The organism is Buttiauxella brennerae ATCC 51605 (assembly GCF_001654925.1).
Taxonomy (GTDB): domain Bacteria; phylum Pseudomonadota; class Gammaproteobacteria; order Enterobacterales; family Enterobacteriaceae; genus Buttiauxella; species Buttiauxella brennerae.
The window spans coordinates 56,338-99,286 of sequence record NZ_LXER01000018.1 but is presented as its reverse complement, the minus strand read 5'-3'; the positions used below and the strand labels follow the sequence as shown (position 1 = coordinate 99,286).

Genomic DNA, 42,949 nt, shown 5'->3' with positions numbered 1-42,949 from the left:
TCTCGCTCTTAGCTGCCGGAGATGTTTGGAAGGGTGGGTGAGTGCCAATAGCGAACTTTGCTAACAGGTCGGTACAATGAGTAGCGGGATATAGCACAGTCACTATCGCTGTAAATAAAAACATGTTTTAAAAAACAGTATTGACCTCAAATCTCAAATGAGTAAATTAGTACTCAGCAGCACAATGAAAGTAGTTAGTAAGTTAGTGAATGGAAAGAAGTTCTGGGAAAGCCATTTTGCTTTACAGGCCACGAAGTTTGTTGTTTGGGATGTAGTTGTTTTCAGGCCTCGTAGTGATTGTGCTGGTTCGCAAAATGGTAGTGTTAGCGCGACGATGTAAGGCCTTGTTTTTTTAGTTGATGCTGACGGTTTCGTTTGTTTATGGTAACCGTATGAGCAACGGGCAACGCATCAAAGAGTATATGTCGCGATGGGGATGTGCTTGTTTAGGTTGCCACGCTTAGGTTCTGAAAGCGCAGGCAGGTGTATGACGAGATAAATAGAGGGAGGTTTTTTAGTATTAATGCCCAATATTATCTGTAGTAAACGGGTACATTTGAAAGCAGTATAAATAGCAGTATCATTTTATTAAGTCCATTAATGTTAAATCTGAAGTCTGAAGTACCTTAAAAGCCCTGGCTGCAATGGTCAGGGCTTTTAAGATTACTCCCTCCTTTGAATTGTAAGTTTTCCCAACAAATCATTAATAAAACTAACCTTGATAATTTCCCCAGATGAGCCCCCCGATGCCTTATCGGTTTGGCTGCGCTTAATCAAGGTAAGCACGCTGTGACCTCCTCCCCATTGATCATGTTTCCTCAATGTTAGCCATGCAGTTACAGTTGTTAGAAGAACTGCCAACGTCTGTGCCTCGCTCTTAGCTGACAGAGATCAACCTGTGGCTGATTAGTACCAGGAGAGGACATTGCTTGCATGAAATTCCTGTCGGCTCACAAACAAATAAACCTTTATATTACTGTGTATTTATTTTCGCTGTGTAAACAGTTGGCTTTTTTTTGCACAGTCGAAGCGCTTTTATGTGTATATCAAATAACAGTATCGACTTTTTTTAATCAATATAAAAATAAAGTGTTTTTTTAACCAGTTGATTTTAATAGATTAAAATGCAGGTGAACTGATTGCATCAACAATAGCCCAGGAGCATATATAAATAGCACAGTATCTAAATTATAATTCTTTAACATCCGGTTGATATACGAGGTCAGAATGCGGTTAATTGTCATGCTGTTAAGCTTTGCGCTCTCCACACAGGCTTGGGCGGGCGAACTTTCCAAGCCTGCCGGTAAAGTCCTTTTAACGCTGTCTGGAAATATCGAAAATACAAATGAAGGTGGAAAAGCCGTTTTTGATATCGCCAGCCTTGAGAAACTGGGTCTGGTCAGTTTTCAGACCACTTCTCCCTGGTATGATGGCCGCACTACCTTTACGGGTATTTCACTGCAAAAGCTCATGGATTATGTCGGGGCGAAAGGTTCTGTTGTTAAGGTCACTGCACTCAATGACTACACCACTGAAATCCCCCTCAGTGATTTTAAGAAATACAACGTTATCCTTGCGTTAAAAATCAACGGAGAATATATGCGTATCCGTGATAAAGGCCCGTTGTTTGTTGTTTACCCCTATGACAGCCTGCCTGAGCTGAATAATCAGATTTATTATTCAAGGTCAGCCTGGCAGGTCAGCAGAATGAATATTGAGTAAGGGGTCAGAAGACCAACATGAACAGAATTCTGGCTGGCATCATTTGTTTCCTTTTTATATCTACCGGATATATTTCTTTCCTTGTGCATGAAAGGCAACAAGAGTTACAGAAACTGACGCACTACGCGGCTTCGTGGTCTGCTGCACAGATGGTATCAGAGTATTACCGGTTCGAATCGTTGCTTGGTCTTTACACTATCGATGAGACGATGACGCTGGATGATGTACGCATGCGTCTCGACATTATGCTCAGCCAGAGTGATTTAATGAAAGAAGGTGATCTGAGTAATTACATAGAAAGTAATAAAGCCCATCATGCACTGGCTCTACAGCTTGAAAAGACACTTGAGTATCTGGATATTCATCTTGAGAAAATGAACCGCTCAGAACTCCAGACATACCTGAAAAAAATGCAGACGCTTGACCCACAATTGGCTCGTCTGTCGTCCGGCGCGTTAGACAAAGATATCAACACGATTAATGACGCCAACCTCAAAATTAAAACCCTGTACTATATTTACTCCGCGACATCTGTATTGCTGATAATAATGAGTGCGATTCTTGGTCTGCTGATATTTTATCAAAACAGAAATATTCTGAAGGCACATCTTCAGGTAAAGAGTCTTGCTGAAGCACTGCAGGAATCTAAAGAAAAACTGCAAGTCCAGAATGCAAAGTTGGAGTATGACGTCTACCATGACTCTCTGACTGAGATGAATAACCGCCATTTTTTCTGGGGGAATTTAAATGAAACCATCGAGAACGCAGTAAAAAGCAATAATTCTGTGAATGTGATGTTGTTTGATTTAGATCGATTCAAGGAGGTCAATGATACGTATGGTCATGATGTCGGTGATATGTTATTACGCCAGATATCACAACGTCTGATTTCTATGGGCCTGGCTTCCGATACGCTTTATCGTTTAGGCGGGGATGAGTTTGCGTTTCTCTCGAGTGGCTTGACGGAGAGCGGAGCCATTTCACGCGCCCAACATATATGCGATGCGATCAACCAGCCCTACACGATTTATAATACGATTATCAATATAACCACCAGTGTCGGTATTGTTATCTCAGACACTGAACGCCGCTCCGACTATCTCTATAAATTTGCCGATCTGGCCCTTTATGAAGCCAAAAAGGAAGGCGTTGGTAAGATAAAAGTCTTCCGGCAATGGATGTTAGATAAGCTGCAAGAAAGCCGAACCCTTGAGCATGATATGGCACTGGCGTTAGTGAATAAAGAATTCGTGGTTTACTATCAGCCTATTGTCGATTCTTTCAGCCAGGAAATTTACAGCTATGAAGCCCTTATTCGTTGGATACATCCTCAAAAGGGTATCCTGTCGCCGGACAATTTTATTCCTGTGGCTGAAAAAACAGGAATGATTAACGAGATGGGGAAATCGGTGCTTGAAATGGCCTGCCGGGAAGCCGCTTCCTGGGTGATTCCGACTAAAATTTCAGTCAATGTCTCTCCTGTCCAGCTAAGCAGTAAAACCTTTGCCGGAATGGTGTTGTCCATTCTGAACGAAACGGGGCTTCCCGCTGAGCGTCTTGAACTGGAAGTGACAGAATCCTCTCTCTTTACTGAGAACGATACGCCGATGAATACGCTTAACAGGTTGCGGGCTTTGGGGGTGAAAATCTCCCTGGATGATTTTGGTACTGGTTATTCTTCTCTTTCGCGTCTGAGCAGGCTTGCCTTCGATAAAATTAAAATAGACAAGTCCTTCGTGAATTCGATATCGACACATGAAGACGCTCTTAATATTATCAGGCTCATCACCGGCATGGCGAAATCCCTCAATATGAAGTCCGTTGCAGAAGGTGTTGAAACACAGGAGCAACTGGAAAGCCTTCAGGTGCTGGGCTGTGATTTCATACAAGGCTATCTGTTTGGTAAACCTCAGCCTTATATAGATGGAAAAATTAGATACGGTTAAATGGAAAATGTTCTTTCTGTTGTGAATTCAGGGTCGCGTGCATCGACACGTTGAACTCACAGCTCAAAACAGGCATGAATGTTATCTTTGCTGCCCGCTCTATTTAAAAGGAGCTCTTCAAGATTTCTTGCACATCAAGCATTGGGTTCCTCTGAAAGATGTTGTATGCCATCACTCATCTCTTGTAACTCATTGAACAGTCTTGCCACATGGAAACCATCGCACACGGAATGATGTACCTGAACGGCGAGAGGCAACAATACTTTTCCATCTTGTTGGTAGTATTTTCCAAGAGTGAACATAGGGGCAAAAAAGTTCTGCATATTAGCAACGTTGACATTAAAACTGGTAAAACTTACCCAGGGAATAGCCGATACGAAAAATATATTTTCCCGAGACTCCTCCTTAGGCCAATAAGACAGGTTATTACCATAGCGTGCAATGTCTTCTGAATAAACTTCCTGGAAGTGATGAATATTGCCATCATAGTGGCTCCATAATGATGAAAAGGTCTCTGTTTCATTATGGAAAATGGTATAGCTTGGATGAATTTCATTCCATATGACAAGTTCATCTTTCTTTATGGCCATACGGAACTCTGCATGACTGTTTACGATTTTAGAAAGGAGGAATATAATAGTAGGATAAAACTTCCAGCCAACTTCTTTTATATGTTTTAGTAGCGCGGTAATATCTACCAGGACAGTCTGGTTAATTGTACTTTGAGCAAATGACTGGAATACCTCAAAATGCTCCTTCCTTGCCCAACGAGACAAGTCAACAGGTGTATACTCCAGAGTTGTTTTTTCCATTTCTTAACCTTTGGTTATAAATTATATATCAGATGTTAGTCTAAGTTTTTTTATGAATTAAGCAAGCATATAGGAGCAAAACGGTTTTGGTAGCCAGCGCATTGCATACACAACCTTCTTAGGGGCGACTCAATAATCTCGAAATGAGGCGAAATCCGTAGCATTAGCAGGGGTGTTTTGTATTTCTTGATCATTTTTAATTATGCCATAACCCGGCACTTTTTGCGTAAACCATCTGTCCCGAAGAGTCTGCAATCTACCCGTTTTAGTTAAATGAGTGATAGTGTCATTCACTAACGTTAAGAGGTCATCATTATTTTTCTTCATCAAAATACCCACCAAAAATGGCGGTCCTATTTTAGTGACTTCGTAGATATTATCCTTATCCAATGAATGAACTAAATAGTTTGCCTTCATGTACTCCAGAACCGCGACTGCTACTTCACCGGTTGTTAGCTTTTCGAATGCTGAATTCATGGTGCCTGCTGGTAACATCAGCATATTGAGATTGTCAAAACGATTAGCCCTTCCAATCATGGTTGTGTCTATAGAACCCTTTACAGAAGAGATGCTTCTCCCTTTATAATCATCTAGCCTATGTGCATGGTCTGATTTTTTATGGATATAGGCATCACTGGTGACGTAAATAGGAATGGAAGCACTTAAACTTTCGACCCTGGTTTTAGTGATGAAAGAATTAGAACAATCTAAATCTATCTTTTCACTCTTTATTAGCTCTAATCTTTCGGATAATTTAGTGCTAATATAATTAGCGGTTATTTTTTTAAGTGAGGATTTTTTATTTATGGCACTAATAATTTCACTGCAAATATCAATGGTAAAACCTATAGCCACACCATTGTTTTCGTAGGAGTAAGGTGGAGTGTCATGGTAACCGATGTTAATATACCCACGAGAGATGATTTCATCTAGTGTGGTAGCATGGGGACTCTTAATCGGTAGTAACATAAAAATAAATAGGAAAAACTTCCCTGTGTATTTTTTTAAGAACTTCATTATTCACTACCTTTTGTTTTAGTTCATGAGGCTGAATGCATGGATATTTAACTGTATGGATTTAGAGGGTGCGAAGAACACTTCTTAAGTCGCTATGCCCTTCATTAATAATTTTGTATGCATAAACGGGCATCAACGAACCACGTAGTTTCTCATACCTGTCATTATATTTATTTTATTTTGATATAAAATAATTTTCTTGTGCATGTGGTGATTTTTTTTACGTAATACATCAAATGTTGTAGTCATGTTTTGCGAAGCGAAGGGGTTGTCGGATTTTGGTGTACGATACGTTAATGGGTTGTTGGCAGGTGCTTAATTTTATTCACATCGTTTATTTTTATTAATGAACGAATGATCTCATTTCAATAAAATATCAGTTTTTTTATTGTCGGTGGCATCAGTATTTATAATCAGGCCTGACGAGGCTCTGGCGGGTTTGTTTTGCGCTGAGGGACGCCCTTCACATCACTACATTCGAGAGTTGCAAGTAAATCATTAATATTGATTGATTAGTAAGTTTTATCTATTTGTATTAATCAATGAGCAGAATGAAACTGAACACCCATTTTCTTCCGGAGAAAACATCATGCAACGCTATTCCGCCAGTCTGAGTCTGAAGCGACATCCTGGCGAGAATTTTTTAACCGCGTGTACGACACATATAAAGCAGACGGCGCTGCCGAGGCGATGAAGTTGTTCAACCTATAAAGAGACCGTGTTTCCGGGTGTGATTGAGGTAGGCAATCACGGCGGCACTCGGTTCGTCTTTACGGCTGACCATCATCAGATTAGCCGCCAGCTCCTTTGAATCAAGAACCCGATAAACCACGCCCGGGATCGCCACCTGCGCTAATGGCGCTGGAACAAGGGCGATACCCAACCCGGCTCCGGCCATGGCGAGCACGCTCAGTGAACTGGATATGCGATAAGCAATATGCAAAGCGTCGCCAAGCAGTTTATGGAGTTGCATATCCAGTTGTGAATCCACGTCATTGATTGCGTACATAATCAACGGCTCATGGGCCAGCATATCTACCGTCAGGCTCTCTTTATCAGCGAATCTGTGCTCGCTGGACATCACAACAACCCGTCCCCATTTCCCCACAGATTCGTAGGTTAGGGTTGATTCATGATCCGGATCGTAATCCGGCATATAACCCACATCCAGCGTCCCGTTCTGGATAGCTTCCTGTTGCAGTTGCGGCGCCAGCTCCTGGCATATCAGCTCGGCATCCGGATAGTCCTTATGAAAGGAGCGAATATCCTGCATCAGTCTGCCACTGAATACGGCATTGCCGGCAAACCCAATTCGCACCCGGCCTGTTTCACCGCGAATAGAACGCTGCACGGCAAGACGGGTATGTTCGACCTGCTCCAGCGTGCGCGTGGCTTCGGCCTGCAAAAGCTTACCGGCTTCGGTAAGTTCGACACGACGGCTGGTACGAATTAACAATGGGCCACCCAGCTCCGCTTCAAGAGCTTTAATCTGCATACTCAACGCGGGCTGAACAATGTTGAGCCGTTCCGCCGCCCGGCCAAAATGCCTTTCTTCTGCGACAGTCAAAAAATACTTCAGGTGACGTAAATCCATAAAATGCTCCATTAATCATTAAAAATGATTAATCAGTAAAATCTATCTATTTGAGCTTATCTTATTTTGCGTCCAAACTGAATCCAGTCAACTAAACAGGAACTAAAAACATGCAAAACCAACTACAAGACCGCCAACAACTTAACGACCTGATGAATGGCTGGATGCATCGTGATTTAGGCGAATGGGATCAACTGCGCGATCTGTTCCATCCTGACGGCACGATTGAAATCACCTGGTTTGAAGGGCTGGGAAGCGACTTTGTTGATGGTTCAATGCGAATGGGCGCTTCTGACCTGCGCACCAAACATCTTATCGCTTCGCCTGAGGTGACGTTCAATGAAGCCGGAAATAAAGCCATCCTTCAAACTAACGCCATCATCATTGCTGAGAACGTCAAACTGAATATTGGTTGTGAGTGCCACAACCGTTTTTACGACATGGCAGAAAAACGTGACGGCGTGTGGAAATTGTTCCACCGCCAGAGTGTTTACGATATCGGCACCTTCACCTTCCCGTTAGGCCCGGTGGAAATTGACCAGGCGATTGTGACGAAGTATCCGCGTGAATATGCCGCACTGGCCTATTTGCTGGAGCAGAGCGGGTTCCCGCTTGGGCGCGTATTTGCCACCCGCGGCAGCGAACTGGAAGCCAAAATGAAAGTTGAAGGTAAGCGCTGGTTGGCGGCCTGATCCAGACACACTCACTCTTACTGAAAAACTGAGGTAAAAGATGGTCCAGAGAATCGATGTGCATTCACACTTTCTGCCCGAACGCTACCGTGCAGCACTTGCTGCCGCGGGGCATTCGAAGCCATCGGGGATGCCTGCTATTCCTGAATGGAATGTTAATGAACACCTTGAAATGATGGACCGCAACCAGATTGGCAGCGCTATCCTTTCTGTCTCAGCGCCAGGTGTCCATTTTGGTGACAACGCGGCTGCCCGCGACCTGGCCCGTTATGTAAATGAAGAGGGGGCAAAAGTCGCGCAGGACAATCCCCATCGTTTTGGTATGTTTGCTACATTGCCGCTGCCTGATGTTGACAGTGCGCTGCGCGAGCTGGACTATGCCTTCGATACGTTGAAGGCTGATGGGGTGGTACTGGAAAGTAATTTCCATGGCATCTATCTCGGCGATGCCCGGTTCGATCCGGTATTTGAGGAATTAAATCGCCGACACGCGAAGGTATTCATTCACCCGACGAATCCACATTGCCCGTGCTGCCAAGTTCAGCCGAAGGGTGAAGACGCGGCATCACTTCCGCCAATCGGTTATCCCTTCCCGATGATTGAATTTATGTTCGAAACCACGCGCACGGTGTTCAATCTACTGCTTTCCGGAACGCTTGATCGCTTCCCGAATGTGCAAATTATCGTACCGCATGCAGGTGCGACAATTCCGGTGCTGGCAGATCGGGTGGCGGGTCTTTCTCCTGCGCTGGGTTTACCGGCGAAACTTGATGCATCGAAATTTATGGCTTCATTGCGCGGTATGTATTACGACCTGGCGGGATTCCCACTTCCGCGGCAGCTTAAGGCCTTGCTGGAAATAGCCGATCCGAAACATATCTTGTACGGCAGTGATTACCCTTATACACCGGAGGCGCTGGTCAGCACGCTTGCGACACAGCTTGACGATAGCGCCCAGCTGACGACTGCGCTACGGGCCGATTTTATGCGCAATAATGCCCTTACTCTGTTTCCACGATTTGCTTAAGGGCGCTTTACTAGAGCAGACCGGTTCCCTCCCGGGCGCGTATTTGTGACCTGATCACTCTTGTTAACTATGACGGAATGACCAAGGTAAAGATCCCCGGTCATTCAGAACATTTCTCTGTTGCTGTTGAATGCCCGGGCTGGCGCGTCATCCACCAGAACACCAGCGCCAGCAGGCTGACCAGTGCGCCCAGCAGGCACACACCTTGCCAGCCAAAATGGGCAAAAGTGACGGTCGTTCCAATCGCGCCCAGCCCGCTGCCCACGGCATAAAACAACATATAGAGACCGACCAGGCGGCTGTGTGCTTCTGGGCGGGTGCGAAAAATCAGGCTCTGATTGGTCACGTGCAATGCTTGCCCGCCCAGATCGAGCAGCACGATACCGATTACCAGTGCCCACAGCGAACTTTCCATCATCGAAAGCGGCCACCATGCCAGCACAAGTACCACGAGCGCCATCGCGCTGGTGGCCTGGGCATGCCCCCGGTCTGCCCATTGTCCGGCACGCGCAGCAGCCAGAGCACCGACTACGCCAACCAGCCCGAAAGTACCAATCATGGTGTGTGAAAAGCTGTAGGGCGGGGCGCTTAATGGCAGCGCCAGTGCACTCCAGAAAATGTTGAAGGCGGCAAACATCAACAGTGCCAGTGTGCCCCTGACTTGCAGCATCTTTTCCTCGCGCAGTAGCGTCAGCATCGATGCCAGCAGGCGCGGATAACTCAGCTCGCCAGATGCCAGGGGCAAAACTGGCAGCCGTCGCCACAGCGGAATCGCAATTGCCAGCATCAGGATAGCGGCGCAGAAGTACACCCCGCGCCAGCCTGCCAGGTCGCTGACTGCACCGGAAAAGACCCTAGCCAGCAGCAGCCCGATGAACACACCGCCTTGCGCGGCACCTACCACGCGGCCCTGCTCATGAGGTGCGGCAGCACTTGCCACATAGGCGATAAGCCCCTGGGTCATTGCCGTGCCGAGCATGCCGACTGCGAGCATTGCCGCCAGTAGAGCAGGTGCCGAACGCGCCATTCCTACAGCAACCAACGCGGCCATCAGCGCCAGCAGTTGTATCGCCATCAGGTTGCGGCGATCCACCCGGTCGCCCAGTGGCACCAGAAATAGCAGGGCCAGTGCGCAACCTGTCTGCGTGGCGGTGACGATGCCACCGACCGCCGCATGGCTGATGGCGAAATCCCGCGCCAGTGCGTCAAGCAACGGCTGAGCGTAATAGACATTCGCCACGCTCAGGCCGCTGGCGATGGCGAATAGCCACACCAGGCTGCGTGGCATATTTGCAGGGCGGGTTGATGTGTTTGCCTGGCCTGGCTGTGACACAAGATGAGCATTCATCAGTTAAGGTCCATGTAATCTAGTTGCAAAACAAAACTAATTGAATGCTAGGTCAGGTGGTTTTAAAATGCAACTGGAAGTCTCGCCATTTTAACTAACAGGAAATGCCATGCCTCCCCGCAAACCCCTGAGCAACGAACCTTGTCCCGTAGCACGAACAGTTGATCTTATTGGGGATCGCTGGTCGTTGCTCATCGTGCGAGACGCCTTCGATGGCATTCGCCGTTTTGGTGATTTCCAGCAAAGCCTGGGCATGGCAAGAAACATACTTACCGACAGGCTACAGAAGCTGGTGGGGGCGGGAATCCTTGCCCGGCAAGATGCCTCGGACGGCACCGCTTACCAGGAATACGTGCTGACGCCACAGGGCGAAAGCCTGTTTTCTATTGTGGTGGCGCTGCGCCAGTGGGGCGAGCAGCACCTGTTCGAGCCTGGTGAGCGCCATTCGGTGCTGATCGACAAAAGTACGGGTGAGCCAGTGCCGACGATGGCACTGAAAGCGCAGGATGGATCTGTGTTGCTACCTGGCGCTACGCAGGTGCGGAAAGTGACATGAAGAAATATCAGAACGGGCTGGCATGACGGGCTTTGATCCACTCTTCGCTGACCGGGTGAACAAAATGCAGTTCGCTGGCGTGCAGCATCAGCCGTGGAGTCTGTTCAGTACCTGGTAGCAAAAGTCCGCCATACAGGTCACAGCCTAAAATCGGGTGGCCCAACTGCTGGCAGTGGATGCGGAGTTGATGAGTGCGCCCGGTTTCCGGCGTCAGCTCGACTCGCGTCACTGGCAGTAACGTCCCGTCTTGTTGCTCATGATGAAAACGCTCAATGACCCGATAACCCGAGCGAGCGGGCTTGCCGTTGATGGCACAAATCGACATCAGCGGGAAGAGCGCCGGGTCTTTGGCAATTGGTGCGTCTATCACCCCTTCATTTTCGCTCAGATGCCCGCAAAGCAGTGCGCTGTAAACTTTGGCCACGGTGCGCTGGCTGAATTGCTGGCACAAGGCGGCATTGATCGCTTTATTGCGTGCAACCACCATCAGCCCGGAAGTACCAAAATCCAGGCGGTGGACCAGCGTGCAGCCAGGGAATATTTGCACCAGCCGGTGGTGCACCGAATCCAGGTTTTGCGGGTTTTTCCCCGATAGACTGAGCAACCCGCTGGGCTTATTGATCAGCACCAGATGCTCGTCCTGATAGAGAACCTCTATCTTTTCATGGCACGCAGGGGCAATAAAGGTATCGATAATCGTAGACATCAGGCTGCCCGCAGGGAAAGTGGGAGCGGATGATAACGAATTTTAAACCGTCAGGCGAATCTGGCTTTTCGCCTTGTCATACAGGTTGGCTTTGTGATTTCGATTTTCGAATAACTCGTTGAAACTGATGTGGCTCGGAGTTATTTTTTACAACATCAAAACAGTGAATGGACATTAAAATGAAAAAAATCCGTTGGGGCATCATTGGTACTGGAACGATTGCTAAAAAGTTCGCCGGGACGCTGGGTTACTTATCAGATGAGTGTGAATTTGTTGGTGTGGCATCACGCTCTCTTGAAAATGCAGAAGCTTTTGCAAAGCAATATGGTGCGAAGAGAGCTTTCGGCAGTTATCTGGAACTGGCACAGAGCGCTGATATAGATGCAGTGTATATTGCAACGCCGCACAATTCACATTATGAAAATAGTTTGCTGTGCTTAAAAAATAATAAACATGTGTTATGCGAAAAAAGCTTCACGATTGATGTCAGCCAGGCTGAGCATTTATTTAAACAAGCATCTGATAATGGCCTGTTTATTATGGAAGCGTTCTGGACGAAGTTTTTACCGGCATATGCTGAAATACATAAAATTTTAAACAGCGGAGAACTGGGCGATGTGGTGAATATCGCTGCAGATTTTGGTATTAACCCGCCGGGAAGCAGAAATGATCGTAAAATAAACCCTGAACTGGCCGGGGGCGCACTCTATGATGTGGGTATTTATGTCATCGGTATTACCTGCATGCTGCTGGGGTATAAGCCTGAACGCGTGGTGTCCAATGCCGTGTTATCAGAAGGTGGCGTCGACCTGTCAAGTTTTTACTATATGCAGTATGAAAGAGGGCAAGTTGCTCTGTTAAGTTCATCAGTAGAAGCGTTGTCGCGCCAGCAAGCGGTGGTTCAATGTAAGAATGGCTATATTGTTATCGACACACCACATGCTGCAACAGGATTTACGGTTTACCAGAATGACAATAAAAAAGAGTATAACTTCCCGTTTGATTTCGATGGCTTTGAATATCAATTAAGGCACGCCAACGATTGTATTAGCCAGGGAAAAACGGCAAGTGATATAATGAAACCACAAGATACTATCGCCGTATTAAAAATCATGGATAATATGCGTAAAGAATGGGGCATGAAATTCCCATTTGAAATCTAATTTTACCCACAGGAACAATATCCGGAAGTGAGTTTTCATTTCCGGACTTTGCATAGCCAGCCAGGTTTAACAATAAGCAGCTGATGTTTTTCCAGATAACGAGTTTTAAACCAGCTTGCGAATCTGGCTACGTAGTTATCTGAGGCAGGCAATATACTTTTCGCCTGAACGGCGCACGATCTTATCGGCATTTTTTGCGATCTCTTTTCCCGCAAACGCACCGTAGAGTTTCGAAAATTTCACGCAGCTCAGCTGGCGGATGATGTTGCCGACCGTCACTGCTGGCAGCGGTAGCATATTCGGGTAGCTCCACATGAAGGAGACCGCATCTGCGCCCGGAGTGACCTGAACGGTGTAAAACAAAAAAGCCCGCTTAAGTTTCCTTAAGCGGGCTTTCGAATTTGGCTCCTCTGACTGGACTCGAACCAGTGACATACGGATTAACAGTCCGCCGTTCTACCGACTGAACTACAGAGGAATCGGTTAACGGGGCGCATATTAGCGATTCGGGAGGGGCATGTCAAAGGGTTCGCGAAAAAGTTTTTCGTTTGCTCTTTTTGTGTTCAACTTGTTGAGTATTAAGGCGAATTTGTCATATCTGCAATCGAACAATACAAATCACCCCTCGAGCTATTTCTCTGCTGAATATTAACCATCGTCTATATGCGGACTATATTGGTGCAAAGACGTATAAATCTTGTACATCACTGCTTTATTGTTAACCAGATGTGATCCCCGCTGTAATTTCACTGCATGGTGCCGGAGCGCTTAAAACGGCGCTCTATACTCAAATAAGTCTGAACCAGGCAACCGGTAACCAAATCTGGCAACCATTTTGCTTAATGTTCAAGGCCGTGAAAATCGTAAGGAAACCCCGTATGGAAACCTCGCTGTAACCCACAGGAAATTGACTGGATAGTGCATTTTGTTCGCGTTTTTGCTTTTGAAAATGGCTCTTACACCGTTTTGCATAAACCTCTTTGCTGATTTGCTAAGGAACATACAAATGTCGCTGAAATTGATCAGAAGTCCTCTTTCTCTGGTGTTGGCTGGTTGTCTGGTAACGGCGTTTTCCGCCCATGCCGATATTGTCATTGGCGTTGCAGGGCCGTTTACCGGGCCGAACGCGACGTATGGCGATCAGTACTGGCATGGCGCGACTCAGGCCGCCGAAGATATTAATGCCGCCGGTGGGATTAACGGCGAAAAAATCAAACTGGTCCAGGGCGATGACGCTTGCGAACCTAAACAAGCGGTCTCTGTGGCTAACCGTCTGGTGGATCAGGATAAAGTGAAAGCCGTGGTCGGCCACTTCTGTTCATCGTCCACTATGCCTGCCTCTGAGGTTTACAACGACGCGGGTATTCTCGCCATCACCCCGGGGTCGACCAACCCGCTTATCACCGAGCGAAAAATGAGCGATATGTTCCGCATGTGCGGGCGTGATGACCAGCAAGGGAAGGTCGCCAGTGATTTCATCATCGATAAACTTAAAGCCAAACGTGTGGTGATTATTCACGATAAAGACACCTACGGGCAGGGGTTGGCAGATGCCACCAAAGCGGCACTCGCGAAACGTGGCGTCAATGATGTGATGTACGAAGGCTTGTCGCGCGGTGAAAAAGACTTTAACGCACTGGTCACCAAAATCGGTGCGCAAAAACCAGACGTAGTGTTCTTCGGAGGTTGCCACCCGGAAGCGGGGCCGCTGGTTCGCCAGATGCGTGAGCAAGGCGTGCAGGCTAAATTCTTCTCCGGCGACTGCATCGTAAACGAAGAGATGGTCACCGCTGCGGGCGGGCCGCAATACACCAATGGCATTTACATGACCTTCGGTAAAGATCCTCGCTTAATCCCTGATGGCAAAGCGGTAATCGATAAATTCCGCGCCAGTAAATTTGAACCGGAAGGTTACACCCTCTATTCCTACGCTTCTGTTCAGGCGATTGCCGCGGCCTTTAAAGCCACTGGCGGCACAGATTCAGCCAAAGCCAGTGCCTGGCTGAAAGCAAACCCGGTGGATACCGTGATGGGCAAAAAAGCCTGGGATGATAAAGGTGATCTGAAAGTGTCCGATTACGTGGTTTATCAGTGGGATGATAAGGGCAAATACAAAGAGGTTCAGTAAGGGTTCGGAGTCTCGCTCAACGTCGGTATGCTCAGACATATCGACGCTTTATAAACACCAGGCTGACTCGCTCAGCCTATAATACGAGCGCGCGATGATGGATGCATTCTTCCTGCAACAATTGATCAATGGCGTAACGCTAGGTTCCGTCTACGGGTTGATAGCCATCGGCTACACCATGGTTTACGGCATTATTGGCATGATTAACTTCGCTCACGGCGAAGTGTATATGATCTCCGCTTATCTGTGCGCCATCGGGCTTGCGCTGTTGTCGTACTTTGGTTTGCAGTCGTTTCCTTTACTCATTCTTGGCACGCTGGTGTTCACCATTGTGGTGACGGGGGTTTACGGCTGGACTATCGAGCGCATCGCCTATAAACCGCTGCGCAACTCTACCCGTTTAGCACCGCTGATTTCCGCAATCGGCATGTCGCTAATCCTGCAAAACTACGCGCAAATCAGCCAGGGGCCGCGTCAACAGGGTATTCCAACCATGCTTGATGGCGTATTCCGTTTTCATATTGGTGAAGGATTTGTGCAAATCACCTACACCAAAGTATTCATTTTGATTGCTTCGTTTGCTGGCATGTTGCTGCTCACCTGGATTATCGGTAATACCAAGCTGGGGCGCATGTGCCGGGCTGTACAGCAAGACCGCAAGATGGCCTCGATATTGGGGATTAACACCGACCGCATTATCTCCATTGTGTTTGTGATTGGCGCCTCTATGGCCGGGCTTGCCGGGGTGCTGATCACCATGAACTACGGCACTTTCGATTTCTACGCCGGTTTTATTATTGGCATTAAAGCCTTCACGGCGGCGGTACTGGGCGGGATTGGTTCATTACCCGGCGCAATGCTTGGCGGGCTGATTCTTGGCATTGCCGAGGCGCAATTCTCGGGCATGGTAAATTCTGATTACAAAGATGTGTTCTCGTTTGGGTTGCTGGTCGTGATCCTCATTTTCCGTCCTCAGGGGCTGCTTGGCCGACCTATCGTTGCCAAAGTGTGAGGGAGCAAAACATGACATCTGAAACGACTTTGCATGAAGGCTTTTCCCTCAAACGCTGCCTGCTGGATGCGGTTTTTGCAGGGCTAGTGGCGTTAATTGTTTTTGGCCCGATAGTCGGCGTGGTGCTCGATGGCTACAGCTTTAACTTCGAAGGCCAGCGGCTGGTTGCGATTATCGCGGTGGTGATGGTCGGCCGATTTTTGCTGAGTGCTTTTTTTACCACCTCTATCGGAATGCGTTTTTTAAGCCGTTTTGAAACGGATAACTCAGGCGTGTATGTGCGGCCGCCAGAATACAAAAGCCGCATGCGCTGGATTATTCCACTGGTGATAGCTCTGGCGATTTGCTTCCCGTTTGTGGCGACCAAATATGTGCTGACGGTGGCGATCCTCGGGCTTATCTATGTGCTGCTCGGCCTTGGATTAAACATTGTTGTTGGGCTCGCAGGTTTGCTGGATCTGGGATATGTCGCCTTCTACGCCATTGGCGCGTATGGGCTGGCGCTGGGTTACCAGTATCTCGGGCTGGGATTCTGGTCGATGCTGCCGCTTTCGGCGCTGATGGCAGCGGCAGCGGGGGCTTTACTCGGTTTCCCTGTTTTGCGCATGCACGGCGATTATCTGGCGATTGTGACCCTCGGCTTCGGGGAGATTATCCGCCTGGTGCTGAATAACTGGCTGACGTTTACCGGCGGCCCTAACGGCATTTCAGCGCCACCACCGACACTGTTTGGCCTTGAGTTTGGACGGCGTGCCAAAGAAGAAGGTGGCGTGCCTTTCCACGAGTTCTTCCATCTCACCTATAACCCGAATCTGAAATTTATTTTCATCTACGCCATTCTGGTGCTGGTGGTTTTGCTGGTGCTGCACATCAAACATCGTCTGACGCACATGCCGATTGGCCGCGCGTGGGAGGCGTTGCGCGAAGATGAAATTGCCTGCCGATCCATGGGGCTGAACCATGTGCTGGTGAAGCTCTCCGCCTTTACGCTGGGCGCTTCAACGGCGGGTATTGCTGGTGTATTTTTCGCGACCTACCAGGGTTTTGTTAACCCGACATCATTCACCTTCTTTGAATCAGCGTTAATCCTCGCCATTGTGGTGCTGGGCGGTATGGGCTCGACGGTTGGCGTAGTGCTGGCGGCGTTTGTGCTGACGGTGACGCCAGAACTCCTGCGCAGCTTTGCCGAATATCGCGTTCTGCTGTTTGGCATGTTGATGGTGGTGATGATGATTTGGCGGCCACGCGGGCTGATTCGCATCAACCGCAGCGGCTTTGGGGTGCGCAAGGGAGTGGCACCATGAGCGAGATGATTTTAAGTGTTGAGCACTTGATGATGCACTTTGGCGGGATCAAAGCGCTCAATGATGTGAATCTTGAGGTGCGACGCGGCTCGATAACCGCGCTGATTGGGCCTAATGGCGCCGGGAAAACCACAGTGTTTAACTGCCTGACCGGTTTCTATAAGGCTTCCGGTGGCAATATTTTGTTTAACACGCGCAGCAAAACCACCAATGTGATTCAGATACTGGGGCAGAAATTCCAGCCTGGCGACTGGATTAGTCCGGCTCGGCTCGGTTCGCGTATTTTCTACAAAATGTTTGGCGGCACCCATCTGGTGAACCGCGCCGGGCTTGCGCGAACCTTTCAGAATATCCGCCTGTTCCGCGAAATGTCGGTGGTGGAAAACCTGCTGGTGGCGCAACACATGCAGGTCAACCGCAATCTGCTCGCCGGGGTGCTGAACACGCCCGCTTATCGCCGGGCGGAAAGCCGTGCGCTGGACCGCGCGTTTTACTGGCTGGAAGTGGTGGAGCTGGTGGATTGCGCTAATCGCCTTGCCGGGGAGATGTCTTACGGCCAGCAACGGCGCCTCGAGATCGCCCGCGCCATGTGTACCGCGCCAGAAATGATTTGCCTGGATGAACCTGCTGCAGGTCTGAACCCGGTTGAAACGCGCACCCTGAGTAAAATCATCCGTTTCCTGCGCGACCACCACGACATCACTGTTTTGCTGATTGAGCATGATATGGGCATGGTGATGGATATTTCCGACCACATTATCGTGCTCGACCACGGGGATGTGATTGCCGAGGGTAAACCCGAACAAATCCAACATGATGAAAAAGTGATCGCCGCCTATCTGGGCACCGACGAAGACGAGGTCAGTGTATGAGTGAGGCGATGCTGGAGTTTCGCAATGTGGACGTTTTTTATGGCGCGATTCAGGCGCTAAAACAAGTTTCTTTGCAGGTGAACGAAGGGGAAACGGTGGCGTTGATTGGCGCGAACGGGGCAGGGAAATCGACGTTACTGATGTCTATTTTCGGCCAGCCACGTATTCGCGGCGGGCAAATCCTGTTTCGCGGTGAAGATATCAGCCATAAATCGACGCACTTTGTGGCGTCTGGCGGAATTGCCCAGGCCCCGGAAGGGCGGCGAATATTTCCGGATATGACCGTCGAAGAAAATTTGCTGATGGGCACGATTCCCATCGGCAATCAATTTGCTGCGCAAGATCTGCAAACCATGTTTGATCTGTTCCCGCGTTTAAAAGAGCGCCGCAAACAGCGGGCGATGACCATGTCCGGTGGCGAGCAGCAAATGCTGGCGATTGCCCGCGCGTTGATGAGCCGCCCGAAACTGTTGCTTTTAGATGAACCAAGCCTGGGCCTGGCACCCATTGTGGTGAAGCAAATCTTCCAGACGCTGCGTGAATTAGCGCGCAACGGCATGACGATTTTTCTGGTGGAGCAAAACGCACACCACGCGCTGAAACTTTCCGACCGCGGGTATGTGATGGCAAACGGGCAGATTCGGCTCAGCGGCAGTGGTGAGGAGTTGTTGGGGAATGAGGATGTGCGCAAGGCGTATTTGGGCGGAATTTAGAGATTCGGTATAGCCTAAATAATTCGGGGTGCAGGAAGGCGGCAAGTGAGCAAATCCCCGGGAGCTTACTTGAGTAAGTGACCGGGGTTTGAGAGTGCAGCCAACGCATCTGCAGCCTGAAGTATGACGGCTATAAAAAAATACTTTGCAGGATAAGCGATTGTAAATCATTATTTGAAATGTGGTTTCACTTCCCCCCAAGGTCAATCTTGAACTTAAAAGCAGCACTTCATCAGCGCGTGGAAAAAACTCGCTGGTACGCCAAACGGAAAAGCAACCGAGTCCTGTTCTGGCGCGAAATTACACCGCTTGCGGTGCCTATCTTCCTGGAAAATACCTGCGTGTTACTGATGGGCGTGCTGAGCACCTTCCTTGTGAGTTGGCTGGGAAAAGAGGCGATGGCAGGCGTCGGGCTGGCTGATAGCTTTAACATGGTGATCATGGCATTTTTTGCTGCTGTGGATCTCGGCACCACCGTTGTGGTGGCATTCAGCCTCGGTAAACGTGACCCAAAACGTGCGCGTGATGCAGCACGCCAGTCGCTGATATTAATGACCATTATCGCCATTGGGCTGGCGGCGGGTATTCACCTGGCGGGCGAGCACGTGGTGAATGTGATTGCCGGAGCCGCCACGCCGGAGGTGAAAGCGCTGGCGCTCTCGTATCTGCAAACCACCGTCTGGAGTTACCCGGCGGCGGCAATTGCGCTTATCAGTAGCGGCGCGTTGCGCGGGGCAGGGAACACTAAAATCCCGTTGCTGATTAACGGCGGGATGAACATCCTCAACATTATTATCAGTAGCATCCTGATTTACGGCGCGCTGGGCTGGAACGGGCTGGGCTTTTTTGGTGCCGGTTTAGGACTGACTATTTCACGTTATATCGGCGCTATCGGTTTCGTTTATGTGCTGATGATTGGCTTTGCTCCTTCTTTGCGTATCTCGCTAAAAAGCTATTTCCGGCCACTCAAAATCGGCATTTTGTGGGAAGTGCTAGGGATTGGGATCCCGGCGAGCATTGAATCGGTGTTGTTTAATGCCGGGAAATTGCTGACGCAAATGTTTGTTGCCGGGATGGGGACGAATGTCATTGCCGGGAACTTTATTGCTTTCTCGATTGCGGCGTTGATTAACCTGCCGGGCAACGCCCTGGGTTCTGCGTCCACTATTATTGTCGGCAAGCGTCTGGGGAAAGGGCAGATTGGCCAGGCGGAGCGGCAACTGCGCCATGTGTTCTGGCTCTCAACGCTGGGGCTGACGATCATCGCCTGGGGAACCGCGCCGTTTGCCGGGTTGATGGCCTCGTTCTACACCCACGAAGATGACGTAAAAGATGTCGTCAAAATATTGATTTGGTTGAATGCCGCATTTATGCCGATTTGGGCCGCCTCATGGGTATTACCCGCCGGGCTGAAAGGGGCGCGCGATGCCCGTTTCGCGATGTGGGTTTCCATGGCGAGCATGTGGGGTTGCCGCGTGGTTGCAGGCTACACGCTCGGTATTGTGCTGGGGATGGGGGTTGTCGGCGTCTGGATGGGAATGTTCTTCGACTGGACGGTGCGCGGCGTGTTGTTCTACTGGCGAATGATCAGCGGGCGCTGGCTGAAAAAATACCCGCGCCTCAAAAGAGAGTCGCTTTCACAAACAGAATAAAGCTCTTACTGGAAGCTTTTGAACGCTACCTTAATTGCCCTGTGTGTTTATTGAACTCACGGGGCAATTTTCGTTTAAAACCATGATATTCATCACCCTGCAATGTCGCGTTTTGACTAGTAACGTAAAGTTACTGGCAGTGAAATATTCTTAAATGTTATTAATTGCCGCAAGCAATGACTTTGATGAATATAACAGGAAGGCGAGGTAGTGATGAGCACAACGACAAGGAACACGGAAGGTCGTCTAATGACAGGATTTCTCAACGCCGTTGAGAAAGCAGGAAATAAATTACCCGAACCCGCATTAATCTTTTTCTATTTTTTACTGGCTGTCATGGCGATGTCGGCGGTGCTTTCCACCGTTGATTTTGATGTCGTCAACCCTGTGACCAATGAAGCAGTTAAGATTAATAACCTGCTTTCGGCACAGGCGTTAACCGTAACCCTTTCCTCAATGGTGACCACGTTTACCACTTTTGCCCCGCTGGGCATTGTACTGGTGGCAATGCTGGGTGTCGGCGTGGCGGAAAGCTCAGGCTTTATTAATACCGGCCTGAAAAAAATGCTGCGTGTGACGCCGAAGAAACTGCTCACCCCGATGATTATTTTCGTCGCGATGTTCAGTCACGTTGCCGCTGATGCGGGTTATGTGCTGGTTATTCCATTGGGCGCGATTATCTTTATGTCTGCCGGACGCCACCCGTTGGCGGGTATTGCAGCGGCATTTGCCGGGGTTTCTGGCGGCTTTGCGGCCAACATGGTGCCAACCGGTAACGATGCATTGCTGCAAGGTTTTACCCAAACTGCCGCGCAGTTGCTCGACAACACTTACACCGTTAACACGCTGTGTAACTTGTTCTTTGGTATCGGTTCTACGGTGATGATTACGCTGGTCGGCTGGTGGGTGACTGAGCGTATTGTTGAGCCTCGTGTGTCGAAGCTTGAAATCGATGGTGATTATCAACACAACGAAGATATGAGCAGCTACAGCGCTCAGGAAAGCCGTGGTTTTAAAGTCGCGGGTCTGGTGATGGTACTGGGTCTGGCGGGGCTTGCTGCTCTGGCATGGCCGGAAACGTCTTTGCTGCGCAGCGCGACTGATGGCTCACTCACCAGCTACGGTGCGCCTATCATGAAGTCCATCGTGCCGTTGATTTTCCTTATCTTTATCATTCCAGGTATTGTTTACGGCTTTGTTGCCGGAACCTTTAACAGCGGTAAAGATGTTATCAATGCGATGAATGAGTCCATGAGCAAAATGGGCTCATACATGGTTATGGCATTCTTCTGTGCCATGTTCATCAAAGCGTTTGGTGATTCCAACATTGGTACGCTGATTGCGCTGGCGGGTGCTGACGTGCTGAAAACCATGGCGCTGCCGGGCGAAGCGACCATTATCGGTATGATTCTTCTTACTGCTGTCGTGAACATCCTGATTGGTTCGGCATCGGCGAAATGGGCGCTGTTATCGCCAATTATGGTGCCAATGCTGATGGCTGTAGGTATCTCCCCGGAACTGACGCAGGCTGCGTTCCGTATCGGTGACTCCACGACCAACATTATTACCCCGTTGATGGTGTTCTTCCCGCTGGTGGTGGTGTATTGCCAGCGCTACGTGAAGTCCACAGGCGTGGGTACGCTGGTGTCGATGATGATGCCTTACTCGGTTATCTTCTTCATCTGCTGGAGCATCTTCCTACTGGTGTGGTGGGCGGTCGGTCTGCCGCTGGGCGTGAACGCGCCGTATACCTATCCGATTCAGTAAGTGTTTTTTCAACCGGCCATTTTGATGGCCGGTTTCCATTTATGCAGGCATCAGGCTTTGCAACACGTCACAACGCTGTTTCACTGCCTGATGCAACAAATGTACCGTTGCCGAAAGCTGCTTACGATGTGGGCAAATCATATTGAGCGGCACGCTATCCCCCTGATACTGCGGAAGAATAATTTTAAGCCGGCCTTCATTCACATCTTCGCTGACATCCAGCCAGGATTTATAAGCAATTCCTTCTCCTGCGACCGCTAGGCGGCGAATCACTTCGGCATCATCACTCATCATCGCGCTTTTCACCGCCACATGGTGCATGTCACCGTCTAAACTTAGTGTCCACTTATCGTAAACCCGCCCGCGAAGCGCGTAGGTTAACGCGTCATGTTGAGCCAGTTCGCTAATCGTTTTCGGCTCACCACAACGCGCAATATACGAAGGGGCCGCTACCACAACCCGGCTATTAAGAGGGGCGAGCGGGAGTGCGACAAACGAGGCGTCGTCGTTGTTGCCGTAACGGAAAGCTATATCCACCGGATCTTTGAACACATCGGTAATCTGGTCAGAGAAGAGAATTTTAAGATGCAGTGCCGGATGTTCGCGACGGAAAGCCTGAAATACCGCGAGTAACATATTGCGCCCAAGGTCTGATGGCACCGCAATTTGCAACACGCCGCGCACTTCGTCACTCGCAGGCTGGATTTGCTCAAGCCCGGCCTCCAGTGTTTGCAGGGCGCTGATGGCGTATGGCAGCCAGGTTTCCCCTTCCGGCGTTAGCCGCAGACTGCGCGTAGAACGGGCAAATAATCGGATATTCAGCGTTTGCTCAAGGCGCTTTATGGCTGTGCTGACCTGTGCGGGCTGCAAATCAGCTTCACGCGCGGTTTCACTAAAACTGTTTAAGGCAGCGGCTCTGACAAACAAAGTGAGGTCTTCCAACCTGAGCATTTTAACTCTCCGAGTATAAGTGTTGTTTTACAGGCACTATTTTTCGCCCGCAGCACACCTTGTACCATGAGTTCATTCACACGATGAACCCTTTAATCTCTGGAGCAACCATGAAAGCTATCGCGATTACTCAAGCTGCACAAAATGGCACCAATCTGGAATCTCTTAGTGAGATTACTCTCCCGACTCCGGTCGCTACAGGGCACGATTTGCTGGTAGAAGTGAAAGCGATTTCGGTGAACCCGGTCGATACCAAAGTGCGTGCCGGTTTTAATGCCGAACAGCCACGCGTGTTAGGTTGGGATGCCGTGGGTGTTGTGGTTGCAACGGGTGAAGCAGTATCGCTGTTTAAACCCGGCGATGAAGTGTGGTACGCCGGTTCGCTGACCCGTCCTGGCAGCAACAGCGAATTTCAGCTGGTAGACGAGCGCATCGCCGCACTGAAACCAAAATCTATTAATAATGCCTCCGCAGCGGCTATGCCTTTAACGGCAATCACCGCATGGGAAATGTTGTTTGACCGCCTGGGCGTGGCAGAAAACGGCAATGAAAACGATGTGCTGTTGATTGTCGGTGCCGCAGGTGGCGTGGGTTCCATTCTTACGCAACTGGCCCGTAAGCTGACCAATATCACTGTTATCGGCACCGCTTCACGCCCGCAGAGCCAGAAATGGGTTACAGATTTGGGTGCGCATCATGTTATCGACCACAGCAAACCGCTGACGGAAGAACTGGCGCGTATTGGCGTAAAAAATGTGACTCACGTTGCCAGCCTGAATCAAACCGAACAGCATTACGCTCAACTGATTGAAGTGCTGGCTCCGCAAGGGAAACTGGCATTGATTGATGACCCGGAAACACTGGATGCGCGCCCGCTAAAAGTAAAAAGCATTTCTCTGCACTGGGAGTTTATGTTCACTCGTTCCATGTTTGAGACCAGCGATATGATTGAGCAAAACCGCCTGTTAACGCGTGTCGCTTCTTTGATTGACCAGGGTGTGTTGCAAACTACGCTGGGTGAACATTTCGGCATCATTAATGCCGACAACTTACGTCGCGCCCATGAATTAATTGAAACCAATCGTGCGGTCGGTAAAATCGTCCTCGAAGGCTTCTAATTACATAAAAATCATAGAGAAAATATCATGGACATTATTCAATCAGCAGCATCACGTTACTCGACTAAAGCGTTTGATGCAGACAAAAAAATTAGCGAAGAAAATATCGAGAAAGTGAAGGATTTGCTGCGCCTCAGCCCGTCCAGCACTAACTCACAGCCGTGGCATTTTATTCTGGCAAGCACTGACGAAGCGAAAGCGCGCATTGCTAAAGCGACATCCGGCTTCTATGTCTTCAACGAGCGCAAAGTGCTTGATGCTTCACATGTCGTGGTGTTCTGCTCGAAAACAGCCATTGATGAAACGCACCTGTCTAAACTGTTGGACCAGGAAAATGCCGATGGCCGTTTTGCCAGCCAGCAGGCGATGGAAGGGCAGCACAAAGGTCGTTCTTACTTTGTGAATATGCACCGCTTTGATTACAAAGATGCGCAGCACTGGATGGAAAAGCAGGTTTACCTGAACGTTGGCAACTTCTTGCTGGGTGTTTCCACCCTGAATATTGATGCGGTGCCAATCGAAGGTTTTGACGCCCGTATTCTGGATGAGGAGTTTGGCCTGCGTGAGAAAGGCTTCACCAGCCTGGTTATCGTGCCAATTGGTTATCGCAGTGTGGAAGATTTCAACGCGTCACTGCCAAAATCGCGTCTTGAGTTCAGCGAAATTTTAACGGAGTGCTAAAAATGTCCGATAACACACTGTCGATCATCGCTGTACTGAAGGCCAAAGAAGGTCAACGCGACAACCTGAAATCCGCGTTACAAGCGCTGATTGTACCGACGCGCAAAGAAGAAGGTTGCCTGGATTACGCTTTATTCCAGCTGCAGGAAACGCCAGATGTCTTTTATATGCGCGAGTCCTGGAAAGGGCAGGAAGCGCTGGATGTGCACATTGCGCTGCCACATTTCCAGGCGTTTGTGCAGCAGATGGATTCATTGCTGGCAGAACCGTTACAGCTCATTCGTTTGAATGCGGTTGAGCCATAAGCCCTGACTGTATTCCTCTATTTTGAGCCACCGAACCGAGGCCGCCACAGTATCTGTGGCGGCTTTTTTTACCTTTTCGTACGACCCACCCACGCTTGAAAGAAATCAATAAACACGCGTACTTTCTCAGGGACATGGCGAGTATTAGGGTAAAGCGCATAGATGCTCTGGCGAGGAAACTGGTGGTGACTGAGTACCGCCTGTAACTGACCCGAGGCGATCGCCGGGCGCACCAACCACTCAGGTAACAGTGCGACACCGGCACCTGCAAGAGCAAAGGCCAGCAGTGCGGCTGCGCTATCGGCGACGATATTTGGTGGTTTTTCCACATCAAATAATATCGCCTGCCGCTCTGGGGTCGTGACTTGCCAGCTAAGGGGCGAAGCCAGACGGCTGTGAGCCAGCCATGTGGCTTGCGCCAACTGAGCCAGGTTTTCTATGGGGTGTCCGGCCAGATAAGCCGGGGCGGCCACGGGTAAAATCGCGAAGCTATCGACAGGTGCGGCCCGATGATTCGAGTCCGCAAGCTGGCCGAGGCGGATAGCCACATCGAATCGTTCCGCTATCAAATCCGCATGATACGAAGAAGAAACGTGCTGGATGCGCAGTTGCGGATGTTCACGCGAAAATGCCGCAAGCGCGGGCACCACCACCTGAGAGCCATACTCCGGTGTGCTGGTTATGCGCAGTACGCCGCTCAATCCCTGGTGATCGCGCTGCACATCGTCCAGCAGGTTTTGAGCTTCCTCAAGCAGATGCTGGCAACGGGGATAAAAACGCTCTCCCGCCTCAGTCAGCGAAAGCCGCCGGGTGCTGCGCACCAACAGCGACACGCCAGATTCGGCCTCAAGCTGTTTGATGTTAAAACTCACTACCGCCTTAGTCAGGCCCAGCGCGGTAGCCGCTGCGGTAAAACTCCCGGCCTTCACCACGGCGACAAATATGGTTAACCGTTGCAGATTCAGCACAATAACCCTCGTCACTGTCAAAAATATTTTGACAGTGTAACGCCTGCCAGACGATTTATCCCCATCTTCCATACCGCTACACTTCGTCGCCTCTAACCGGAGGTTTTATGCGTTATCGCACCAAAGTTGCCATTGTTTATCTGCTGGGTTTTTTCGTTGATTTGATCAACATGTTTATCGCCAATATTGCGTACCCCGCTATCGGGCGCGGGCTTGGGGCTTCAGTCAGCGAGCTTTCCTGGGTCAGTAACGCTTATATTTTAGGGCTGACGCTGGTGATTCCGTTGAGTGCCTGGCTCGCGCAGCGCCTGGGTGGGCGCGCTGTTTTGCTGCTTTCGCTGAGTTCATTTTTACTGGCGACACTGGGTGCGGGAATGGCGCACTCTATCGAACAATTGATTGGCTGGCGGCTATTGCAGGGACTGGGCGGCGGGCTGCTGATCCCGGTTGGGCAGACGCTGACCTACCAGCTTTATCGCAGCCATGAACGCGCGGCTTTATCAGCGGCGATAATGCTCGTGGGCCTGTTAGCTCCGGCGTTGTCGCCAGCGATCGGTGGGGTGATTGTCGATTCACTCAGCTGGCGCTGGGTTTTCTTCGCTAATCTGCCACTGGCTTTGCTCGCGCTGTTACTGGCGGCGGCCTGGCTAGAAAAAGAACCCCGCACTACGCAGTCCACCGCGTTGGATTTTATCGGCATGCTTAGCGGTTGCGGTGCGCTGATGTGTACTTTACTGGGTTTCACGATGCTGGCTGAAAACGGTCAGATGTTAAATGGCATCTCGCTGTTGCTATGCGCGGTAGCGCTGTTTGCAGGGTTCGTGCGCCATAGCCTGCGTCATCCACAACCGCTGATTAATCTCCGCCTGGTGAAGGATCCGTTATTACGCAGCGCGATGATGATTTATCAGTGTATTCCGGGGATGTTTATTGGCGTCAGCCTGATTGCGACGCTTTGGCTGCAAAACCAACTTAACCTGAGTGCTACGCGAGTGGGTAGCCTGATGGTGCCCTGGTCGATTGCTTCATTGCTGGCGATAACGTTCACCGGAAAACAGTTCAACCGTTTTGGTCCCCGCCCTATGCTGATAACGGGTTGTCTGCTGCAAGGGCTGGGTATTCTGGCTTTGACCCAGGTTTACAGCGCGGAACAATATCCACTTTTGCTGGCCGCATTCGCCATGATGGGGTTCGGTGGCAGTTTGTGCAGCAGTACCGCGCAAAGTTGTGCCTTTTTACAGGTGGCAGATGAGCAACTTGGCCAGGCCAGCGCACTGTGGAACATCAACCGCCAACTGAGCTTTTGTATGGGCATATCGATATTGAGTCTGCTGCTCAATACCTTGCTGGAAACGCTTGCTACCGCCACGGCTTATCAATGGTGTTTTTATCTGGCGGCGGCCAGCACAGTAATTCCTGCGCTGCTTTGTCTGCGCATCGCTAACGGCGCTATCTTGCGTCAACTCAAGGCTCAAAAGGAGAGAAGATGAATCGCTACATTCAGGAAGTGATAGAGGCACACGTGGCCATCGAAAACTGGCTTGGCAAAGGAGAGGGGGACGTGCAGGCGTTGCTGGCTCGCTTTTCGCCGGTATTTACCATGGTTACGCCCAGTGGCAAAACACTGAATTTTGACTCACTAAGCGCATTCTTTCAGGCTCAGCCAGCCGCAAAACCTGGATTGAAAATTTCACTGGACCAGATAACAGTGATTGCCGAGTGGCCTGCTGGTGCGGTGGTCAGTTATAGCGAGTGGCAAAGTTTACCAGGGCAAGAAAAAACGCTGCGCCATTCCACCGTCGTATTCAGTAAGACGGGTTCTGATCTGCTCTGGTTACGCTTGCACGAAACCGCCGCAGTTTAAGCGTTAAATTAAACCTTCCGTTTGTTGCGCGCGAGAATGCTGACTCGCGCAATACTCACCTTGTTGCACATAACCGATATGGTCGGCCATGAGCTGGGCTTCGTGTTCGCTGTGCGTCACCAGCAATGCTGTTTGCCCCGCGTCACGCAGAATATCGCGCACCTCGCCGCTAAGGCGTTCACGCGTTTTCTTATCAAGACTTGAAAAAGGCTCATCGAGTAACAGGATTTCAGGATTTGGGGCCAGTGCTCGCGCCAGCGCAATGCGCTGTTGTTGCCCGCCGGAAAGCTCGTGCGGATAGTGGCTGGCATGGCTATGCAATTCCACCATTCGTAGCAACTGAGTCACTCTCGCCTGTTGCTCCTCGCGCGGTAACCGGCGCAGGCCAAATGCCACGTTCTGTTGTGCCGTCAGATGTGGGAACAGCGCATATTCCTGAAACACCATGCCGACGTGGCGCTTTTCCGGTGGCAGGTGAACGCCTGTTCCTGCGACACGGCGCTGAGAAACATAAATCTCGCCGCTTTGCAGGCGTTCAAAACCGGCAACCGCCCGCAACACCGTGGTTTTCCCACAGCCAGAAGCACCTAACAGGCAGGCCAGTTCACCTTTGCGTACTGACATCGAAAACCCTTTCAGTACCCTTTGTTGGCTATTGCCATAGGCAACATGTACATCCTGAAGGCGTAACGCAATTTCTGACATTAATCGTTCCTTAGCCCTGACGGGTCATCTGGTGACGAACCAACAAAATAACCGGTAGCGTGCCTGCAAGAACAATCATCAGCGCCGCGATTGCCCCTTCCTCGTACGTTCCGCGTGCCGCTTCCGCATACAATACTGTCGCCAGTGTTTCAAAGTTTACCGGGCGCAATAGCAAGGTTGTGGGTAGCTCTTTCATGGCATCAGCAAATACCAGTAACGCACTGCTGACCAGCGCCGGGCGTAAGAGAGGAAAATGAATGCGCGCGAACGTTCCGGCACCATTTTCCCCTAACAAGCGCGAAGCCTGCTCAAGGGAAGGGGGGATGCGGCTTAAACCGGAATCTAAAGCGCCAATGGCAATCGCCTGAAAGCGCATGGCGCAGCAGATCACTAATAAAATACCGGCGGACATCAGTGGCAAGCCGCGAACGTCCAGCAAATCGGCCAGCCAACGGTCTACAGCCATCGCGGGTGTCAGGAAGCCAATGGCCAGAATAGTGCCAGGAACTGCGTAACCTAATGATGCCAGGCGCATCACGCCGCGGCGAAAACCTGGCATCGCGTTGTCTGCGGCGCTGTGGCGAGCGCTCCAGGCGACCAGTAAGCTGACACAAACCACCACCAGTGTGGTTCCCGCCGCCAGTGAGAGCGTATTTTGCAATGCCGCAAGTAACGAGGGCGACAGGGCATTTTCCTCGCCTAATCGTTTTGCGCTTTCCCTGGCTAAAAATATCACCGGGGCTAGAAAACCTAAGATAACGGGCAAGGCGATAACACCACCCAGTAGCCACCCACGCCAACCCTCTATGCGAGTTGGCTTAATTGCACGCAGGCTACGGCTGCTGAACCCCTGCTTTTTACGGCCATAAAACTCAAGAGTCAGGATGCAGAAGATAAACATCAGCATCATGCAGGCAATTTGCGCAGCAGAGGCGAGGTCAGAGCGGGAAATCCAGGTGGTGTAGACCGTGACGGTAAGGGTTTGAACGCCGAGAAACTCAGAGGCACCAATATCATTAAGCGTTTCCAGCAGCGCAAGGCTAATCCCCACTGCCAACGCCGGGCGCGCCATCGGCAGCGCGACGCGAAAGAACGTACCCGTAGCACTGCATCCCAGCGTTCGTGCAGCTTCCAGCAAATGTGCGGGCTGGCTGATAAACATGGCGCGGGTCGTCAGATATACATAAGGATAAAGCACCAGCCCCAGCAGAATGATAGCGCCAGGCAGCGAGCGTAAATCAGGTAGCCGGAACTGGCGCGGGCTGTCGAACCCCAGCACAAAACGAATGAAAGTTTGCAACGGGCCGATGGGGTGCAATAAATCGAGCCACGCGAAGGCCACTATGTAAGTCGGCATCGCCAGCGGCAGCAAGAGCGCCCAGCTCAGTATTTTACGCCCGGGAAAATCCCAGGCTGTCACCGCCCATGCGCTACCCACGCCAATGACACCGACTATTACGGCGACACCGGCCAGCAACACCAGGGTATTTTTCAACACCGATGGCAGGACAAAAGTGATGAGATTATCCCAGTGCGCAAAATCGGCCTGTGTCGCCTGCCAGATAAGCGCAACGATAGGCGTCAACACGCCAAGTGCGATACACAACGCACCGAGATGCAGCGGCGTTAATAATGACTGCGGCCCGGAAACCAGGCCGCGTAACGTCGGAAGGCGAAATGATTTATTGATCGAATCCAACTTTATCTACCAGCAGGCTCGCTTGTTTACGATGCTTCACGATTTCGGTTAATGGGATTTTGTCCACGTCGATTTCACCGATGGTCGAGCTGATCACCGGATCAAGCGTCACGCCTTTGAGTACCGGATATTCGAAGTTCGCTTTGGCGTAGAGCTGCTGGGCTGGCGCTGAAACCAGATATTCCATTAATTTCACCGCATCGGCTTTATTTGGCGCAAAGCGAGCAACCGCCGCGCCGCTGATGTTGACGTGAGTACCGCCTTGCTCGAAGGTCGGCTTCACCACTTTAATGGCATCACCCCATTTACGTGCGTCACTGCCTTCTTTGGCATTTTTCATATGGCCAATGTAGTAGGAGTTTGCCAGGCCAATATCGCAAATACCGCCGAGGATATCGCGTGCCACATCACGGTCGCCGCCAGTGGCTTTACGAGCAAGGTTTGCTTTAACGCCGCGCAACCATTCCTCGGTTTTTGCTTCACCATGGTGGGCAATCATTGCTGCAACCAGTGCCGTGTTATACGGGTGCTGGCCGGAACGAATACAAACTTTGCCTTTATAATCCGGGCTGGAAAGTTGTTCGTAATGCCAGTTATCAATTGGCAGAGATTTATCGGCATACAGCACGCGGGCACGCATCGAAAGCGCAAACCACTGGTTATCTTCACCACGTAAATTTGCCGGGATGGCCGTTTTGAGTGTTGCCGAGTCCACAGGCTGTGTCACGCCTGCTTCAACTAAATCGATGAGATTACCAGCATCGACGGTCATCAGCAGATCGGCAGGGGAGTTTTTGCCTTCGGCTTTCACACGCTCGAGCATGCCATCCTTGATGTAAACCGTGTTCACTTTTACGCCGCTGGATTGTGTCCAGCTATCCAGCAATGGCTGAATCAGACCGGGTTCACGCGTGGTGTAGAGAGTCAGAGTGTCTTGTGCGAAAGCCGGCAGGCTAACGGAGATGACCAAAGCCGATGCGAGGGTGATACGGCGCAGTCCGGTGCGAGGCAGAGCATTCATCGTTTATATCCCAGAGTGATTGGAACTGATATGCGTCCCGAGCAGGAGTACCTTCCTTCGGGCTGGCGAAAGATAAATGATAATCACTACCAGTTACAATCACCACGCAGTGTAAACGATTCACATTTACACAACTTTAACCGGCGATGTGAATTGACGCTTAACGTGGGGGAGAAACAATCAGAACGTGTGGAGAATGGGAGTGCGTAGAAAAGAAAAAAGCCCGCTTAGTTTCCTAAGCGGGCTTCTTAAATTTGGCTCCTCTGACTGGACTCGAACCAGTGACATACGGATTAACAGTCCGCCGTTCTACCGACTGAACTACAGAGGAATCGTTTGAACGAGGCAAATAGTAGCTTCACGTTCCAAAAGAGTCAATGATAAAAATAACACATTGATTCAAGTGATTAAATTAAACCCAGCTTGCTGCATTAATGCACCGTATTTCCCTTAGATGCCGCAATGTTTTCACTCTCACGTAAGCGTAACAGTGGATCCTGGCCATAGAACTGGCAAAACCGATGATAAAGCGAAGGGAAACGAGGTGCGAAAAGCTCAGGCGCACTGAAAAAATACTCGGAAAGCACGGCAAAACATTCGGCCGGTTCCGAAGCTGCGTAAGCATCAATGCTGGCGGCATTTTCACCCACCATGTCAATTTCATCCTGGATGTTGTTCATTGCAGCCTGGAGATCGTGCTCCCAGCCTGCAACATCGCGCAGCGCTATTAACGGAATACCGCTGGCACGGTCGCCATTACGCATATCCAGTTTATGCGCCACTTCGTGGAACACCAAGTTAAACCCGGAAGCATCGAAGGAGTCTTGAACATCAAGCCAGTTGAGAACGATTGGCCCCTGTTGCCAGCTTTGGCCGGATTGCACGACTCGCTGGTTATGCACCAGGCCAATGTCATCTTCCCATTCATCATCTACGACAAAAGGGGCAGGGTAGATGAGGATTTCGTGAAAGCCATCCAGCCACTCAATGCCAAGTTCAAGTACGGGCAGGCAGAACAGTAACGCGATACGTGCACTTTTCAGATCATCAAGCTCGAACCCTTGCAAAGGCACCAGCCGTTTTTGCTGTAGAAAACGATCGGCAAGGCGAACCAGTTTTTCTTGCTCTGGGTTCGTGAGTGTTGCCAGTACCGGAATGGCTAAAGCCTGCTCCCACGGCAACGCCGCGACAGCTGATGAATCACTTGATTTCCAGGGCCACTTAATCATGTTACTCGCTCGCAAAGTCAACTCTTGAACGGAAAGCTACTATACCGTGACTGTGAAAATGCCGCACCAGGGGGGCACATGGCAGCGACCAGAACAGGGCCGCTGGGAAAACGGCAGCACCGTATCCTCTCTGAAATTATTCAAACACTTACTGCTATTTCATTCAACGACGGGGGTCACAGTTGAGCGGGGGATAGGTTAATTATTTAATTTTTGAATGGTTTGATGAATAAAAGGTTGTATTTGATATGTGTGGGATGGGGTTTGAGAAGCAATAAAGCCCGCACGAATGCGGGCTTTGGGGTCAGGCATAACAGAGGGATGAGACTTAGAACTGGTAAACCATACCAACACCAACGACGTCATCGGTAGAAATACCCGCTGTGTTGTAGAAGTCGTCATCACCATCCAGCAGGTTGATTTTGTAATCAACATAGGTGGAGAAGTTTTTGTTCAGGTAGTAGTTCGCACCAACAGAAACGTATTTAACCAGGTCTTTGTCGTTCCAGTCGCTGTTTGGTGCATTGTCGTGAACCAGGTCTTTACCTTTAGATTGCAGGTAAGACACTTCTGGACGCAGACCGAAGTCAAACTGGTATTGTGCAGTCACTTCAAAGTTCTGAGTTTTGTTAGCGATGTAAGCATCGCTATCACCAAATGGAGTCATGTTGCGAGTTTCTGCATACATCGCCGCCAGGTAGATATTGTTGGCGTCATATTTCATACCAAAAGTCCACACATCTGCGTTTTCACCGCCAGCCAGGGAACCAGTCTGTTGTTCGTTGGTACGATCAGAGGATGCATATGCTGCACCGGCGCTGAAGCCTTCGCCAAAATCATAAGTGGTGGACAAACCGTAACCGTCACCATTCTGGGTTTTGATGGAGTCATGGCCGTTGTTAGTTCCTTCCTGGTCAAATAAGGCGTTTGAGCCTTCGTTTGCGCCCTGGTACTGAATAGCAAAATTCAAACCGTCAACCAGACCGAAGAAGTTAGTGTTACGGTAAGTTGCCACGCCGTTGGTACGGCCTGTCATGAAGTTATCGGTGTAGGTATAAGAGTCACCACCAAATACTGGCAGCATATCAGTCCATGCTTCTACGTCGTACACAACTCCGTAGTTACGACCGTAGTCAAATGAGCCATAGTCACCAAATTTCAGACCTGCGAAGCCCAGGCGAGTAGCGCTCTGGTTGCTGCTGTTTTCAGTGTTATTTGCCTGAACGTTGTATTCCCACTGACCAAAACCAGTCAGTTCAGAATTGATCTGAGTTTCGCCTTTGAAACCGATACGAATATATGTTTCGTCGCCGTCGTCGCCAGCATTGTCAGAGAATTGATGACGAGCATCAACCTTGCCATACAAATCCAGTTTATTACCGTCTTTATTATATACTTCTGCCGCGTGAGTCGCGCCCATTGCCAATAATGCTGGGATAACTAATGCCAGTGCAGTTCTTTTCATTTGTATATTCCTTTAATTCATCATAATTATAAATAATGAGTTGTATTACGTCCTCGTGAATCGTACCAATGTTATTACAGGTAGTTCATTTTTTTTATAATTAAACATGTAACTGAGTTATTTGAAATAAGACAAAATGTTTCACGATAAAATTAAGTTATTTCATTGTTTATTAAGCATTTTTGTTTTTATTTAAGATGTTTCCAATGTGTTTTACTTATGCTTCAAATGCATTGATATAAAAATTAAATTCATTGTTTTAATATTGATTAAGCACTTGTTTAATTGCATTTTAGAATAACATTGTTATTTAAGTTGTGATTAATATTCATTTCATGAATGATAAATAATCACCAGTATAAAAATAGACTGATTGATAAATGATTTGATGTTTGTTTATTGTTAATTTCTTGCAAGCATAAATGATGCTTCCAGTAAATTAACAATCATCCTAATTAAAAAGTAGAGTTAGTCCTGTCAATAAAAGGCAGAAATGTGATAAAAATCACTTACAGGAGATGGTTACCCATCGGAATACACAAGCTATTGAATTGAGAGTGTTATGTCAGACGTTATGGATGCGAAACCGACCCGTACACCGGGCGGGAAATTGGCGCTGTGGTTGTTTTACGGATTTTGCCTTTACACCTTTTGGGCTATGTTGCGTTACTTTTGGGTTGTCAGCGATGTCACTGGCGGTGAAATGGCATCGCTCGGTGGGAAATTGCTCGGCGCGCTGATGGGTTTTCTGGTGTTGGGAACCGTGGCGGCTTTACTGGGCGGACTTGCATGGTACACACGGGCCCGGTGATTAAAAACGTGCCAATGTGGGCTGTTAACGCTGCTTAACTTGCTAATTTTGTGATCTTGTACTCATATTAAGTACCGGGTCCAGCTGCGAAGTGAGGAGTACGTATGCCGATAGCCCACTGGCAAGAACGTTTTGAAGAGTATTTGCAACACAACTGGTTGCAGGACGATAAAGCCCACGATGTGGCTCATTTTCGCCGTGTGTGGAAAACATCCCAGCAGATCATGGAAACCACCGAAGCCGATCGCCTGGTGGTGCTGACCGCATGTTATTTCCATGATGTGGTCAATTTGCCGAAAAATCACCCGGAACGCCATCTCGCTTCAACGCAGGCTGCACAAGAAACACTGCGCATTCTGGACACACACTTTCCTGATTTTCCTCACCCGCTCTACGATGCCGTTGCTCATGCGGTGCGTGCCCATAGTTTCAGCGCCGGGATTGAGCCTCAAACGCTTGAAGCGAAAATCGTGCAGGATGCAGACCGACTGGAATCACTGGGCGCGATTGGTCTGGCGCGAGTTTTCTACACTTCCGGTGCATTGGGGCGGCCTTTGTTTGATAGTGAAGACCCGCTGGCTCGTGGCCGTGAGCTTGATGACGCCACCTACGCTCTCGATCATTTCCAGAAAAAATTACTGAAACTTCCCGACACCATGCAAACCGAGGCGGGGCGTGCCCTGGCTCGCCATAATGCTGACTTCTTAGTGCACTATATGGCGAAGTTGTGCGCTGAACTGAAGGGGGATTACTGCGGAATTGAGCAGGATGTTGTTCAGCAATTCACCGCTAAATAACCTCCAGTTTAAATTAATGCGATGCCCGCATGGCTTGCGGGCTGTTCTGGATTTTCTCTGGGTCAAATCAGTGATAAGGTTGCACTCTATTTTCCCTGCACTGGTTCATGATGAACGACTTTGACGCAATTGCTGAACAACTCTCACAACAATCACTCCGCCAGCAACAATTACAACTCGAAGAAGACTACGCGTTAGTGAGCCATATTCTGGAAATCTATGACCAGAAAACAGTGGCCCTTCATTTACGCCAGGTTAGCGGCGACTGGACACGTGAATCGCTAAACCGCTGGTATAACCGCAAATCCTCCCCGCGTACGTTAACGCCAGCCGAAAGCGAAATGCTGCAAAACATGCTGCCGTCACCGCCTGCTCATCATGGGAAATATGCTTTCAAGTTTGTCGATTTATTTGCCGGAATCGGCGGCATTCGCAGTGGTTTTGAAGCGATTGGCGGGCAATGTGTCTTTACCAGTGAATGGAATAAGCATGCGGTGCGTACCTATAAAGCCAACTGGTATTGCAACCCGGAAAGCCATCAGTTCAATCAGGATATCCGCGATGTCACCCTGAGCCATCGGGATGATGTCAGTGATGAACAAGCCACTGCGCATATTCAGGCAACTATGCCGGATCACGATGTGTTGCTTGCCGGTTTCCCTTGTCAGCCGTTTTCTCTGGCAGGTGTCTCGAAGAAGAATGCGTTAGGTCGGGCGCATGGTTTTGCCTGCGAAACGCAGGGCACGCTATTTTTCGATGTTGCTCGCATTATTGACGCTAAACGACCGGCAATTTTTGTGCTGGAAAACGTTAAGAACCTAAAAAGCCATGACAAAGGTAACACCTTCCGCATCATCATGGAGACACTCGATAACCTTGGTTATGAAGTGGCTGATGCAGCCGTTATGGCAGCGGGTGACCCAAAAATTATCGACGGGAAAAACTTCCTGCCACAACATCGCGAACGTATTGTTTTGGTTGGTTTCCGCCGTGACCTGAATCTGCATAACGATTTCACGCTGCGCAAACTGAGCGAGCTGTATCCGCAACGCCGCCCAACCTTTGGCGAGCTACTGGAACCGACGGTTGATAGCAAATATATCCTGACGCCAACGCTTTGGAAGTACCTCTACTATTACGCGAAAAAGCACCAGGCGAAGGGCAATGGTTTTGGCTATGGCCTGGTCGACCCAACTAATCTGTCGAGTGTGGCTCGTACGCTATCTGCGCGTTATTACAAAGATGGCGCCGAGATCCTTATCGACCGTGGCTGGGATATGAGTGTCGGCGAAAAGGAATTTAATGATCCCGAAAATATGGCTCGTCGTCCACGCCGTTTAACACCGCGCGAATGTGCGCGACTGATGGGCTTTGAAGCGGTGCAGGGAAATTCGTTCCGTATCCCGGTTTCGGATACTCAGGCATATCGGCAGTTTGGCAATTCGGTAGTGGTGCCTGCGTTTGCGGCAGTGGCTAAATTACTGGAGCCTGTAATAAAACTTGCCGTTAAAAAGCGCTAACAATCCCTCCGATTAATTCCATGTTGTCGGGTAGCATCTCGCTTACCCGACCCATGACAGAGGCTGGTTACTATTCTCAATGACTGCTTTTTAATTTGTTTTTCTCAATGCTGATTCCATAGCGTGCGGTGATAATACCCGTCTGGAATTCCATCGTTTTTATTTGTTCGTAAGCGTCATTACCGTCTTTGGTGTCCATATCCAGTAAGTGTGCGCTCAGTGCCTGAATGAGTTCGTCGCCATTACCTTTACGCTGATAGTCAGCCCCTTCCATACAGGAGATAGCAGCCAGGCGGTCAAACCTCTGCAAATCTTCCGACAGGAAAGCCGTCTGTGTCATTTTTGCGCCAGTTTTATGTTCCCACTGGTGAATGATTTCACTACGAAACTGTTTGGGTGCCAGCGTTTTGCAGTTCGTCACAATGTCGGAATCGAGCGGGCCGGTTTGCAAAAGGGATACAGTCTGCCCATTCAACACGTCATTCCAGTGCGTGACATAATCATGGGCGATATTACCTTCAGCACCCGCAGCGTAAGAATTGAATGCACTGCATAACAGTAATGCCGGGACGAATAATGCTTTGTATAGCTTCATATTATTGTCTTAAACAAGCCCGTCGTGGGCATAAAAAAGTTAATGATTTCGGCTTTTCAGAGTGATTGTTGGGAAATATTAAATAATAACAGTGGCATCTGAGAAGCCTTCAAAAGGAGTCCGAACAAAATGAATGTCAGAGCCGCTTTGAAACGAGAGGTGATAAAACAAAGATGATTAAGAAGTTAATAAGTTCGTATAATCAAAAAAGGTGTTTTTACATGCTGACAAAACAACAACATTGATGTTAACAACTTAAATTTATCTTCTTCATAATAAACCTTGCTGAATATAGATTGCCATTTTAGCCACGCATAGGAAAGTTGAAATTATTTCACGGGCGTCTGAAAAACAAACAACTAATATAATATTCTTATTGTATACATGAGATTAGGAGTTGTTTGTATTATTGTCAATGTCCAAAAATACACATAATCCATATGGTGGTGCTCAGTATAAATATACAATAGTGAGTTTGGTATTTATTGGTGAATTGTGTTACCTGGTCGTTGCTGAATATTTATATGAATGTACAGGTAATGAACAAATAAAAGGAAAAACCATCACTGCTTAATAGGCTCACAGACTTGAATCAGGGCATGCATGCCGCTACTCTGAATTATTAGCAGCAGGAGGGCATATGGTCGATGTGCACAGTAAGGCGGTTCGCAGTAAGAATATGCGCGCAATAGCCACGCGTGATACTGCCATTGAGAAACGTCTGGCCGAATTATTGAGCGAGAGCGGCTTTTCCTTTCGCGTACAGGATCCGTCGCTTGCCGGGCGCCCGGATTTTGTGATTGACGAGCATCGCTGCATTATTTTTGCACATGGCTGTTTCTGGCATCATCACGACTGTTACCTGTTCAAGGTTCCTGCCACACGTACTGAATTCTGGCTCGAGAAAATTGGCAAAAATGTCGAGCGCGATAAGCGCGATATTAGCCTTTTATTAAGCGAAGGCTGGCGGGTACTTTTAGTTTGGGAGTGTGCTTTGCGCGGGCGTGAAAAACTCAGTGATAACGCATTGAGCGAACGGCTCGAAGAGTGGGTTTGTAGTGGCGGGCATTACGCGCAAATTGATACTCAGGGAATACAGGCATTAAGTGAAAACGGGTGGCGAGCGCCACCCGAATAAAAGATCACTTTTCTATTTCACACGCGGTCACCACCGGCTTTGGGGGCAGCAGATATTTCCCCAGTGTGACCAGCACAACCGCAAAAATAATCACACCCAGCGCCAGCCATTCCACCGGAGATAAACTCTCCCCGGCAAAACCGGTTCCCAGTAACACCGCAACCACCGGGTTGACGTAGGCGTAGCTGGTGGCAACAGCGGGTGCGACATTACGAATCAGGTACATATACGCACTGATCGCAATAATCGAGCCGAATAAAGAAAGATAAGCCACCGCCATAAAGCCTGCGGGTGTTGGCATCGCGGTGAGGCGTTCACCGGTCAGGGCGGATGCGGCCAGCAGTACAATCCCTGCGGCGAGCATTTCAACCGCGCCTGCCATCAAGCCGGTTGGCAATTCAATGCGCGAACCGTAGACCGAGCCAAACGCCCAGCTTAATGAACCAATCAGAATTAACATTGCGCCCCACGGGTTGCCGCTCAGGTTTCCACCACTGTTGAGCAACACGATCCCCGCAAGTCCAATCGCGATACCGAGCCATTCCAGTTTGCGGGTTTGAATCCCGAACAGGCGGCTAAAGCACAAGGTAAAAAGTGGCACCGTTGCAACCATTACCGCAGCAATGCCGGATGGGACATGCTGGTGTTCAGCCACGGTCACAAAACCATTGCCGACGGCCAGCAATAACACACCAATCAGCGCGGCGTTTAGCATTGGGCGCATAGCGGGCAGCTTATGGCCACGCAGTAATAAAACGGCCATTAACAGCACACCCGCGACCATAAACCGGACTCCGGCCATCATAAATGGCGGCCAGCTTTTCACGCCAATAGCGATGGCAAAATAGGTGGAACCCCAGATGATATATAACGCAAATAGTGCAGCAACCAGTGGCAATAACTGACCAGAACGAACGCGCATGTTTCCTCTCTTTACCCTTCCTGCAACTCGAATTATTCAGGGTAACTAACGCTAATAGAGCTAATAGTTAACGTCAAAACTATCTTTCTGGCGAGCATTTTACTTGTTGGCGGAATGTTAATTTCCGTTGACATATGAGTTTGATTTTCGCCAGCGGACTTTTGTTCCATACTGTTAAGCAGACAAACAAAAAAGGATGCTCATTTTGGCTGGAAGTAGCTTGCTCACGTTGCTGGATGATATCGCCACCTTACTGGACGATATTTCGATGATGGGAAAACTTGCGGCAAAGAAAACCGCCGGGGTTTTGGGTGATGACTTATCACTTAACGCACAACAAGTATCAGGGGTTCGGGCAAATCGTGAATTGCCGGTGGTGTGGCAAGTTGCGAAAGGGTCGGCGATCAATAAGCTGATCCTCGTTCCTCTGGCGCTTATTATAAGCGCTTTTGCTCCCTGGGCTATCACGCCGTTGTTAATGATTGGCGGTGCATTCCTGTGCTATGAAGGCGTTGAAAAAGTGGTTCACACGCTTCAGGCGCGTAAGCACAAAGAGACAGCGCAAGAGCGCCAGCAGCGGTTAGATGATATTGCCGCGCAGGACCCGATGGTTTATGAAAAAGACAAAGTGAAAGGCGCGATTCGTACCGATTTCATTCTTTCTGCTGAAATTGTGGCGATTACCTTAGGTATTGTGGCTGATGCGCCGTTGCTCAACCAGGTTTTGGTGCTGTCGGGGATAGCATTGGTGGTCACCGTCGGGGTTTATGGTCTGGTCGGGATTATCGTGAAGCTCGACGATCTCGGTTTTTGGCTGGTAGAAAAGACCTCGGTTATCGCGCGTGGCATCGGTAAAGGCTTATTAGTGTTGGCACCGTGGCTGATGAAGTTCTTATCGGTCGTCGGGACGCTGGCGATGTTTTTGGTAGGTGGCGGTATTCTGGTGCACGGCATTCCTGTGCTGCATCATGCTATCGAAAACTGGGCGCTGAAGGTGGGAGGAGCCGTTCATTTACTTGGGCCAACCGTGGCAAATCTGATTATCGGTTTTATTATCGGGGCGATTGTTTTGCTGGTGGTTAATGGCATAAGTCGTCTGCGTGGGCGCACAGTTCACTAATTTTTTGCGTAAATTTGCCTGGTTTGCCAGGCAAAACACCAGGTCATTGTCTATAACTGTAGAAGTTTTCACCCCTGAACAGGAGGCAGTTATGGTCTTTGTGGTCAGCGATGAAGTCCAACCTAAGAATGGTGGCCCAAGGATGATTGTTACCGGGTTTTCCAGCGGTATGGTGGAGTGTCGTTGGTATGATGGTTATGGTGTAAAGCGCGAGGCCTTCCGAGAGGATGATCTCGCCCCTCTGGCAGCAGGGGGACTCTCGCAAGGATAAGTCTGAAAGGCCTGGTCAAATGACCGGGCCTTTTTATTTCCTGAATCCCTTTCATTTTGAGAGTAATATAATTGCCATGAATATATTTACCCTTAGTAATAATCCTTAGTGGTCATGTATTCTCTACGTATAAGAACCGTCCATGGCTGATGAGCGTCATGGCAACGGCAGAATTGATAGACCTTTAGAAGATTGCAGTTTCAGGGAGAGTGTCAGTGTTTGGCAATGCATTTCAGTGCGTCATTAGCCGCTTCAAAAGTCCGCAGAAGATCGTTAATCTTTGTTTTATCGTGGTGTTTTTGTTCTCCACGGTACTGACATGGCGAGAAGCTGTGGTACTGGAAGGGGCCTATGTTGCAAACCAGCGCAATAGCCTTGATAACGTCGCCACCTTGCTTGATCGCCAGCTCCAGCACAGCATTGATAATTTGCTGTTTTACCGCAACGCTATGCTCTATGCGCTGGAATCTCCCATTTCGACCGACCGAACGCGTAAATCGCTGGCCGATTTTGATACGTTTCGCACCCAACCTTTCTGGCAATTGCGCCTCGATTTGAACCGCAGCTTGCCGATGAGCGGCGTTTCTGACGAATTTGTCCGCAACAGTCCGTTGCTCGATCGTGATGACCAGACGCTTCACTCAGAATTAAGCTCGGCGCTGGAATTAAGCTACATTATGCGCCTTTCGGACCGCTCCGGAACGTTACAGCAGCGCATGTTCTATGCCTCACGCAGCGGGTTCTTTTTGACGAATACGCCGCCTGCGAATGACCCGAATATTGTCTCGCTTTATTATCGGCTGATTGCGCGGCCCTATTTTTATTCGCAGTCGCCAGAAAATAACCCTAAGCGTGCCTTGAAGTGGGCGCATACCTTCAATGCAGGCGCGACAACCGGGCAAATTGTCACAGCGTCGGTACCACTGGATTTTAATGGCCGTTGGTATGGTGTGCTGGCGCTCGAATACCCCATCAACTCACTGCATAACTTTTTGCAGCAAGCGAAGTATGATGACCATGAAGGCACGGTGTTGCTCTACGATAACGAGCTCAACCCTATCGCCAGTTCGCTGGAGCACATGCCGACGCATTCGTTATTCACTGACCCACAACTGGCGCGCATCGCCAATGTGGTCACGTCTGCAAAGCAAGGTGCGCAGGGTGAATTGCGTATGGACAGCCGTTTTATCACTTGGGCAAAACTCAACAACTTTGATGGCCTGCTGGTAAAAGTTCACACCCTTGAAGAGGGCGTGCAGGGCGAGTTTGGTCGCATCAGTATTGTACTGACCGTGCTGTGGGTATTGTTTACGCTGATGATTTTTGCATCCTGGATAGTGATTCGCCGCCTGGTTAATAACATGTTTAGCCTGCAGCAGACGCTCTCCTGGCGGGCGAATTACGACACGTTAACCCGGTTGTACAACCGTGGTGCTTTCTTCGAAATCGCCTGCAAACTGTCGCGTGAATGTGAGCAACAAGGGCTGCCTTTTTCGGTCATTCAGATGGATCTCGACCTCTTTAAAAGCATCAATGACAGGTTTGGTCACAGCAGTGGCGATAAAGTCCTGACCCATGCGGCAACCATGCTGAGTGATGCGTTTCGTACCGGGGATGTCGCCGGGCGTGTCGGCGGAGAGGAGTTCTGCATCGTGTTGCCCGACACCACACTTGAAGAGGCGACAAAAGTGGCTGAGCGCATCAGAGTGCGCATTAACAGTAAAGAGTTGCTGTTAAA

At 49.5% G+C, this 42,949-nt stretch carries 39 protein-coding genes, 2 tRNA genes and 1 pseudogene (1 of these 42 cut by a window edge); 25 read left to right on the top strand and 17 right to left on the bottom strand.

Going from position 1 to position 42,949, the window contains the following annotated elements; translation table 11 throughout:
* Positions 1-1,227 precede the first annotated feature (1,227 nt).
* Together M975_RS11200 and M975_RS11195 are read left to right on the top strand one after the other, a co-directional pair.
* A complete protein-coding gene (locus M975_RS11200) occupies positions 1,228-1,722 on the top strand; it encodes a putative pterin-binding protein (protein ID WP_064559343.1) in 495 nt (164 codons plus the stop codon).
* Positions 1,723-1,739: 17 nt separating this feature from the next.
* A complete protein-coding gene (locus tag M975_RS11195; RefSeq protein ID WP_064559341.1) occupies positions 1,740-3,668 on the top strand; it encodes a putative bifunctional diguanylate cyclase/phosphodiesterase in 1,929 nt (642 codons plus the stop codon).
* 134 nt (positions 3,669-3,802) lie between these two features.
* Here the strand turns inward: M975_RS11195 and catA are convergent, their stop codons facing one another.
* The 3 genes from catA to M975_RS11180 all read right to left on the bottom strand — a co-directional run bounded on the left by catA (position 3,803) and on the right by M975_RS11180 (position 7,091).
* The gene (catA, locus tag M975_RS11190; protein ID WP_083967885.1) at positions 3,803-4,480 is read right to left on the bottom strand and encodes a type A chloramphenicol O-acetyltransferase; all 678 of its coding nucleotides are present in this window, start codon (positions 4,478-4,480) and stop codon (positions 3,803-3,805) included.
* A 129-nt stretch (positions 4,481-4,609) separates the two neighbouring features.
* Positions 4,610-5,497 (bottom strand): transporter substrate-binding domain-containing protein, encoded by an 888-nt coding sequence (locus tag M975_RS11185; RefSeq protein WP_064559339.1) that lies wholly within the window; start codon positions 5,495-5,497, stop codon positions 4,610-4,612.
* Positions 5,498-6,197: 700 nt separating this feature from the next.
* On the bottom strand, positions 6,198-7,091 hold the full coding sequence (locus tag M975_RS11180) for a LysR substrate-binding domain-containing protein (RefSeq protein WP_064559337.1): 894 nt from the start codon (positions 7,089-7,091) through the stop codon (positions 6,198-6,200).
* 110 nt (positions 7,092-7,201) lie between these two features.
* On the opposite strand from M975_RS11180, the gene M975_RS11175 reads away from it, so the two are divergent.
* On the top strand, positions 7,202-7,783 hold the full coding sequence (locus tag M975_RS11175) for a nuclear transport factor 2 family protein (RefSeq protein ID WP_064559335.1): 582 nt from the start codon (positions 7,202-7,204) through the stop codon (positions 7,781-7,783).
* Between the two features lie 40 nt (positions 7,784-7,823).
* A complete protein-coding gene (locus tag M975_RS11170) occupies positions 7,824-8,810 on the top strand; it encodes an amidohydrolase family protein (RefSeq protein WP_064559333.1) in 987 nt (328 codons plus the stop codon).
* 100 nt (positions 8,811-8,910) lie between these two features.
* On the opposite strand, the gene M975_RS11165 is transcribed toward M975_RS11170, so the two are convergent.
* On the bottom strand, positions 8,911-10,158 hold the full coding sequence (locus M975_RS11165; RefSeq protein WP_064559331.1) for an MFS transporter: 1,248 nt from the start codon (positions 10,156-10,158) through the stop codon (positions 8,911-8,913).
* 109 nt (positions 10,159-10,267) lie between these two features.
* Here M975_RS11165 and M975_RS11160 point away from each other — a divergent pair, with 109 nt between their 5' ends.
* Positions 10,268-10,714, top strand: coding sequence for a winged helix-turn-helix transcriptional regulator (locus M975_RS11160; protein WP_064559329.1), 447 nt, complete (start codon positions 10,268-10,270; stop codon positions 10,712-10,714).
* A gap of 7 nt (positions 10,715-10,721) precedes the next feature.
* On the opposite strand, the gene M975_RS11155 is transcribed toward M975_RS11160, so the two are convergent.
* On the bottom strand, positions 10,722-11,420 hold the full coding sequence (locus tag M975_RS11155) for an RluA family pseudouridine synthase (protein ID WP_064559327.1): 699 nt from the start codon (positions 11,418-11,420) through the stop codon (positions 10,722-10,724).
* Positions 11,421-11,599: 179 nt separating this feature from the next.
* Here M975_RS11155 and M975_RS11150 point away from each other — a divergent pair, with 179 nt between their 5' ends.
* Positions 11,600-12,583 (top strand): Gfo/Idh/MocA family protein, encoded by a 984-nt coding sequence (locus M975_RS11150; RefSeq protein ID WP_064559325.1) that lies wholly within the window; start codon positions 11,600-11,602, stop codon positions 12,581-12,583.
* Positions 12,584-12,718: 135 nt separating this feature from the next.
* On the opposite strand, the pseudogene M975_RS11145 reads toward M975_RS11150, so the two are convergent.
* Positions 12,719-12,934, bottom strand: a pseudogene (locus M975_RS11145) (MBL fold metallo-hydrolase); the annotation flags it as partial.
* A gap of 51 nt (positions 12,935-12,985) precedes the next feature.
* Positions 12,986-13,061, bottom strand: a tRNA-Asn gene (locus M975_RS11140).
* A 528-nt stretch (positions 13,062-13,589) separates the two neighbouring features.
* On the opposite strand from M975_RS11140, the gene M975_RS11135 reads away from it, so the two are divergent.
* From M975_RS11135 to M975_RS11105, 7 genes are all read left to right on the top strand, one after another.
* A complete protein-coding gene (locus M975_RS11135; RefSeq protein ID WP_064559321.1) occupies positions 13,590-14,711 on the top strand; it encodes a branched-chain amino acid ABC transporter substrate-binding protein in 1,122 nt (373 codons plus the stop codon).
* 97 nt (positions 14,712-14,808) lie between these two features.
* Entirely contained in the window at positions 14,809-15,723 is a 915-nt protein-coding gene (locus M975_RS11130) for an ABC transporter permease subunit (protein WP_064559354.1), read from the top strand.
* Between the two features lie 11 nt (positions 15,724-15,734).
* The gene (livM, locus tag M975_RS11125) at positions 15,735-17,027 is read left to right on the top strand and encodes a high-affinity branched-chain amino acid ABC transporter permease LivM (RefSeq protein WP_064559319.1); all 1,293 of its coding nucleotides are present in this window, start codon (positions 15,735-15,737) and stop codon (positions 17,025-17,027) included.
* The gene (locus M975_RS11120; protein ID WP_064559317.1) at positions 17,024-17,899 is read left to right on the top strand and encodes an ABC transporter ATP-binding protein; all 876 of its coding nucleotides are present in this window, start codon (positions 17,024-17,026) and stop codon (positions 17,897-17,899) included. The genes livM and M975_RS11120 overlap by 4 nt, the downstream gene beginning before the upstream one ends.
* Entirely contained in the window at positions 17,896-18,612 is a 717-nt protein-coding gene (locus M975_RS11115) for an ABC transporter ATP-binding protein (protein WP_064559315.1), read from the top strand. The genes M975_RS11120 and M975_RS11115 overlap by 4 nt, the downstream gene beginning before the upstream one ends.
* A 209-nt stretch (positions 18,613-18,821) precedes the next feature.
* Positions 18,822-20,264: an EmmdR/YeeO family multidrug/toxin efflux MATE transporter gene (locus M975_RS11110; protein WP_064559313.1), complete on the top strand. Its 1,443-nt coding sequence runs from the start codon at positions 18,822-18,824 to the stop codon at positions 20,262-20,264.
* 249 nt (positions 20,265-20,513) lie between these two features.
* Positions 20,514-22,031: an AbgT family transporter gene (locus M975_RS11105; protein WP_157093368.1), complete on the top strand. Its 1,518-nt coding sequence runs from the start codon at positions 20,514-20,516 to the stop codon at positions 22,029-22,031.
* Positions 22,032-22,070: 39 nt separating this feature from the next.
* On the opposite strand, the gene M975_RS11100 is transcribed toward M975_RS11105, so the two are convergent.
* Positions 22,071-22,982 (bottom strand): LysR family transcriptional regulator, encoded by a 912-nt coding sequence (locus M975_RS11100; protein ID WP_064559311.1) that lies wholly within the window; start codon positions 22,980-22,982, stop codon positions 22,071-22,073.
* Between the two features lie 110 nt (positions 22,983-23,092).
* Here M975_RS11100 and M975_RS11095 point away from each other — a divergent pair, with 110 nt between their 5' ends.
* From M975_RS11095 to M975_RS11085, 3 genes are read left to right on the top strand one after another with little or no spacing between them, the layout of a single operon-like run.
* Complete coding sequence (locus M975_RS11095) at positions 23,093-24,100, top strand: zinc-binding alcohol dehydrogenase family protein (RefSeq protein WP_064559310.1); 1,008 nt, start codon at positions 23,093-23,095, stop codon at positions 24,098-24,100.
* Positions 24,101-24,127: 27 nt separating this feature from the next.
* Positions 24,128-24,781, top strand: a complete 654-nt coding sequence (gene nfsB / locus M975_RS11090; protein WP_064559309.1) for an oxygen-insensitive NAD(P)H nitroreductase — start codon at positions 24,128-24,130, stop codon at positions 24,779-24,781.
* Between the two features lie 2 nt (positions 24,782-24,783).
* The gene (locus tag M975_RS11085) at positions 24,784-25,086 is read left to right on the top strand and encodes a putative quinol monooxygenase (RefSeq protein ID WP_064559307.1); all 303 of its coding nucleotides are present in this window, start codon (positions 24,784-24,786) and stop codon (positions 25,084-25,086) included.
* A 68-nt stretch (positions 25,087-25,154) separates the two neighbouring features.
* Here the strand turns inward: M975_RS11085 and M975_RS11080 are convergent, their stop codons facing one another.
* Positions 25,155-26,054, bottom strand: a complete 900-nt coding sequence (locus M975_RS11080) for a LysR family transcriptional regulator (protein ID WP_064559352.1) — start codon at positions 26,052-26,054, stop codon at positions 25,155-25,157.
* Between the two features lie 107 nt (positions 26,055-26,161).
* Between M975_RS11080 and M975_RS11075 the strand changes: the two genes are divergently transcribed.
* Positions 26,162-27,544 carry an MFS transporter gene (locus M975_RS11075; protein ID WP_064559305.1) on the top strand — a complete coding sequence of 461 codons (1,383 nt, stop codon included), beginning with the start codon at positions 26,162-26,164 and terminating at the stop codon, positions 27,542-27,544.
* A complete protein-coding gene (locus M975_RS11070) occupies positions 27,541-27,918 on the top strand; it encodes a DUF4440 domain-containing protein (protein WP_064559303.1) in 378 nt (125 codons plus the stop codon). Before M975_RS11075 ends, M975_RS11070 begins: the two co-directional genes overlap by 4 nt.
* A 3-nt stretch (positions 27,919-27,921) precedes the next feature.
* Here the strand turns inward: M975_RS11070 and M975_RS11065 are convergent, their stop codons facing one another.
* From M975_RS11065 to ompC, 6 genes are all read right to left on the bottom strand, one after another.
* A complete protein-coding gene (locus M975_RS11065) occupies positions 27,922-28,623 on the bottom strand; it encodes an ABC transporter ATP-binding protein (protein ID WP_064559302.1) in 702 nt (233 codons plus the stop codon).
* A gap of 10 nt (positions 28,624-28,633) precedes the next feature.
* Positions 28,634-30,322 carry an ABC transporter permease gene (locus tag M975_RS11060; protein WP_064559301.1) on the bottom strand — a complete coding sequence of 563 codons (1,689 nt, stop codon included), beginning with the start codon at positions 30,320-30,322 and terminating at the stop codon, positions 28,634-28,636.
* Positions 30,306-31,343: an extracellular solute-binding protein gene (locus M975_RS11055; RefSeq protein ID WP_064559300.1), complete on the bottom strand. Its 1,038-nt coding sequence runs from the start codon at positions 31,341-31,343 to the stop codon at positions 30,306-30,308. Before M975_RS11055 ends, M975_RS11060 begins: the two co-directional genes overlap by 17 nt.
* A gap of 255 nt (positions 31,344-31,598) precedes the next feature.
* Positions 31,599-31,674, bottom strand: a tRNA-Asn gene (locus M975_RS11050).
* A 100-nt stretch (positions 31,675-31,774) separates the two neighbouring features.
* On the bottom strand, positions 31,775-32,572 hold the full coding sequence (gene mtfA, locus M975_RS11045) for a DgsA anti-repressor MtfA (protein ID WP_064559297.1): 798 nt from the start codon (positions 32,570-32,572) through the stop codon (positions 31,775-31,777).
* A 328-nt stretch (positions 32,573-32,900) separates the two neighbouring features.
* A complete protein-coding gene (gene ompC, locus M975_RS11040; RefSeq protein WP_064559295.1) occupies positions 32,901-34,037 on the bottom strand; it encodes a porin OmpC in 1,137 nt (378 codons plus the stop codon).
* Between the two features lie 574 nt (positions 34,038-34,611).
* Between ompC and drpB the strand changes: the two genes are divergently transcribed.
* The 3 genes from drpB (at position 34,612) to M975_RS11025 (ending at position 37,165) form a co-directional block, all read left to right on the top strand.
* Positions 34,612-34,848, top strand: coding sequence for a cell division protein DrpB (gene drpB / locus M975_RS11035; protein WP_064559351.1), 237 nt, complete (start codon positions 34,612-34,614; stop codon positions 34,846-34,848).
* Positions 34,849-34,952: 104 nt separating this feature from the next.
* Positions 34,953-35,645: a phosphohydrolase gene (locus M975_RS11030; RefSeq protein ID WP_064559293.1), complete on the top strand. Its 693-nt coding sequence runs from the start codon at positions 34,953-34,955 to the stop codon at positions 35,643-35,645.
* Positions 35,646-35,755: 110 nt separating this feature from the next.
* Positions 35,756-37,165, top strand: a complete 1,410-nt coding sequence (locus M975_RS11025; protein ID WP_064559349.1) for a DNA cytosine methyltransferase — start codon at positions 35,756-35,758, stop codon at positions 37,163-37,165.
* Positions 37,166-37,241: 76 nt separating this feature from the next.
* Here the strand turns inward: M975_RS11025 and M975_RS11020 are convergent, their stop codons facing one another.
* Positions 37,242-37,760 (bottom strand): hypothetical protein, encoded by a 519-nt coding sequence (locus M975_RS11020; protein ID WP_064559291.1) that lies wholly within the window; start codon positions 37,758-37,760, stop codon positions 37,242-37,244.
* A 640-nt stretch (positions 37,761-38,400) separates the two neighbouring features.
* Here M975_RS11020 and M975_RS11015 point away from each other — a divergent pair.
* Complete coding sequence (locus tag M975_RS11015; protein WP_064559289.1) at positions 38,401-38,898, top strand: very short patch repair endonuclease; 498 nt, start codon at positions 38,401-38,403, stop codon at positions 38,896-38,898.
* 4 nt (positions 38,899-38,902) lie between these two features.
* On the opposite strand, the gene yedA is transcribed toward M975_RS11015, so the two are convergent.
* Complete coding sequence (gene yedA / locus M975_RS11010) at positions 38,903-39,820, bottom strand: drug/metabolite exporter YedA (protein WP_064559287.1); 918 nt, start codon at positions 39,818-39,820, stop codon at positions 38,903-38,905.
* 196 nt (positions 39,821-40,016) lie between these two features.
* Between yedA and M975_RS11005 the strand changes: the two genes are divergently transcribed.
* The 3 genes from M975_RS11005 to dgcQ form a co-directional block, all read left to right on the top strand.
* Entirely contained in the window at positions 40,017-40,940 is a 924-nt protein-coding gene (locus M975_RS11005) for a DUF808 family protein (protein WP_425339006.1), read from the top strand.
* Positions 40,941-41,031: 91 nt separating this feature from the next.
* Positions 41,032-41,211 (top strand): YodC family protein, encoded by a 180-nt coding sequence (locus tag M975_RS11000; protein ID WP_064559283.1) that lies wholly within the window; start codon positions 41,032-41,034, stop codon positions 41,209-41,211.
* 215 nt (positions 41,212-41,426) lie between these two features.
* A protein-coding gene (gene dgcQ / locus M975_RS10995) for a cellulose biosynthesis regulator diguanylate cyclase DgcQ (protein WP_064559281.1) crosses the window boundary here: on the top strand, positions 41,427-42,949 show its 5' portion. The gene runs 154 nt beyond the window's last position; 1,523 of the gene's 1,677 nt are visible here — the first part of the coding sequence; the start codon lies at positions 41,427-41,429; its stop codon lies off the right edge, out of view.

Bases quoted from the DNA above. Each gene is read 5' to 3' on its own strand.
- yedA (WP_064559287.1), bottom strand. From the start codon at position 39,820: ATGCGCGTTCGTTCTGGTCAGTTATTGCCACTGGTTGCTGCACTATTT.
- livM (WP_064559319.1), top strand. From the start codon at position 15,735: ATGACATCTGAAACGACTTTGCATGAAGGCTTTTCCCTCAAACGCTGC.
- M975_RS11120 (WP_064559317.1), top strand. From the start codon at position 17,024: ATGAGCGAGATGATTTTAAGTGTTGAGCACTTGATGATGCACTTTGGC.
- M975_RS11095 (WP_064559310.1), top strand. From the start codon at position 23,093: ATGAAAGCTATCGCGATTACTCAAGCTGCACAAAATGGCACCAATCTG.
- ompC (WP_064559295.1), bottom strand. From the start codon at position 34,037: ATGAAAAGAACTGCACTGGCATTAGTTATCCCAGCATTATTGGCAATG.
- M975_RS11165 (WP_064559331.1), bottom strand. From the start codon at position 10,158: ATGAATGCTCATCTTGTGTCACAGCCAGGCCAGGCAAACACATCAACC.
- M975_RS11025 (WP_064559349.1), top strand. From the start codon at position 35,756: ATGAACGACTTTGACGCAATTGCTGAACAACTCTCACAACAATCACTC.
- M975_RS11135 (WP_064559321.1), top strand. From the start codon at position 13,590: ATGTCGCTGAAATTGATCAGAAGTCCTCTTTCTCTGGTGTTGGCTGGT.
- M975_RS11065 (WP_064559302.1), bottom strand. From the start codon at position 28,623: ATGTCAGAAATTGCGTTACGCCTTCAGGATGTACATGTTGCCTATGGC.
- M975_RS11130 (WP_064559354.1), top strand. From the start codon at position 14,809: ATGGATGCATTCTTCCTGCAACAATTGATCAATGGCGTAACGCTAGGT.
- M975_RS11100 (WP_064559311.1), bottom strand. From the start codon at position 22,982: ATGCTCAGGTTGGAAGACCTCACTTTGTTTGTCAGAGCCGCTGCCTTA.
- M975_RS11000 (WP_064559283.1), top strand. From the start codon at position 41,032: ATGGTCTTTGTGGTCAGCGATGAAGTCCAACCTAAGAATGGTGGCCCA.
- M975_RS11085 (WP_064559307.1), top strand. From the start codon at position 24,784: ATGTCCGATAACACACTGTCGATCATCGCTGTACTGAAGGCCAAAGAA.
- nfsB (WP_064559309.1), top strand. From the start codon at position 24,128: ATGGACATTATTCAATCAGCAGCATCACGTTACTCGACTAAAGCGTTT.
- M975_RS11180 (WP_064559337.1), bottom strand. From the start codon at position 7,091: ATGGATTTACGTCACCTGAAGTATTTTTTGACTGTCGCAGAAGAAAGG.
- M975_RS11150 (WP_064559325.1), top strand. From the start codon at position 11,600: ATGAAAAAAATCCGTTGGGGCATCATTGGTACTGGAACGATTGCTAAA.
- M975_RS11195 (WP_064559341.1), top strand. From the start codon at position 1,740: ATGAACAGAATTCTGGCTGGCATCATTTGTTTCCTTTTTATATCTACC.
- M975_RS11175 (WP_064559335.1), top strand. From the start codon at position 7,202: ATGCAAAACCAACTACAAGACCGCCAACAACTTAACGACCTGATGAAT.
- M975_RS11015 (WP_064559289.1), top strand. From the start codon at position 38,401: ATGGTCGATGTGCACAGTAAGGCGGTTCGCAGTAAGAATATGCGCGCA.
- M975_RS11030 (WP_064559293.1), top strand. From the start codon at position 34,953: ATGCCGATAGCCCACTGGCAAGAACGTTTTGAAGAGTATTTGCAACAC.
- M975_RS11070 (WP_064559303.1), top strand. From the start codon at position 27,541: ATGAATCGCTACATTCAGGAAGTGATAGAGGCACACGTGGCCATCGAA.
- M975_RS11115 (WP_064559315.1), top strand. From the start codon at position 17,896: ATGAGTGAGGCGATGCTGGAGTTTCGCAATGTGGACGTTTTTTATGGC.
- M975_RS11075 (WP_064559305.1), top strand. From the start codon at position 26,162: ATGCGTTATCGCACCAAAGTTGCCATTGTTTATCTGCTGGGTTTTTTC.
- M975_RS11170 (WP_064559333.1), top strand. From the start codon at position 7,824: ATGGTCCAGAGAATCGATGTGCATTCACACTTTCTGCCCGAACGCTAC.
- M975_RS11160 (WP_064559329.1), top strand. From the start codon at position 10,268: ATGCCTCCCCGCAAACCCCTGAGCAACGAACCTTGTCCCGTAGCACGA.
- M975_RS11105 (WP_157093368.1), top strand. From the start codon at position 20,514: ATGACAGGATTTCTCAACGCCGTTGAGAAAGCAGGAAATAAATTACCC.
- M975_RS11200 (WP_064559343.1), top strand. From the start codon at position 1,228: ATGCGGTTAATTGTCATGCTGTTAAGCTTTGCGCTCTCCACACAGGCT.
- M975_RS11005 (WP_425339006.1), top strand. From the start codon at position 40,017: ATGCTCATTTTGGCTGGAAGTAGCTTGCTCACGTTGCTGGATGATATC.
- catA (WP_083967885.1), bottom strand. From the start codon at position 4,480: ATGGAAAAAACAACTCTGGAGTATACACCTGTTGACTTGTCTCGTTGG.
- drpB (WP_064559351.1), top strand. From the start codon at position 34,612: ATGGATGCGAAACCGACCCGTACACCGGGCGGGAAATTGGCGCTGTGG.
- M975_RS11020 (WP_064559291.1), bottom strand. From the start codon at position 37,760: ATGAAGCTATACAAAGCATTATTCGTCCCGGCATTACTGTTATGCAGT.
- M975_RS11055 (WP_064559300.1), bottom strand. From the start codon at position 31,343: ATGAATGCTCTGCCTCGCACCGGACTGCGCCGTATCACCCTCGCATCG.
- M975_RS11185 (WP_064559339.1), bottom strand. From the start codon at position 5,497: ATGAAGTTCTTAAAAAAATACACAGGGAAGTTTTTCCTATTTATTTTT.
- mtfA (WP_064559297.1), bottom strand. From the start codon at position 32,572: ATGATTAAGTGGCCCTGGAAATCAAGTGATTCATCAGCTGTCGCGGCG.
- M975_RS11155 (WP_064559327.1), bottom strand. From the start codon at position 11,420: ATGTCTACGATTATCGATACCTTTATTGCCCCTGCGTGCCATGAAAAG.